The organism is Paenibacillus sp. sgz302190 (assembly GCF_059820445.1).
On record NZ_JBZYAO010000003.1, the window covers coordinates 1 to 57,671 of the forward strand.

At 47.0% G+C, this 57,671-nt stretch carries 50 protein-coding genes and 2 pseudogenes (1 of these 52 running past the window's edge); 45 read left to right on the forward strand and 7 right to left on the reverse strand.

The window, feature by feature from the left end:
- The 3 genes and pseudogenes from AC6RNO_RS05215 to AC6RNO_RS05225 form a co-directional block, all read left to right on the forward strand.
- The coding region (locus tag AC6RNO_RS05215; RefSeq protein WP_497104846.1) for a helix-turn-helix domain-containing protein at positions 1-1,210 on the forward strand (1,210 nt) is incomplete at its 5' end.
- Positions 1,211-1,449: 239 nt separating this feature from the next.
- Positions 1,450-1,695: a GGDEF domain-containing protein gene (locus tag AC6RNO_RS05220; protein ID WP_474679288.1), complete on the forward strand. Its 246-nt coding sequence runs from the start codon at positions 1,450-1,452 to the stop codon at positions 1,693-1,695.
- 146 nt (positions 1,696-1,841) lie between these two features.
- Positions 1,842-1,979, forward strand: a pseudogene (locus tag AC6RNO_RS05225) (transposase); the annotation flags it as partial.
- A 103-nt stretch (positions 1,980-2,082) separates the two neighbouring features.
- Here AC6RNO_RS05225 and AC6RNO_RS05230 read toward each other — a convergent pair.
- Both AC6RNO_RS05230 and AC6RNO_RS05235 read right to left on the reverse strand, forming a co-directional pair.
- Positions 2,083-2,919 carry an alpha/beta fold hydrolase gene (locus AC6RNO_RS05230; protein WP_474679287.1) on the reverse strand — a complete coding sequence of 279 codons (837 nt, stop codon included), beginning with the start codon at positions 2,917-2,919 and terminating at the stop codon, positions 2,083-2,085.
- A gap of 79 nt (positions 2,920-2,998) precedes the next feature.
- Positions 2,999-3,637 carry a hydrolase gene (locus AC6RNO_RS05235; RefSeq protein ID WP_474679286.1) on the reverse strand — a complete coding sequence of 213 codons (639 nt, stop codon included), beginning with the start codon at positions 3,635-3,637 and terminating at the stop codon, positions 2,999-3,001.
- Positions 3,638-3,933: 296 nt separating this feature from the next.
- On the opposite strand from AC6RNO_RS05235, the gene AC6RNO_RS05240 reads away from it, so the two are divergent.
- The 5 genes from AC6RNO_RS05240 (at position 3,934) to AC6RNO_RS05260 (ending at position 7,087) form a co-directional block, all read left to right on the forward strand.
- Positions 3,934-4,107 carry a DUF1427 family protein gene (locus tag AC6RNO_RS05240; RefSeq protein ID WP_497104847.1) on the forward strand — a complete coding sequence of 58 codons (174 nt, stop codon included), beginning with the start codon at positions 3,934-3,936 and terminating at the stop codon, positions 4,105-4,107.
- 31 nt (positions 4,108-4,138) lie between these two features.
- A complete protein-coding gene (locus AC6RNO_RS05245; RefSeq protein ID WP_497104848.1) occupies positions 4,139-5,971 on the forward strand; it encodes an amidohydrolase family protein in 1,833 nt (610 codons plus the stop codon).
- A 40-nt stretch (positions 5,972-6,011) separates the two neighbouring features.
- On the forward strand, positions 6,012-6,206 hold the full coding sequence (locus tag AC6RNO_RS05250) for a CDGSH iron-sulfur domain-containing protein (protein WP_057305706.1): 195 nt from the start codon (positions 6,012-6,014) through the stop codon (positions 6,204-6,206).
- An 87-nt stretch (positions 6,207-6,293) separates the two neighbouring features.
- Positions 6,294-6,731: a Dps family protein gene (locus AC6RNO_RS05255; protein ID WP_474679283.1), complete on the forward strand. Its 438-nt coding sequence runs from the start codon at positions 6,294-6,296 to the stop codon at positions 6,729-6,731.
- Positions 6,732-6,862: 131 nt separating this feature from the next.
- Positions 6,863-7,087, forward strand: coding sequence for a DUF896 domain-containing protein (locus tag AC6RNO_RS05260; protein ID WP_474679282.1), 225 nt, complete (start codon positions 6,863-6,865; stop codon positions 7,085-7,087).
- 95 nt (positions 7,088-7,182) lie between these two features.
- Here AC6RNO_RS05260 and katA read toward each other — a convergent pair whose 3' ends face one another.
- From katA to AC6RNO_RS05275, 3 genes are all read right to left on the reverse strand, one after another.
- Positions 7,183-8,640 carry a catalase KatA gene (gene katA, locus AC6RNO_RS05265; RefSeq protein WP_474679281.1) on the reverse strand — a complete coding sequence of 486 codons (1,458 nt, stop codon included), beginning with the start codon at positions 8,638-8,640 and terminating at the stop codon, positions 7,183-7,185.
- A gap of 75 nt (positions 8,641-8,715) precedes the next feature.
- Positions 8,716-9,948: an MFS transporter gene (locus AC6RNO_RS05270; protein WP_497104849.1), complete on the reverse strand. Its 1,233-nt coding sequence runs from the start codon at positions 9,946-9,948 to the stop codon at positions 8,716-8,718.
- A gap of 146 nt (positions 9,949-10,094) precedes the next feature.
- Positions 10,095-10,505: a hypothetical protein gene (locus AC6RNO_RS05275; RefSeq protein ID WP_474679279.1), complete on the reverse strand. Its 411-nt coding sequence runs from the start codon at positions 10,503-10,505 to the stop codon at positions 10,095-10,097.
- 294 nt (positions 10,506-10,799) lie between these two features.
- Here AC6RNO_RS05275 and AC6RNO_RS05280 point away from each other — a divergent pair, with 294 nt between their 5' ends.
- The 4 genes from AC6RNO_RS05280 to AC6RNO_RS05295 are packed head-to-tail and all read left to right on the forward strand — an operon-like array spanning position 10,800 to position 13,501.
- On the forward strand, positions 10,800-11,756 hold the full coding sequence (locus AC6RNO_RS05280; RefSeq protein WP_474679278.1) for a ring-cleaving dioxygenase: 957 nt from the start codon (positions 10,800-10,802) through the stop codon (positions 11,754-11,756).
- Positions 11,757-11,805: 49 nt separating this feature from the next.
- Complete coding sequence (locus AC6RNO_RS05285) at positions 11,806-12,435, forward strand: nitroreductase family protein (RefSeq protein WP_474679826.1); 630 nt, start codon at positions 11,806-11,808, stop codon at positions 12,433-12,435.
- A 20-nt stretch (positions 12,436-12,455) separates the two neighbouring features.
- Positions 12,456-13,154, forward strand: a complete 699-nt coding sequence (locus AC6RNO_RS05290) for a pirin family protein (RefSeq protein WP_497104850.1) — start codon at positions 12,456-12,458, stop codon at positions 13,152-13,154.
- 20 nt (positions 13,155-13,174) lie between these two features.
- Positions 13,175-13,501, forward strand: coding sequence for a hypothetical protein (locus AC6RNO_RS05295; RefSeq protein ID WP_474679276.1), 327 nt, complete (start codon positions 13,175-13,177; stop codon positions 13,499-13,501).
- A gap of 222 nt (positions 13,502-13,723) precedes the next feature.
- Here the strand turns inward: AC6RNO_RS05295 and AC6RNO_RS05300 are convergent, their stop codons facing one another.
- A complete protein-coding gene (locus AC6RNO_RS05300; RefSeq protein WP_497105022.1) occupies positions 13,724-13,855 on the reverse strand; it encodes a hypothetical protein in 132 nt (43 codons plus the stop codon).
- Between the two features lie 260 nt (positions 13,856-14,115).
- On the opposite strand from AC6RNO_RS05300, the gene AC6RNO_RS05305 reads away from it, so the two are divergent.
- On the forward strand, positions 14,116-14,334 hold the full coding sequence (locus AC6RNO_RS05305) for a hypothetical protein (protein WP_488437252.1): 219 nt from the start codon (positions 14,116-14,118) through the stop codon (positions 14,332-14,334).
- A 141-nt stretch (positions 14,335-14,475) separates the two neighbouring features.
- Here AC6RNO_RS05305 and AC6RNO_RS05310 read toward each other — a convergent pair whose 3' ends face one another.
- Positions 14,476-14,835, reverse strand: a complete 360-nt coding sequence (locus AC6RNO_RS05310; protein ID WP_474679274.1) for a winged helix-turn-helix transcriptional regulator — start codon at positions 14,833-14,835, stop codon at positions 14,476-14,478.
- Positions 14,836-15,161: 326 nt separating this feature from the next.
- Between AC6RNO_RS05310 and AC6RNO_RS05315 the strand changes: the two genes are divergently transcribed.
- The 32 genes and pseudogenes from AC6RNO_RS05315 to AC6RNO_RS05470 all read left to right on the forward strand — a co-directional run.
- Positions 15,162-15,923 (forward strand): isochorismatase family protein, encoded by a 762-nt coding sequence (locus AC6RNO_RS05315; protein WP_497104851.1) that lies wholly within the window; start codon positions 15,162-15,164, stop codon positions 15,921-15,923.
- Positions 15,924-16,333: 410 nt separating this feature from the next.
- Positions 16,334-16,855 carry a response regulator gene (locus AC6RNO_RS05320; protein WP_497104852.1) on the forward strand — a complete coding sequence of 174 codons (522 nt, stop codon included), beginning with the start codon at positions 16,334-16,336 and terminating at the stop codon, positions 16,853-16,855.
- Positions 16,856-16,881: 26 nt separating this feature from the next.
- Positions 16,882-17,352 (forward strand): helix-turn-helix domain-containing protein, encoded by a 471-nt coding sequence (locus AC6RNO_RS05325; RefSeq protein WP_497104853.1) that lies wholly within the window; start codon positions 16,882-16,884, stop codon positions 17,350-17,352.
- A gap of 227 nt (positions 17,353-17,579) precedes the next feature.
- Positions 17,580-18,899 (forward strand): sulfatase family protein, encoded by a 1,320-nt coding sequence (locus AC6RNO_RS05330; protein WP_488437255.1) that lies wholly within the window; start codon positions 17,580-17,582, stop codon positions 18,897-18,899.
- Positions 18,900-19,043: 144 nt separating this feature from the next.
- The gene (locus AC6RNO_RS05335; RefSeq protein WP_488437256.1) at positions 19,044-20,852 is read left to right on the forward strand and encodes a cache domain-containing sensor histidine kinase; all 1,809 of its coding nucleotides are present in this window, start codon (positions 19,044-19,046) and stop codon (positions 20,850-20,852) included.
- Positions 20,853-21,034: 182 nt separating this feature from the next.
- Complete coding sequence (locus AC6RNO_RS05340; protein ID WP_497104854.1) at positions 21,035-21,991, forward strand: ABC transporter permease subunit; 957 nt, start codon at positions 21,035-21,037, stop codon at positions 21,989-21,991.
- 1 nt (position 21,992) lies between these two features.
- Positions 21,993-22,862 (forward strand): carbohydrate ABC transporter permease, encoded by an 870-nt coding sequence (locus tag AC6RNO_RS05345; protein ID WP_474679268.1) that lies wholly within the window; start codon positions 21,993-21,995, stop codon positions 22,860-22,862.
- A 24-nt stretch (positions 22,863-22,886) separates the two neighbouring features.
- A complete protein-coding gene (locus tag AC6RNO_RS05350; RefSeq protein WP_497104855.1) occupies positions 22,887-25,160 on the forward strand; it encodes a glycoside hydrolase family 3 N-terminal domain-containing protein in 2,274 nt (757 codons plus the stop codon).
- Between the two features lie 23 nt (positions 25,161-25,183).
- Positions 25,184-26,620 (forward strand): sulfatase-like hydrolase/transferase, encoded by a 1,437-nt coding sequence (locus tag AC6RNO_RS05355; RefSeq protein WP_497104856.1) that lies wholly within the window; start codon positions 25,184-25,186, stop codon positions 26,618-26,620.
- Positions 26,621-26,761: 141 nt separating this feature from the next.
- A complete protein-coding gene (locus AC6RNO_RS05360; protein ID WP_474679265.1) occupies positions 26,762-28,282 on the forward strand; it encodes an extracellular solute-binding protein in 1,521 nt (506 codons plus the stop codon).
- A gap of 170 nt (positions 28,283-28,452) precedes the next feature.
- Complete coding sequence (locus tag AC6RNO_RS05365; protein WP_474679264.1) at positions 28,453-30,000, forward strand: sulfatase family protein; 1,548 nt, start codon at positions 28,453-28,455, stop codon at positions 29,998-30,000.
- A gap of 16 nt (positions 30,001-30,016) precedes the next feature.
- The gene (locus tag AC6RNO_RS05370) at positions 30,017-31,654 is read left to right on the forward strand and encodes a sulfatase-like hydrolase/transferase (RefSeq protein WP_497104857.1); all 1,638 of its coding nucleotides are present in this window, start codon (positions 30,017-30,019) and stop codon (positions 31,652-31,654) included.
- Positions 31,655-31,707: 53 nt separating this feature from the next.
- The gene (locus AC6RNO_RS05375; RefSeq protein ID WP_474679862.1) at positions 31,708-31,953 is read left to right on the forward strand and encodes a hypothetical protein; all 246 of its coding nucleotides are present in this window, start codon (positions 31,708-31,710) and stop codon (positions 31,951-31,953) included.
- Positions 31,930-32,253: pseudogene (locus AC6RNO_RS05380) on the forward strand (cupin domain-containing protein); the annotation flags it as partial. The gene AC6RNO_RS05375 and the pseudogene AC6RNO_RS05380, both read left to right, overlap by 24 nt.
- A gap of 484 nt (positions 32,254-32,737) precedes the next feature.
- Positions 32,738-34,060: an MATE family efflux transporter gene (locus AC6RNO_RS05385; RefSeq protein WP_497104858.1), complete on the forward strand. Its 1,323-nt coding sequence runs from the start codon at positions 32,738-32,740 to the stop codon at positions 34,058-34,060.
- A gap of 629 nt (positions 34,061-34,689) precedes the next feature.
- Complete coding sequence (locus AC6RNO_RS05390; RefSeq protein WP_497104859.1) at positions 34,690-35,853, forward strand: DUF4317 family protein; 1,164 nt, start codon at positions 34,690-34,692, stop codon at positions 35,851-35,853.
- A gap of 476 nt (positions 35,854-36,329) precedes the next feature.
- Positions 36,330-36,665, forward strand: a complete 336-nt coding sequence (locus AC6RNO_RS05395; protein ID WP_497104860.1) for a hypothetical protein — start codon at positions 36,330-36,332, stop codon at positions 36,663-36,665.
- A gap of 91 nt (positions 36,666-36,756) precedes the next feature.
- Positions 36,757-37,524 carry a peptidylprolyl isomerase gene (locus tag AC6RNO_RS05400; RefSeq protein WP_497104861.1) on the forward strand — a complete coding sequence of 256 codons (768 nt, stop codon included), beginning with the start codon at positions 36,757-36,759 and terminating at the stop codon, positions 37,522-37,524.
- On the forward strand, positions 37,509-40,571 hold the full coding sequence (locus AC6RNO_RS05405; protein ID WP_497104862.1) for an ABC transporter transmembrane domain-containing protein: 3,063 nt from the start codon (positions 37,509-37,511) through the stop codon (positions 40,569-40,571). Before AC6RNO_RS05400 ends, AC6RNO_RS05405 begins: the two co-directional genes overlap by 16 nt.
- A 476-nt stretch (positions 40,572-41,047) precedes the next feature.
- Positions 41,048-42,865, forward strand: coding sequence for a histidine kinase (locus AC6RNO_RS05410; protein ID WP_497104863.1), 1,818 nt, complete (start codon positions 41,048-41,050; stop codon positions 42,863-42,865).
- Positions 42,866-42,907: 42 nt separating this feature from the next.
- Positions 42,908-44,491 carry a response regulator gene (locus AC6RNO_RS05415; protein WP_497104864.1) on the forward strand — a complete coding sequence of 528 codons (1,584 nt, stop codon included), beginning with the start codon at positions 42,908-42,910 and terminating at the stop codon, positions 44,489-44,491.
- Between the two features lie 152 nt (positions 44,492-44,643).
- Positions 44,644-45,549 carry an ABC transporter permease subunit gene (locus AC6RNO_RS05420; RefSeq protein WP_497104865.1) on the forward strand — a complete coding sequence of 302 codons (906 nt, stop codon included), beginning with the start codon at positions 44,644-44,646 and terminating at the stop codon, positions 45,547-45,549.
- Positions 45,550-45,551: 2 nt separating this feature from the next.
- Entirely contained in the window at positions 45,552-46,421 is an 870-nt protein-coding gene (locus AC6RNO_RS05425) for an ABC transporter permease subunit (RefSeq protein ID WP_497104866.1), read from the forward strand.
- A 68-nt stretch (positions 46,422-46,489) separates the two neighbouring features.
- Positions 46,490-48,070 (forward strand): type 2 periplasmic-binding domain-containing protein, encoded by a 1,581-nt coding sequence (locus AC6RNO_RS05430; protein WP_497104867.1) that lies wholly within the window; start codon positions 46,490-46,492, stop codon positions 48,068-48,070.
- A 96-nt stretch (positions 48,071-48,166) separates the two neighbouring features.
- A complete protein-coding gene (locus AC6RNO_RS05435; RefSeq protein WP_497104868.1) occupies positions 48,167-50,851 on the forward strand; it encodes a glycosylhydrolase-like jelly roll fold domain-containing protein in 2,685 nt (894 codons plus the stop codon).
- A gap of 157 nt (positions 50,852-51,008) precedes the next feature.
- On the forward strand, positions 51,009-52,217 hold the full coding sequence (locus AC6RNO_RS05440; RefSeq protein WP_488437271.1) for an MFS transporter: 1,209 nt from the start codon (positions 51,009-51,011) through the stop codon (positions 52,215-52,217).
- 60 nt (positions 52,218-52,277) lie between these two features.
- The gene (locus AC6RNO_RS05445; RefSeq protein ID WP_474679250.1) at positions 52,278-52,481 is read left to right on the forward strand and encodes a fibronectin type III-like domain-contianing protein; all 204 of its coding nucleotides are present in this window, start codon (positions 52,278-52,280) and stop codon (positions 52,479-52,481) included.
- Between the two features lie 275 nt (positions 52,482-52,756).
- Positions 52,757-53,608, forward strand: a complete 852-nt coding sequence (locus AC6RNO_RS05450) for an aldo/keto reductase (protein WP_497104869.1) — start codon at positions 52,757-52,759, stop codon at positions 53,606-53,608.
- 73 nt (positions 53,609-53,681) lie between these two features.
- Complete coding sequence (locus AC6RNO_RS05455) at positions 53,682-54,857, forward strand: MFS transporter (protein WP_497104870.1); 1,176 nt, start codon at positions 53,682-53,684, stop codon at positions 54,855-54,857.
- Between the two features lie 56 nt (positions 54,858-54,913).
- Entirely contained in the window at positions 54,914-55,558 is a 645-nt protein-coding gene (locus AC6RNO_RS05460) for an NAD(P)H-binding protein (protein WP_497104871.1), read from the forward strand.
- 21 nt (positions 55,559-55,579) lie between these two features.
- Positions 55,580-56,839: an ankyrin repeat domain-containing protein gene (locus AC6RNO_RS05465; protein ID WP_497104872.1), complete on the forward strand. Its 1,260-nt coding sequence runs from the start codon at positions 55,580-55,582 to the stop codon at positions 56,837-56,839.
- 374 nt (positions 56,840-57,213) lie between these two features.
- Positions 57,214-57,671, forward strand: partial view of a spore germination protein gene (locus tag AC6RNO_RS05470; RefSeq protein ID WP_497104873.1) — the start only. Its footprint extends 1,060 nt past the window's final position; the window shows 458 of its 1,518 coding nt (coding positions 1-458); it begins with the start codon at positions 57,214-57,216; the stop codon falls past the right edge of the window.

Here is a 57,671-nt window from a genome sequence, read left to right on the forward strand (position 1 = left end):
AAGGATGAGAGAAGAACGAGCAGACAAGTCGCGTGAAGATGCCAGACTTGTTGCTGCCGAGCTAGTTACCCAGCATTTGACCCAGAAGGATGTGGATGACGCGATAACAGAGAACAAGCTGAAGCAGGCCGACTTTTGCTGGTTGGATACAGGATATACGCTGGGCTTGCTTACGCGGCGCGGTGGAGGATCACAGCCTAGCAGCACGGATGCTGCCTCTTTCAAGAAACAAATCGAAGAACTGTTACAAGGGCAAATGGATTGGATGCTCACGCGTGATGGAGAAGGCGGAACGATTATGCTCGCACGCGATCCGGTTATGTTCTACCAGTTGGCGGAACGGTGGAGGTTGAGTGTATATGAGTCGCAGCTGCGAATCGCGGTTAGCGAGTCTGTTCAAGGGATAGAGCAGGTAAGGTGGGCATACAGCCAAGTGAAGCAAACCTTGAAATACAGTATTGTGCTTCCAGAACTCGATGTGCTGGACTACACCAGCATAAGTGAGCGCAATGAGCGGCATGTCGTTCCTGTTGAGTTGATTGGGCGATTATCGAATCTGATGGGAATGGGACGCGGGAACGAAATGAAGCAGCTTCTCGATCAAGTTCTAGATGTTCGTATCATTAGCTGCTGTGAAATCGGCTACCTGGAACGGATCAGCCAGCTGCTCAATGAAGAGGTGTTCGACAAGGTGTTCCGCATCTACGGAAATAGAGTGCTTGGCCTATTAAGGCCGTACGCCCATGTTGGACATATTGCGAATTTCGATCGCTTTGAACATTATTATGCAGCTGTTGAGCAGCTTCTCGATAGTCTGGACCGGTTCATCCAAGATTGGAGAGAGCAAGCGCCTACGGATCAAAATACGATGCAAAAAGTTCTCGCCTACTTGCAGACGCATTATGCCGACCGTTTGAACATGGCGGTCGTGTCCAACCATTTCTCACTCAATTACTCGTATTTCAGCCAAGCCTTCCAAGAATATAGCGGTGAGAGTTTCTCGAACTATGTTCGCCGGTTAAGGCTGAACAAGGCGAAGGAGCTGCTGGTGCACTCCGATTTGAAGGTGTACGAAATCAGTGATCAGGTTGGATTCGAAAATGTGAAGCATTTTACGAGAATATTCAAGGAAACCGAAGGTATCACAGCGCTGGAATACCGAAGCCAGCGAAGGTTGTTTGAAACCCAAGATGAGCTAAGATTGCTCTGAACTTAACAGAACCCTCAAATCATGCGATTACACCTAAAACCGGTAGAAAAACGATATTCGAATCCTAAACCAGTTAAAGACTTCCAGATAACGACGGAAAACGATAACTCAAGCAAAGTTTAAGGCAGCTGGCCAGAACGGTCAGCTGCCCTTTTTCAATAAACGGGCAGCCTTGTACGTCAGGCGTATTGAACTTGTATCTTTGCTTTTATGTATCTGCCAAGCGGCACCAAAATCAAATGTTTGCTGAAGCAAGGCGGGACGGCGAGGCATTCACGGTTATTATAATGGACGTCGATTATTTTAAAAAAATCAATGACACCTACGGTCATTTCGCAGGGGACCAACTGCTTGTACATGTGGTCCGGGCTTGCCAAACGCAACTGCAGGCCGGAGAGCTGTTTGCCCGATACGGCGGGGAGGAATTCATATTTGCGCGAAAGAGCTGCACCGCAGCTGAAGGTGAGGCGCTCGCCAATCGATAAATTCCTTTGGTAGTTGATTGCAGGGCTCTTTTTGCTCTTTCATATAAAGGACACCTCTTCTGTGTGGTAGTGAGTTGCTCGACACAATCACTATACCAAACGGAAGCGGTGTTTTTCTATTTTTGCAAGAGATAAATCATTATCCTAGTAACCGTGGATTCAAAAGGTTTCTGTTTCGAGGCTTACCCAAAGTAAGTCTGGAGGTCGGGTGGCTTTCGCTTTCCCACAATCTGCTGAAGAAAGCAGTAGTGGATGCCAAAAACGAAAGAGCTAAGAGCAAATAGGCCGCTTAGCTCCCTTTTTCATTTCAAATATTCACTTTTTTACGATGAGATCTGCCCCGAACCTTCTATAATTGTTACTTTTAGGATAGCCTCTTCATACAATTTAGTTTTTAAGGAAGTTAATCAAAGCGATATTGAATTGTTCAGGGTGAGTCGCGTTCAAGCCATGCGGTCCACCTTCAATTACGACGAGTTGACTACCTGCAACAGCTTCGTTGGAAAGTTTACCGCTTACTTCAAGCGGCACAATCGCATCGGAATCGCCATGGATAACAAGCAATGGAATATCAAATTTAGCCAAATCGCCACGAAAATCCGTACGGCCGAAGGCATCAACGCAATCCAGCGTCCCTTTTGGTGAAGCGTAAGAAGCAATATCAAGGTTGTAAACACGGAAGGACTCACTGACCAGATCGGTTCTATCCCCCGCTTTAAAGAAATTGTGAGTGAAGCCGTCAAGGAAGGCGATGCGGTCTTTTTTCAAACCGTCTTGGAAGCCCTGAATGGTGCCTTCATCCAGACCACCTTCCGGATGCTCATCGGATTTGTAGAAGAACGGCGGAATTGCAGCAGCCAACACGGCTTTTTTGACACGACTTGTTCCATATGTACCAACGTAACGAGCGACCTCTCCGCCACCCATCGAAAATCCGACCAGTGTCACGTCCTTAAGGTCCAGATATTCGATTAGCTTATGAAGGTCCGCCGCAAACGTATCATAGTCGTAACCGTTCCACGGTTGGGAGGATTGTCCGAATCCACGGCGGTCATATGTAATCACGCGGTAACCTGCATCGATGAGTGCTGGAACTTGACTCTCCCACGAGCGCCCGCTCAGTGGCCAGCCATGGATCAAAACGACAGGTTTGCCTGCGCCAAGATCTTCAAAATATAATTCAATGGGTTGCCCGTTTTCTGTTCCTACTGTTAATTTAGCCATTTTCATATTTCCTTTCGAATTGGTTTTGGTTAAGCTGAGACAGTCAAAATAAATTGACTATCTTTTTTGGATGAATAGGTTACCCTCCGTGGCCCCCAAACATTGTTTGAGCATAAAAAATACCCGCACCGTAGGCGCCACTGTGTTGCATAGCAATCTCCAGAACGGCATCATACGTTTCTTGACGCGCCCAATCGCGCTGATACTCAAGAAGAACAGATAGCCAAGTCACGGGAATGGCTCCTGCTTGAATCATGCGTTGAACGGACATGTTATGCGCTTCCGTCGTCGTCCCGCCTGAAGCATCCGTTACGATGTATACTTCATATCCATCATTAATGGCTGAAACTGTAGGGAAAGCAAGGCAAACTTCTGTCCACAGTGCTGCCATAATCAGCTTCTTGCGCCCTGTTTTCTTCACTGCTTCCACGAAGTTTTTGTCTTCCCAGGAGTTCATTGTTGTTCGGTCAATCGGCTTTTGATCAGGAAATACAGCCTGAATGTGCGGATGAATAGGGCCAGAAAACGATTCAGCAGCAACCGTTGTAAGAATAATTGGAGCATTGAAAACTTTAGCTGTTTTAGCCAGTCCAACCGTATTGTTAATAATCGTTTGGCGATCTGCGCTTTGTACGCCAAAAAGCATTTGAGGCTGATGGTCAACTAGAATAATAGCGGAGTTCTCAGCAGTTAGTAAATCGGACTTGTCGTTAAACATATAAAAATCCCTACTTTCTATTTATGATTACAACAGATCCACAAATATGAGAACCTGAACCTGCTGCATATAACAAGTCTATTGAAATGCAAACGGATGAACAATCTTCATTTTTCTATATAGCCCATAGGTAAAAACTATAGATTATAAAATAAAAATAATGTATAAGTGATTCCTATGGTTGTTATAGAGAAAGCCTTATTGATAGAAAGAATCCTGACTTATAAACTTAAATAGAAGGTAAATGATTGAACAAAGAACATCATTAATGACTGGATTGAAGGAGGAAAGTTAGTTTGTGGGGTTCACGGCTTCTCGCTTTAGCTACAGGTATCGTCATTGGCGTTATTTTTCAATTGCTGAAGATCCCCTCTCCGGCGCCGCCCTTTTTGGGATTACTTGGTCTCTTAGGAATGTTTTCAGGACAACGGTTGATGCCTTGGATACAACTTTGGTTAAGCCGTAAATAACACCTAATAAATGACAAAGGAGAACAAAATCATGTCTGAGAAACCGACGATTGTTGAAGCAAGTCTAGTCATTCATAATGCCCACATCGTGACGATGGACGATGCTAATCCAGCAGCCACAGCAGTTGCAGTTAAAGGCGACCATTTCCTGGCGGTGGGGGACGATGCCGAAATCATGAAATATGTTGGACCTTCCACGCAAGTTGTAAACGCCAACAAACGAATGTTAATTCCAGGTTTGAACGATTCTCATATTCATCTTATTCGAGGCGGTCTCAATTATAATCTCGAGCTTCGATGGGATGGAGTGCCATCCGTAGCGGATGCCTTGCGGATGCTGAAAAAGCAGGTGGATCGTACGCCAGCACCTCACTGGGTTCGTGTTGTTGGCGGCTGGACAGAATTCCAATTCGTGGAACGCCGAATGCCAACTTTGGATGAAATCAATCGAATTGCTCCGCATACACCGGTATTTATCCTCAATCTTTACCGTCAGGCTTTTTTGAATAAAGCGGCCTTGCGAGTCATCGGATATACGAAAGATACGCCGAATCCGCCAGGTGGAGAAATCCAAAGGGATAGCCAAGGGAATCCAACAGGAATGCTCATCGCTAGACCTAATGCTACTATTTTGTATGCGACCTTAGCGAAAGGACCGAAGCTTTCATACGAGGATCAAATAAATTCAACCCGATTGTTCATGAGAGAATTGAATCGATTGGGAGTCACAAGCGTGATTGACGCTGGCGGGGGCTTTCAGAACTATCCCGATGATTATCAGGTTTTTGATGAGCTTGATAAGCGTGGAGAGATTACAGTTCGTACGGCGTATAATTTATTCACCCAGCATCCCAAGAATGAACTGAGTGATTTTAAAGCATGGACTGCTACAACGCAGCCGTATACGGGCAGCTCCTACTATCGTCATAACGGAGCAGGTGAAATGCTTGTTTATAGCGCAGCAGACTTTGAAGATTTTGTAGAACCTCGTCCAGAACTTCCAGCTGTACTGGAAGATGAGCTTTTCGGAGTTACCCAGCATCTCGTAGAGCAACGTTGGCCATTTCGTCTTCATGCCACTTATGGAGAATCCATCACACGTTTTCTCGATGTATTTGAACGCGTGAACAAAGAGGTTCCCTTCAAAGACTTGCGCTGGATTTTGGATCATGCCGAAACAATCCAGGAGAAGGATTTGGAGCGAGTTGTTGCATTAGGCGGTTCGATCGCCGTTCAAAGCCGAATGGCTTTTCAAGGTGAATATTTCGTCGATCGATACGGGGCCGAAGCAGCAGAAAATGCGCCTCCGATTACCAAGATGATTAAATCCGGATTGCGTGTTGGGGTAGGGACAGATGCTACCAGAGTAGCCAGTTATAATCCTTGGGTTGCCTTATACTGGTTAGTGACGGGGAAGACACTTGGCGGGCTAATCTTGTACCCTGCTTCCAATCGTGTAGAGAGGCATGAAGCGCTTCGCATGTATACATCAGGAAATGCATGGTTTTCCAAGGAAGAAAATGTGAAAGGGCAAATCAAAGCGGGTCAATATGCTGATTTATCGATTCTTTCTGATAACTTCTTTCTTGTCTCCGAAGAAGCTATTAAAAAAATTGAATCTGTCTTCACTGTTGTAGGAGGCAAGATTGTCTATGGTACTAACGAATTTCAGTCATTGTCGCCGCCAGCTCCCCAAGCAAGTCCAGACTGGTCTCCGCATAATATCTTTGGAGGCTACTACAATGGAACAAATTACGGAGGCGGCGGAGCGGGAGTTCAGGCACCTCAAAAGGCGCACCATCATCATGGATGCAACCATCACCATGGCAGTGGCTTCTGTGACCTGGATTGCTTCGTTTTCTAAGTATGTTTCACCAAAATAATCCAATAGGGGCGAGATCATCATGTCTGAAGTTACGATCAAAGTAAACGATAATGGGCCATTGCGTATTACAGGCAAAGTAGAAATGGTGGATGCGGTGGGCAACCGTTTTGAAACCAAGGAAAGTTTTATTCTTTGCCGGTGCGGTTTATCCAGTCAGAAACCGTTCTGCGACTTGACTCATAAAGGTAAGTTTGAAAGCGCTCCTCGAGCTTAGATTAAAAGATCAATATCGATCTGACTATATTTCGTATAGCCTAAGCTTATAGTTGGAAATGTTGCTAAATTCGAAAGGAGCTTTTTGATGACAGAAAAACTAACGGAAGTGCTTAACACCCAGATCGCTAACTGGAGTCTGTTGTTCACCAAACTTCATAACTATCACTGGTATGTTAGAGGGGGGCAGTTCTTCACTTTGCATTTGAAGTTCGAAGAACTTTATACGGAAGCTGCACTTCATGTGGACAATCTTGCCGAGCGTCTGCTGGCATTAGGCGGTAGTCCGGTAGCGACACTTCATGAAATTATCGAAAAAGCTACATTAAAAGATGCAGCAGGCAATGAGAATGCAAATGAGATGGTCCGTACGCTTGTTGCTGATTTTGGGATCATTGTGAGTGAGCTTAAAGAGGGTATGAGTATTGCTGACCGTGAAGGCGATGAGACAACTGGGGATATGCTTTTGGTAATTCATAGCTCCCTGGAAAAGCATGTATGGATGTTGAAATCGTACTTAGGATAATTTCCCAAAAAAATAATGGATTGCTGGAAGACCTGAAAGAGAGCAGCCTTAAAAAGCTACCTTTCTTGAAGGTCTTCTCCTTATAATGTGAGAAAGTATAAGTTTGAACTATTGTCATTGAGGTGATGAAAATGATCCCTATTCTTGGGCGTATTAACCAGCTGAGCAGGAAACAACGAATAAATGGTTTGACGGAAGAGGAGAAAGCTGAACAAGCAGCATTGCGTCAAGAGTATTTGCGGCTTATTAGAGGCCAAGTTTTGTCTACCATGTTAAGCGTATCCGTTGTCGACCCTGAAGGTAATGACGTAACTCCGTTAAAGCTGGTGCACGAGAAAGAAGAGCCAAAAATTTAACTGGCTAGTGCAATGGAGAGTTCCTTCAACAAAAAAAAGAACAGTTCCCCAGCTATCATTTGCTGTGTGAACTACTCTCTTTTTGACGGATCGTATTAAGTCAGTTGTGGAACTCTCAAACCAAGCCCCTCGGCGATCGCTTGTCCCCATTCGGGATCTGCTTGATAGAAGTGAGAGATTTGAAGGAGTTTGATTTCATCTTTCTCCACCGGCTTCATAGCATTTACTATGTTATATACTAATCGTCCGCGTTCTTCTACACTAAGCAATCGATACAGGTCGCCGGCTTGAGTGTAATGATCATCCTGGTCATATGGGACGCTATCGGCTGAACCGGTTATTTCAAACGGGGCTGTCTTGTACGTTTCCGATTCGGCAGCTCCGCCATAACTGTTTGGTTCATAGTATATCGAGTTTCCCCCATTACGATCGGAACGCATCTGTCCGTCACGTTGGTTGTTATTCACTTCGAAGATAGGTTTATTGATAGGCAGTGTATTATGGTTCGTGCCAACCCGATAGCGATGAGCATCGGCATAGGCGAATAGACGGCCTTGCAGCATTTTATCCGGCGAAGCCTCAATACCAGGTACGAACGCCCCAGGGGAGAAGGTTGCTTGCTCAACTTCGGTAAAATAATTGTCCGGGTTTAGGTTGAGAACCATGCGTCCAACCTCGATAAGAGGGTAATCCTTCTGCGACCACACTTTCGTTACATCGAAAGGATCGAAACGGTACGTCTTTGCATCCTCCAGCGGCATCATTTGTACATACAGCTTCCATGCGGGAAAGTCACCTTTGTCTATGGCATTAAACAAATCCTCGGTATGATAATCTGGGTTTTCACCGGCCAGCTTGGCGGCCAGCTCGACATCCAGGTTCTTCACGCCTTGTTCCGTTTTAAAATGATATTTGACCCAAATGCCTTGTCCGTCCGCATTGACCCACTTAAACGTATGGCTTCCGAAGCCATGCATATGACGGAGAGTCGCAGGAATACCACGATCGGACATCAAGATAGTGACTTGATGCAAGGATTCGGGAGACAAGGACCAGAAATCCCAAACAGCATTGGGGTTTTTTAGATGAGTTTGAGGGTGGCGTTTCTGGGTATGAATGAAATCCGGAAATTTAATGGCATCCCGAATGAAGAAAACAGGCGTGTTATTGCCCACCAAATCATAGTTTCCTTCTTCTGTATAGAACTTTACAGCAAAGCCGCGTGGGTCACGTACGGTATCTGCAGATCCCAGTTCACCTGCTACCGTGGAGAAGCGTATAAATACCGGTGTACGTTTGCCAACCTCAGACAAAAAGCGGGCCTTTGTATAGGCGGAAATATCGTTGGTTACTTCAAAATATCCGTGTGCTCCGGCACCTTTGGCATGAACAACACGTTCGGGGATGCGTTCCCGGTTGAAATGAGCAAGCTTTTCCAGAAGGTGGACGTCTTGAATAAGGGTTGGACCGCGTGAGCCGGCAGTCATGGAGTTCTGGTTATCTCCAACGGGAGCGCCCCAACTTGTAGTTAAATGGCCATTTTTGGTTTCCATGTACAAACCTCCAAAGTAATAAATGAGTATAACGACGAGCCATGGTGAATCGGATTTACCGGGTACGATCCCGAATCATTTCGCCGAGTTCGCATAGGTCTCGTTTTGGGATGATGCTGAGTAACTGCGTGGTTCTTCTAAACGAATAAAAAAGGGGACAATCAAGCTCAAACACAACAATCCAGCTAATACTTCAAAAGAGAATAAATAGCCTCGTTGATTGATCAGATAAATTGAAAGAATCGGCCCAAGTGATGCACCTATGAACACCATAAACATGTGGAACGAAACCGCGATCGCCCGGATCTCCCCCGCAATGTGACCAATTAGTGAGATCAATGCAGGAAGAGCCATAGCAATTCCAATAATAAACACGACGCTCATCGAAACTAAAAAAATGAGGTTAGGCCAGAGGCCTAACAAGCCCAAGCCGATTCCAGCAAAGATCAATCCACACCATAAAACGTTTTTGACTCCCATTTTCGCGACCAATCTTCCATCAAACGGTGCTACTAGCATTCCGATAATACCAACCGCACGGACCCAGAGAATATCTTGGTGACTTAATCCGAAGAGTGAACTGTTTAAATAACTTCCAAGTGTCGTAAAAAAACCGACAAGCGAAATAAAGAGCGTAGCAGAAATGATATAGCAAAGAGGCAAACCCTTCCTTTTGAAAATATAGCCTATTCGCAAAAAGGCAGAAAAGAAGCTACCCTCTGGTTGTTGTGTTTTATCCTTTGGAATAAAGGCAATCAAGATAGAGGAAATTAAATACACCGCAAAAAGAATATAGAAAACATAAGACCAACTCAAGTATAAAACAATATAGCTGCTATATATTTGTCCAACGATAGTGGCCATTAAAAACGCCGTACTAATGAATCCAATAATGGTTACTCTTCTTTTAATCGGAAACATTTCCATTGCGTAGGCCAAGACAGACGGAGGGAACATGGACGCCGCCAGACCTTGGAAGGCTCGAAGGGCAACGAGCCAAGAAAAGCTGCTGACACTTCCGATTAGAGGCGTTATTACAGTGAGCAATATTAACCCTGACAACATCATTTTTTTTCGTCCAAAACGATCGGATAAAACTCCAAAGAACAGACCTCCACCTGCAAAGGCAAACGAAAAAGCACTGCCGGCCCAAGCAGCTTGAGAAGACGACACCTTGAATGCATCTGAAATAATCGTTATTAATGGAATCGTTAAATACGTACACGACACTACAACTAATGCACACCAGAAAATGATACCGGTAATGAATGAGAAATTTGACGATTTGGACAACGGTTCGTTAACCAAAATACCACCCCTTGATCTTCTGCTTTTTTCCATTTGTTTATTTATGTTCTGCTAACCAAGTCGCTACTTTTTGAGCATCATCATCCTTAAGGATTCCTGCAGGCATACCGCCTCACCCCCCGCCTTATTAAGAACGTATCTGAGTATTACAAGGAAACATCATGCTTTTGGTTATTTTGAACATCCATTGCTTTCACGTTTGTAAAAACATTGATAGCAAAAACCAAGATACCCGTTCCTGCTACTGCTTCACCAATACGTTTTAACGTTGTAACCCAATTCGGAGCGTAGCCATGGGCCATTAAGGTGAGAGTAATAAGCATGATGGGGAGGCCGATGCCTTGCAACCAGAAGTGCCACTTCGCTAGAGGAGATTCTGCTGCTTTGGGAAAACGAAGATACGTGAATCCGCAAAGTGCTAATGTTGCCCACCCGAAAAGATTTGTATGGGCGTGAACGCTCGTTAATGCAAAGTTAAGCGTTGTTCCCATGTAAATACCGATGCAAATACCAAGCAAAATATAAACGACTGCCATTTTCAAAAAACGTACTCCCATAGAATTTCCTCCTTGTTAATGATAGAAAGAACAATTCATCCGGCCGGGAATTATCCTAATTACTTAAACTTCTTTCAAATGGAAGTTTATTTAACTTTATTTTATAAGCTGTGATAAGTAACTATCAATATGATTCTGTCTATAAATCGTATAGATATTGCTTATATCAGCTTCGCCCTTGAAGATATAGTTTTTGGCTATACATGCTATAGAAATAATGGAATTGTTCATGACGAATAATTTCAATATGATAGGACATAAACAATTAAAAGTAATAAAAGGAGTGTTTGCAAAATGGAAAAACAAACAGAAGGGATACACCATATAACGGCTTTTGTAAAGAATGCGCAAAAAAATGTAGACTTTTATGCAGGGGTACTAGGTCTGAGACTTGTAAAAAAAACGATCAACTTCGACGCCCCGGACGTTTACCATTTGTATTTCGGTAATGAAGCAGGTAGTCCAGGTACCATAATCACATTCTTTCCATGTGAACTTGGTCGTAAAGGGCGCATTGGTGGAGGACAGGTCGGTATAACGACATATGTCGTTCCTTTAGGTGCACTCGATTTTTGGAAAGAGCGCTTAGAAAGCTTTAATGTTCCTTATTCTATAACGACGAGGTTTGGTGAGAATTACTTAACATTTTCAGATCAGGATGGTTTACAGCTAGAGATTGTGGAGCGCGAGGAAGGGGATTTGAGTCATTGGTCGTTCGGTGGTGTTTCAATAGATAAAGCTATCAAAGGTTTTGGCGGCGCTGTCCTTTATAGTACCGCTCCTGAAAAAACGATGAATGTACTAGAGCAGGTCTTAGGTCTTCAAAAGGTGGAACAAGAAGAAGACTTTATTCGCTATAAATCGAAGGGAAGTATTGGTAATGTTATTGACGTAAACATCGCGGTAATGGGGTGGGGCATAAGTGGAGCCGGTACGGTTCATCATATTGCATGGCGCGCAAAGGATAATGAAGATCATGCTTCATGGAGAACTCATGTTGAGCAACACGGTCTTCATCCTACACCCATTACCGACCGGCAATATTTCAATGCGATTTACTTTCGTGAAGAAGGCGGCATACTGTTTGAAATCGCCACGGATCCACCCGGATTTGCAGTTGATGAGCAGCCAGATGTATTAGGTGAAAAACTGATGCTTCCGGAATGGTTTGAGGCTAACCGTGCAGAAATCGAAAAAGGTTTATCACCTATCCAAGTACGTGTGATGGATTCAGAAAAAAGGAATGAATGAAGAATTTAATGAAGAATTCAAAATATATAAAGGGAAGGAGCGTGTTCAATTGACCGATTTTATTTCAGTGGTTAAAGAGCGAAGATCTGCAAATAAATTTATCCCAGGAAAAGAAATATCTGAACGAGATCTTGACGAGATTTTTAATGTTGTAAAATTTGGACCTTCGGCATTTAATTTACAGCATACTCATTATGTAGTGGTGAATGACCCCGATGTCAAAGAAGACGTATATCAAGCTGCATTTAAACAGTATAAGGTCCAATCGGCATCGGCAGCAATTCTAGTGCTTGGCACCATGGATGCTTATAAGGATGCAGCAAGAATAAATGAAGGATTTCTTAATCTAGGAGTCATTAATAAACAAGAATACAATATGACTATCGAATCGGTTACAAAATTTTATGAAGATAGAGGGGAAAGCTTTATGCGGGATGAGGCGATTCGTAACGCTTCCTTATCCGCACAGTTATTTATGCTCGCCGCAAAGGAAAAAGGTTGGGATACATGTCCAATGATCGGTTTTGATCCTGAATTGATGCGGTCAGCACTCCACATTCCTGATCGATATGTGCCTGTCCTATTGGTTGCAATAGGTAAGGAGGATACATCCAAACAGCGGCCTCGAGGTTATCGTAAACCCGTTCGTGAGTTTGTTAGTTTTAATCAATTTAAATAGCTGATAAGGGGAGTTCTAAAATGATCCAAGTATTCCCGGCCGATTCCCGGTTTAACGTAGATCAGGGATGGCTGCGCAGCCGTCTAAGCTTCTCGTTCGGCAATTACTATGACCCCGATAACACCGGGTTTGGGGTTTTGCGAGTATGCAATGACGATGACGTAGATCCTGGCAAAGGATTTGGTGCCCACCCGCACAGCGATATGGAGATATTGACAATCGTACTTTCAGGGTCCGTCCGTCATGAAGATAACTTGGGTAATATGGAAGTAACAACAACTGGGGAAGTACAGCGAATGAGCGCGGGGGCCGGAGTCGTTCATGCCGAATACAACGCTTCGCAGACTGAACCGATGAGAATTCTTCAAATTTGGTTCATGCCAAATGTACGGGGATTAGATCCTTCCTATGAAACCCGTAGGTACAATTCAGAGAAGTTAAAGAATGCCTTGCTCCCCATCGTTGATCCGCAGGGATCAGAGCAGATTGTTAAAATCCATCAAGACCTAACTCTCTATTTATGCAGATTGGATAAAGATAAAGATATTACTTTTCGGCAGGAAGATGGACGCCGGATATTCCTTTTCGTCATTGAGGGACGACTCACTGTAAATGATACTCGGTTAGGTGAAGGGGATACGGCTCGAATCGAATCTTTGGCTCAGTTGAGCATTATAGCGGAGGAAGATGCATTTCTAATGCTGATTGACCTTCCATAAGAATGAATAGGAGGGTTTGTATGAAAGAGGTACTTGTGGTTAGGCATTCGGTTGGAGGTAGGACATTTATTCATACCGAACAACAACCCATGGAATATTCGGTGATACGTATGGGTCAGGGCTGGAGAATTGCTCTAATCATTACACAGGACGTGGATATTCATGAGATTCTCCGTTGGAAACAGGAATTGAATGTGTTTCTATTTCGGGAATATGATGATCAATCTGCGAAAAAAATTTGGTTTTATGTTAAAGAAGGTTCTGTCACGTACGACGATCAGCTCAAGCAGATTACTATTTTCGCCGAGTCTCGGATCGAGTATATTCCGGATGAATTTGGCATTTAAATTATGGATGGCTAAGCGACGCTTGCCGCTCTTTTCGAAGTGGATACTAACTATAAACGCTGGAGGGAGTCTTGGATGTTTTAGAAGGTGAATGGGCCTCTTCCCGTATCGTAGGTGATTCCCATTTCTCCATCATTGACCTTCCTCTGACGCAAGTACAGGGAGAACTCCTATCCGTTGCAACATGGTACGATAACGAATGGGGTTACGCTTCACGATTAGCTAAAGTAGCGGCTTATCTAGTAGATTCTTGTTGATTTTCGCGTCTTTTAAATGCTTAAGCACTTGAAGCTCTTTAAAAGCTGGTTTAATTTCTTTTGGTAGTTGATTGCAGGGCTCTTTTTGCTCTATCATATAATGGACACCTCTTCTGTGTGGTAGTGGGTTGCTCGACACAATCACTATACCAAACGGAAGCGGTGTTTTTCTATTTTTGCAAGAGATAAATCATTATCCTAGTACAGCTTTATTTATCAAGGGTTTAAGACCAATTTCGCTCTGCGAAGTTTGCGACTTCATTCATGAGGATGCCGAATTTGAGCAAATTGTTATACCCACATTGTGGATACATTTCCACAATCACGCGGGTTCACCACCGTCAGGAAATTAGTACAATGGTAGTAATACCCTTATGGGGGCGAGTCAGTATGTACCATGCAATTCATAAGAACAGCGGGCAGGTCGTTACGCTGGAACCCGAGCAGGTGAATGATATGTTCGTCGATGTAGCTGGGCGCATTGTAATCTGCAGCACAGAGCAGGAACTCTACTGGTTGCTCGCAGACGCAGAGCTGAAGAAAGTTTTACTTTACGCCACTCACCCCATCGTCTGATGGTACACACGTTTCGTTACTATTTCTTGTTCCAATACAGTGTCAATCTACCGAGGTCGGGAAGATTGATTATGCTGCTAAACCAAATAAATTTATTTGGTTTAGCAGCAGCTTTTCATTGCCTCTTTCTTTTATTTCTAATTATGGTTGGTTACCTATTATAACGTTCTTCTCTTTTTCTTCCATGTGCTTTAAATGTGAAAGCCCCCAATAATGTAAGCTATCCATTAACGCGTCCAGTTTTTTACCGTGCGCTGTAAGTGAGTATTCTACTTTTGGTGGAACTTGAGGATAGATCACTCGTTGAATGATGTCTTGCTCTTCTAATTCGCGTAATTGCAACGTAAGAATCCTCTGGGAAATATCAGGTATCAAATTTTTAATTTCATTAAACCGGAGTGTTTCACTATGAATAAGATGCTGAATAATAATTGGCTTCCATTTACCTACGATTATATCCAAGGCAACGGACATTTTGCAATCTATCGGATTAACTTTCATACCGTTAAACCTCTCATATTAACTTGTTATACAATAAACTTATTATATTATAGTACCTTACTAAATTCCACATTTGAACCACAGTAACATTTTGATTACTATGGCACATTAATGTGCGTTCTTTACAGAAATGAGATAAAGTTTATAATTTTAATATAGCGACTTACTAAAAATAATGAGTAAGGGGTGACCATGATGATAATTTAATCAGGCAAGGGAATTCTATATATTTTCAATTTCATAAGTGCGATAAGTTCCGAAGATTTTATCTTTTTAGTAGTCGTTTGTTAGAACTTATAAATTACAATTTAAGGGAGAGGTTATTTATGAAACACATGAAAAAATTGATGGCGACAGCCCTTGTTTTAACTATCGGAGCGGGTATTGTTCTTGGATCTAACGCAGTATCGACGGTCAGTGCAAAGTCAAATGATAATGCACAAAATCAACAGCAATCAGCACTCATTGATCCAAATGATACAGCTTTGCTTCTTGTAGATCCTCAAAGCGGCTTGTTCCAAACCGTCAAAGATCTTGATGTTCCTACAGTTCGTGGAAACGTTAAAACACTTGCCAAAATGGCTGAGCTGGCAAACATCCCTGTAATCACGACTGCTTCTGTTCCGGATGGTCCGAATGGGCCTCTAATTCCTGAAGTCAAAGATCTACCTCATGCAACATTTGTACCGCGTCACGGAGAAATCAATGCATGGGACGATCCTGACTTTGTAAAGGCAGTAGAAGCTACCGGTAAGAAAACACTCATCATCGCGGGTACATGGTCCAGTGTTTGTATGACTTTTCCTACATTAAGCGCACTGAAAGCCGGCTATAAAGTATATAGTGTCATAGACGCATCTGGAACATACAGTAAGATGTCATCGGATATTACATTAACTCGAATCGTACAAGCTGGGGCGGTTCCCGTTGATACTGTTTCTTTAGTAGCTGAAGTACAGAGAACATGGAATCGTTCGGATGCGGACAAGTTCGCTGCTATTTATGCAGAGCGGGTTCCTAACTATGGTTTGCTTATTGAGAGCTATCAAGAAGCGTATGGAGCAGGTCAGAAAGCAGTGACTAAATAAGTTTTTAATCAATTCTTCAATTCAATAAGGAGGAGTCCTAGGAGACTCTTCCTTTATCTTTACTATGTAAAAGACAAGGACAAAGCATTATATTCGTCTACGTTGGACGGGACGGGCGAAATGAAACTGTCCGACCATGCTGTGTCATGGTTCCATGATACTAACCGGTTGTGAAATCCTTTGCCCCTTAGAAATACCGTTTCCGGCTAAGATCATTGGGATTTTGACAGAACCTTCATAGAACATATTAAAATATACAGGGGGCAAATACCAAACGTGCCAGCCCTACTAATCGATTCAAAGCTCGCTCCGCTTGAACACCGGTAGATGCCCTGATGGTAGGGCAGTATGCTTTATTTACTTCGCCTAAAGGGTTATACTTATAGGAATTACCTCTAGGGGGGCTTTTAATGTACCATGTACTTGTAGCGGAAGATGAGCATTGGATTCGCAGCGGTATAGTGGAGATGGTGGACCGGATCGGCGGAGGATTCAAGGTAACGGGTGAAGCCGGCGATGGAGAAGAAGCCTGGAATTTGATTCAGGAGCTGTGTCCGACTGTACTGATCACGGATATTATGATGCCCAAGATGGACGGGCTTTCCTTAATCAAGAAGATAGATGAGATCAAATTTCCACTTGTCAGCATTGTCATTAGCGGATATGATAACTTCTCTTATGCTCAGCAGGGGATTCGGTACGGGGTGTCCGAGTATTTGCTCAAGCCGGTGAGAGAGGACGTGCTGAAGGAAGCGTTGGAGCGGTCTTTGCAAAGGCTCGAGAGGCTTAATCCTGCTCGCGATCAGTTGATGAACATTCACAACTTTTTGGAGCGCATGCCGGCGATGGATGTACAGCAGCTTATGACGGAGCAAGTCCAGCTGGTGCAATCCATTGTCAAAGACAAAAACAGCCATCCAAGCTCCGGCTAGGACTGCTTCGGATTTTTGCCGGTAAGTTGAACGATCTCCTCGAATATACGTATCCGGAATATGTGAAAACAGCTGCACCTCTGGAGACGACGGAAGAATCGCTCAAAAAGCTGATTCAAGCCTTGATCGAAAGCTGGTGCCAGTTTGGTCAGCAGCAGCATAACAAACGGTCCTTCAGACTTGTGATCAAGAAAGCGTGCGACTTTGCCGAAAAAAACTATATGCAGGAGATCAGCTTATCGCAAATCTCAGACTATGTCGGCCTTAGCGTCTCCCATTTCAGCGCGCTCTTCAAGCAATACTTGGGCGACTCCTTCGTCAATTACCTGAATAAAATCCGCATCGACAAAGCGAAGCAGCTGCTGCTGGAGCCCGATTTGAAAATATATCAGATTGCCGATATGGTGGGTTTTTCCTCAATGCCGTATTTTAATCGTGTTTTCAAAAATGTAACCGGACTATCCCCGAACGAATATCGGAAAGGGATGGGCATCTGAAGCTTCAAAGCTATAACAGGCTGTTCAACTGGCAAATTGCCGGTGGACGGCCTTTTTGTCATCTCCCGCTTGTATCGGAAATCAGAAAATTGTGTAAAGACTTCCCGGGACAGTTTCATTATGATGAAGCCATAGATTAATGTCAACGTATCAGACGGAAGGAAAGGCTATCCGAATCAGATCAACAAAGCATATGGGTGGCATCTATTTAATAGGAGGCAATCGCCATGAAAAACGTCATTATGATTACAACCGATCAACAAAAAGTAGATGCGATGGGCTGTGTCAATTCCAGCTATCACACCCCGAACCTGGATAAGCTGGTGGAACGAGGCGTACGGTTTACCGGCGTGATCTCGACGTCCGCCCAATGCTCACCTTCCAGGGCTAGCTGGATGACAGGGAAATTCCCTCATCAGGTAGGCGTCAACAATATCGGCCATGTGTTGGATCCGCAAGAGTGGGGCATTGCCAAGGAATTTAACCGCGCCGGATATGAAACTGTATATTTAGGAAAATGGCATTTAGGATTATCTCCAGCCGACCATGAATTCCAAATTACCGATTATCGGACCGACGGCTTCGAACTGGGCGTAGCCAATCCCGATCCGCGGTTTCATAGCCACAGGGATGCGCTGACAACGACGAAAGCCCTCAATTATTTGGACGACTATGAGGGGAGCAAGCTGTTCTTTATGGCAGTAAATTGGTTTATGCCGCATCCAAATGCGCCGGTGGACCCTCCCTTCGAGCTCATCAAGCAGTATGCAGAGCAGTTCCCGAAGTCTGAAATGCCTATTACGAGCAGCTATTACAAGGACGACCTGTCGACTAAGCCGGAATTTCAGCTGATACGGTCCCAGACGGGCGAATCCGCCATGACGGAAGAAATTGTCCGCAGAGATGCCCAGCACTACCGTTCCATGCTGAAGCTCATGGATGACAACCTGGGGCGCCTAATGAGCAAGCTCGAAGCCAAAGGGATGCTGGAAAATACTATTATCCTGTTTACGACAGATCATGGTGACATGCAGGGGGCTCATAAAATGCGCCTGAAGGGCGTTCTCCCTTATAAGGAGCTATATAACGTGCCTGTCATTCTGTATGCACCGGGAGAGAATCCGGCTCGTAACGTCATTCCGGACCTCGTTTCCAGCGCGGCTGTAACCGGTACGCTGCTCGACGTCGCAGGCATCCAGGTGCCGTCCGAATGCGAAGGCGGCTCGCTGCTGCCGCATCTTCGGCTCACTGAGCCTCCTGCGGATCAACTCGTCTTCTTCGAGCATTACAAGGCTTATTGGGGCTATCATCCTTTCCGTGCCGCCCAGACGCCGGAGTGGAAATATGTATACTACTACGAGGAAGACATGGAAGAGATGTACGACCTACAGAAGGATCCCGATGAACTGGTCAATATAGCAGGGAGACCGGAAGCGGAAACGGCAAGGCAGTCTCTTCGCAGTGCTGTGGATCATTGGTGGGACGCAACAGGCGGCTTATCACGTCCTGTAATTCTAGATACCGTAAACAAATGGGGTAAAGAATAGGGGAGGCTGAAGAGGATGTTATCTTTACGGATGACATCCTTCTTTTGTTTCTTTATATAGGAAAAAAAGATATACTAAATCGATAAAGAACATCTAAGGGATGTTTAGCCTCGAATTCATACAAACGTAAAGGCATGGTTCGGAATGAGACAATTTTGGGATCGATTCCCCATTAAGGTGAGCATGGTTTTCCTGTTTCTTGGAATCAGCTTTCTATCTATGATTCTGGTGGGCTTTTTCTCGCATTTGAACTATAGCAACACGGTAAAGAAAGACTTTCACACTGTGACGGATGAAGCGACCAAACGATTGCATTACCATATTGAATTTTATTTCGAGCAGTTGTCTAAGACCACGAAAACAGTCGTTAAAGAAGAGCTTCTCCAACGTTGGTTCGAGGACGGCGGAAGCATCTCGGTATATGATGCAGAAGACATTGAAGCGATGCTGAGACGTAACGTCGCGTTGAATTATAACGAGATAGCCGGAATATTCCTCATGTCTACGGACAAGCGTGTTCTTGCCATGCGGAACTACAGTTCAGAGGTTGAAAGCTTCCTCTCAGAGCCGTGGTATGACGTCCCGATTTCGGGGCAGCGTGTCCTTATCCCGACTCATACGATTAAATATCCGCAACATAACGGCCTTTCCGTAATCTCTATCTTAAATCCGGTTTACAGCAGCACTACGTTAGATCAGGTCGGTTATATCGTGATGGATTTGTCGCTGTCCGAAATAGAGGAAACGTTCGAAAGGTCGAAGCTCGGGCAATCAGGGCAGTTTATGTTGCTCTCCCCGGACGATACGATTGTTTACCACCGCGTTAAAGAGTGGCGCGGACACAAGCTTGCCGAAACGCCAATGGGCAATCAAATCGAGATACCGGCCGAAGGCGGGGTCAGTATCCAAACGGTTGACGGAAAAAGTATGCTGATCTCAACAAGCAGCTCCAAGGTGCTCGGCTGGAGGGTCGTGGCTGTCGTTCCATTTGACGAAATGGCGAGCGGGCTTTACTCGGCACGGAACACTACTATTGTTGCGTTTGGGCTTATTGCGATACTAGTTATATTTCTTGTTCCGCTTGTGTCCAATTTGTTTGTGAAGCCCGTGCTTCACTTGAGGCAGAATATGAACCCGGTGTTCCAGGGCGATTATAATACCAGAGCGGAATTCCGGAACGGAAAGAACGAGTTTCAGATATTGAACCACAGCTTTAACAAAATGGTCGAGCGGCTGGACGAGCAGATCCATACCATATCGGAGCTGAAGCTCCAAGAGGTACACATGCGGCTGAGGCAGAAGGAAGCTTATATCCAGGCGCTTCAAAATCAAATTAATCCTCATCTGCTCTATAATTCTTTGGATGTGATTAAAAGTATCGGCTATATTAACAATGACGAGCTTGTCGTAAGTATGGCTACTAATTTGGCAGACGTATACCGATATACCGCGAAATTTTCAGACCATGAGGTCACTTTACGGGAAGAGCTCACGATTCTGGAGAAATATCTTGAGATTACGCACATCCGATTTCCGAAGAATTTTCAGAGCCGGATTACGGTTAACCCGAAATTTTACGGCTGTTTGCTCGTGAAGCTGACTGCTCAGCCTTTGGTGGAAAATGCGGTGAAATACGTGGTCGAGCCAAGGGCGGGTAATGCTGCTATATTGGTCAGTACGTATGACGACAAGGACGACCTGGTAATTGAAATTGCGGACAACGGACCGGGTATTCCGGAATCGAAGTTGGATGAGCTTAGGCAAGGACTTAATGACATCTCCCGGCACGTTAACGATCAGGAGTTCATCCAAACGGAATCTTTAGGTATTAGGAATGTGCACACACGATTGTTTTTGAAGTATGGAGAGGGTTATGGGCTTGCTCTTTCTTCTTTTCCTAATAGAGGCACCGTCATTTCCGTTCGCATCCCGCTGAAATATAAAGAAGTATAGGAGAATGCCAGCATTGGACAAGGCCGTTCGACCGGATTATAACCGGTGGCGGTCTGTTTTTGTTATGCATGTTTGTGTAGGTTTGGAAATCAGATAATCGTATAACGACTTATGCCCGTTGAGCGGCTATGATGTAGCTATAACTCGATCCACATCAAAGTTTTACTCAGGAGGGAACGCACGTGCAGAGTCAATCCGCTATTAAATTGGTGCAGGCGAAACCGCAATCGCGCAGAAAGTCGGCGTTATGGGAATGGAAGAGGGGTCTTCCGTTATATCTGATGATTTTACCCGGTTTGTTGTATTTCTTAATCTTCCGCTACTTGCCGATGGGCGGGATCATTATTGCTTTTCAGGAGTACAGTCCGTTTGCAGGCTTCGGCGGCAGCGAATGGGTAGGTTTGGCGCATTTCGAGCGTTTGTTCGGAGAAGCGGATTTCTTAATCCTGTTAAGAAACACGTTAGTCTTGAGCGCGCTTAACTTGTTCTTATTTTTCCCGGCCCCGGTTGTGATCGCTGTTGTTCTTAACGAGGTTCGTGTACGTTGGTTTAAGAAATTTGTTCAAACAGCCATTTATATGCCGCACTTTATATCGTGGGTCGTAGTAGTGGGCATTACCGTCATCCTGTTTGCTACACAGGAAGGCGCGATTAACAAAGGGCTTGCCAGTGCGGGCTTCGAGCGAATTGAGCTGATGACAGACCCTAATTATTTCCGATGGGTGTATGTGTTCCAGAGCATCTGGAAAGAAGCGGGCTGGAATGCGGTTATTTTCCTTGCGGCGCTGGCAGCTGTAGATCCTACCTTGTATGAAGCGGCTGTCGTCGATGGCGCGAATCGTTGGAAGCAGATGTGGTATATTACGCTTCCGGCGCTTAAAGGAACGATTATTATATTATTTATTCTGCGATTGGGACATGTCATGGATATAGGCTTCGAGCACATTTATTTGATGCAAAATTCGCTGAACTTATCGGTTTCCGATGTATTTGATACGTATGTGTACCGGTCCGGTGTTCTGCAAGGTGAATTCAGCTTTACGACGGCCGTAGGACTGTTCAAATCGCTGGTCGGCCTTGTCTTGATTATGCTGGCAAACAAGTTTTCCAAAAAAGCAGGCGAAGAGGGGGTTTACTAACATGAATGCATTTGACTCGCGTGGAAAAGATCCGCTCTTCACCGGAACGATTTATGGGTTGCTGGTCCTTACCCTTCTGGCTATTTTGGCCCCTTTTCTTTATGTTGTGGCCAGCTCGTTAGCGACTGAACAGGAATTTGTGTCCCGCAGCTTCTTTATCATTCCTCATGAGTTGACCATCCAAGCTTATGGCTACCTGCTCAGCAACGATAACTTTATGAGATCGTTCCAAAATGCCGTGACGATTACAGTGACGGGTACGGCCATCAACATTTTGCTGACGAGCCTTATGGCATACGGCTTATCGAAGAACTGGCTGAAAGGTCGTCGGACGATGAACTTTATGGTTCTGTTCACGATGATTTTTGCCGGGGGGATGATTCCTACCTATCTTGTGGTCAAGGAACTGGGCCTGCTTAACAGCTACTGGGCACTTTACCTGACCGGCGCGATAGCCCCATTTAACCTGATTGTTATGCGGAGCTTCTTTCAGAACATCCCTTCCGAATTGGAAGAATCAGCAAAAATCGATGGCTGCTCCGAGATGCGTTTGTTCTGGCAAATCGTCATGCCGCTATCCATGCCGGCGGTTGTTACCTTCACTTTGTTTTACGCAGTACACAACTGGAACACCTATTTCTACGCGATCCTGTTCTTGAATAACTCGCATGATATGCCGCTTCAAGTGTTTTTGCGCCAAATGCTGATCGAGTCCGATTCCAGTATGGCAGAAGGTTCGGGCGGCTTCTCTTACACGCCTGCCGTTAAAATGGCTGCTGTCCTAATAACAGCGTTTCCGCTGTTGGTCGTGTATCCTTTCATGCAGAAATATTTTAACAAGGGAATGCTGATGGGTTCGGTGAAAGGCTAATTTATTAGAAGCGAGGGAAATCCAGTGGAGCAGCGTCAGAACGATCAAGTTATACGGTATGTGCAAAATGAAAAAGGCCCTACACTCGGTTATACCGAGGGAACGGGAGTAAATATAATCCGTCAGGACGGCCTGTCATTTAAGGATTTGAACAAAGACGGCAAGCTGGATCCTTATGAGGATTGGCGCTTATCACCAGAGGAGAGGGCGAAGGATCTTGCGTCTAAAATGTCCGTCGACCAAATCGCCGGTTTGATGCTGTACAGCAAACATCAAGCGATTCCTGGGAGTAAGGGCTTCAATCCGGCGACTTACGGCGGCAAGTCCTATGAGGAGAGCGCCTTGGAGCCATACGCTTTAACGGATCAGCAGCGGCAGTTTCTGGCCAAAGACCATATCCGCCACGTGCTTGTGACGAGCGTGGAGAGTCCGGAGTGCGCTGCGAGATGGAATAACCTGCTGCAGCAGGTTGCCGAAAGCGAGCCTCTTGGCATTCCGGCTAATAACAGCTCTGATCCGCGTCACGGCCTGGATGCTTCCACCGAATTCAAGGTCGGCGGAGGCAGCCAAATATCGATCTGGCCGGAATCGATGGGCCTTGCGGCAACGTTCGACCCCGAGCTCGCCCGCAAGTTCGGGGAGATTGCGGCCAAGGAATATCGGGCCCTCGGCTTGTCGACTGCTCTGTCTCCGCAGGTCGATATCGGCACTGATCCGCGCTGGTTCCGGTTCGGCATGACGTTCGGCGAGGATCCGCATTTGACTGCCGATATGGCCCGCGCTTATATAGACGGCTTCCAAACGTCGAAGGGCGAAGCGGAAATCGTGGACGGCTGGGGCTATAACAGTGTAAATGCGATGGTGAAGCACTGGCCCGGCGGCGGCTCTGGTGAAGCGGGGCGTGACGCGCACTTCGGCTACGGCAAATATGCCGTATACCCGGGCAATAACTTCGAGCAGCACCTGATTCCTTTTACCGAAGGAGCGTTTTGCCTGAACGGCAAGACGGGGCAGGCGTCCGCGGTTATGCCTTACTATACGATCTCCTGGGAGCAGGACAAAAAGAACGGGGAAAACGTCGGCAACTCCTACAGTTCCTACCTCATTAATGATTTGCTCCGCGAGCAGGTCGGCTACGACGGTGTCGTATGCACGGACTGGAGCATCACTGCCGACGAGCCGGAGGATATTACGAGGCTGAATCCCGGTGGAAGATGCTGGGGAGTTGAAGAGGGGTACACCGTAGCGGAGCGCCACTATAAGCTGCTCATGGCAGGAGTGGACCAGTTCGGCGGTAACAACGAAGCCGGCCCGATCATTGAGGCGTACCAGATCGGCGTTCGGGAGCATGGTGAAGCTTATATGCGGAAGCGGTTCGAGCAATCGGCCGTTAGGCTGTTGAAAAACATATTCAGACTGGGTCTGTTCGAAAATCCATACGTCGATGTCGAGAAAACCGTGGAGACGGTAGGCTGCGAGGCGTTCACACAAGCCGGCTACGAGGCTCAGCTGAAAGCGTTCGTCCTGCTGAAGAACGAGAACCAGGTCCTCCCTATGAAATCAAATAAGAAGGTATATATTCCGAAGAGGAAGCTCCCGGCCCGCAGCAACTGGATTGGACGGCTGGTTCCGGCAAGCGATGGCTATCCCGTCAACCTTGATGAGATCAGACGCTACTTCGAAGTGACGGAGGAGCCTGATGAAGCGGACTTCGCCCTCGTCTTCATCGAAAGCCCGCACTCTACGATGGGCTACAGCAAGGCGGACGTGGCTGCCGGCGGTTCGGGGTATGTCCCGATCAGCCTGCAATATGGACCTTATACCGCAGAGCATGGTCGGGATGTCAGCATCGCAGGAGATCCGCGAAATGTGCTGAACCGGGCGTATAACGGGAAGATGGTCACCGTGACCAATGCAGGGGACCTTGACATGGTGCTGGAGACGAAGCAGCGGATGAAGGACAAGCCGGTCATTGTGTCTCTGACCTTGAATAATCCAATGGTCGTCGCGGAATTCGAGGGTGCAGCCAGTGCGATCTTGGCCAACTTCGGAGCTGTGGAGAAGTCCATTATGGATGTGATTACCGGAGCTGCGGAACCGAGCGGCTTGCTGCCTTTCCAAATGCCGGCCGATATGCGAACCGTCGAGGAGCAGCATGAGGACGTTCCTCATGATATGAGAGTATATGTCGATTCTGCCGGCCATGCTTACGACTTCGCGTACGGACTCAATTGGAGCGGTGTCATGGAGGATGACAGAACAGCTAAATATGGAAACCGGCTATCAAGCATGAAATAGTGAGATGATTGGAGGAATTACGTATGAGGAAACCGGATCTATTGGTGTTCTTGAGCGATCAGCATCATGCGCGTTACTCAGGCTATGCAGGGCATGCGACGGTTTGCACGCCTCATCTGGACCAACTGGCTCAGGAAGGGACCGTCATGTGTGCGGCTTACACGTCGTCACCGCTATGCGTTCCTTCTAGAGTATCGATGCTGACCGGACAGCTGCCGGAGAAAACTGGCGTCTATACAAATAACGGTGCGATCGGCAGCGATCAGGCAACTTTTCTTCATGGCATCGCTGCGGAAGGTTACGAGACTGTGCTGTGCGGACGGATGCATTTTATGGGCGAGGACCAGCGGCATGGGTTCACCAAACGCATTATGGGTGAGATGACTCCGCTATTTTGGGGGCGATACGGTGCGGCCCGTTCGGATCTGGGACCCTATGTCGGCACAATGGCCAATCAAAGCTTGAAAATTATCGGAGGCGGAACGTCTCCTGTGCTTGAGTACGACAAGGCTGTGATCAAGGCCGCCTTGGACTATTTGAATCAAGACCATGAGAAACCGCAGTGCATCTTTGTCGGTACGTATGGTCCGCATCATACATTCGTAGCTCCTCCTGAGCGGTATACGTATTACAAGGAAAGGGTAGACATTCCGGAGTCGTTCCGGCTCGATGAGGGTCATCCTGTCCTGCAGAAGATGCGAACCGGGAACAAGCTGACGGAGGACAATGTTATCAAGCTGCGTGCCGCCTACATGGGGATGATCGAAACGATAGATAGCCAGGTCGGAGAAGTGCGTGGTGCATGGAACCGTTATTTGGAACGCAGCGGTCGGCAAGGAGTGTTCATCTATATGTCTGACCACGGCGAGCAGGCCGGTGAGCATGGGTTGATCGGGAAGAACACCTTCTATGAAGGCTCGGCAAAAATCCCCATGATCGTGGAAGGAACCGGAGTATCAGCCGGTCGTCGAGTTGAGCAGCCGGTAAGCATTATGGATTTAGGGCCGACGCTGTGTGCCTATGCCGGAGCTGAGACTCCGCCAAGACAGGACGGCATCAGCCTGAAATCCTTGCTGGAGAACGGCGCTGAGGATCCGGAGCGGTACATCATTAGCGAGTGTATAGCAACGCTGGACAGCGGTCCGGTTCCAGGGCGCATGCTAAGGCAGGGCAACTGGAAGTATGTCGCCTACGCCTTCCATGAGCAGTACAACCAACTGTTCGACTTGAGTAAGGATCCGCAGGAACTTCACAATCTGGCTCAAGAAAGAAGCGACGTTGTCGGACATTTTGAGGTCATTTTGAAACAGACCTGGAATACGGCCGCGATTATCGAGAAGCATCTGGAGAAAGCGGAGCATCATCAGCTGTTGGCCAAATGGGGCAAGGCTACCGATGTTCCGGAGCTTGAAAGATGGCCGGTGCCGGTCGAGGCTACTGCCCTTCCGGTTGTGGAGTAAGGAAAACTTTTCAAATAGTAAAATGAGTTCGCCGGATTTAAGATAATAAATCAGATAATTGTGTAACGCATATTTTATGCTAGTCCCCTATGATAAGGATGTAACTCAAGACGGATTTAGATGAAGAGAGAGGGGAATACAATGAAAAAGATTTTATTGGTTTTTTGCGCACTTACGTTATCCTTCGGCAGTGTTGTAGCCTGCTCCAAGCCTAATGCCACAGGCAAAGCATCCCAGCAGACTGGAGATAATAAGGCGGTTGCAGACGATTTAAGCGAAAAAATGACGATCACTTGGATGGCGCGTTCGTTCCAAGGCGGCGGCTGGCCGGATGATAACCCTATGATTCAAGCGTTAAACAAAAAGTTCAACGTCGATATAAAGATGCAGTGGGTGCCGGCAGCAAACTATAAAGAAAAGCTGAACGTGCTTGCCGCTTCCAACGATTTCCCGGATATTTTCCTGGTGCTTAATCCGGAGTTCAACAAGTGGAAGAAACAGGGACTATTTCAAGATCTTCAGCCTGCGATGAACCAATATCCGAACTTGGCCAAGATTCCTAAGGAGCCTTTGTACGTTCTTAATCCCAAAGGTAAACTCCTCGGTCTTCCTTTTTATATTACGGAAAATAGAGATACATTAAGCGTACGTGAAGACTGGCTGAGGAAGTTGGGCATGTCCGCTCCGAAGACCATCGACGAATTTTATGAAGTAGCGAAAGCGTTCGCATTGAAAGACCCAGACGGCAACGGAAAGCAGGATACGACCGGATTCTCACTGTATTATGACACAACGAGCAATTCGATCCGCGATATCGAATTCATTATGGCCAGTTTTGGGCTTTATAACCAATGGGCAGATGTTAACGGAAAGCTGGTTCCTTATCAAACGCAGGTGGCTGAGTGGAAAAATCTCTTGACCTTCCTAAATAAAGCCTATAATGAAGGTGTTCTCGATAAGGACTTTGCCGTCAATAAAATCAGATCCACTGTAGAGAAGTTCGAATCGAACAAGGTCGGGTTTGCCTATCTGAATCCGAACGATTGGAAGAATCACCAGGCTGCCATCACCAAGCTTGTCCCGGACGCGGTTATTAAACCGTTGGATCCGCCTAAAGGACCTACAGGCAAAACAGGAACCTCTAACATTAATATGCTGGATAAGAACGTCATCAACGCCAAGATTGATCCTAAGAAGCAGCAGCGGATCCTGAAAATCCTCGACTACTTCCTGTCTCCGGAAGGCTCTGATTTTATCAAAAACGGGATTGAAGGCGTACATTACAAGAAGGTAGCCGAAGGCAAATTCGAGAAATTGGAAGCAGCGGACAAAGACCGTCAAAATCTGTTTAACAACTGGGTGTTCCGTCCATTCGATCCGAGTATTCAGATGTACAAATGGGAGGATCCTACCTATCACCAGGTGATAAAAGACATGTTTACCCAGAATGAAAAGTATACTTGGAAAAATAAAGCCGCTGGACTCGAATCCGAGACGTTGACGAAGTCCGGGGCGAACTTGAACCTGAAATGGTGGGAGACAGTCTCCAAAATCATCATGGGCCGCGAGCCGGTATCCGCTATCGAGAAAGCGTCGGCTGACTGGCTGGCAGGCGGTGGCAACAAAATCATTGAAGAACTGAACGTTTCATATAAGGAATAACGGTTGGTACGATCCCTGAGGAGTCACTTACGAAAGTATGAGGCCTCTCAGGGATTTTTTTGTAGCTTGAGAGTATCACTATTCAGAGAATCGGATAACGACTTATCGTGGGCGAGTGTTTATGATAAAAGTGTGCCATACGCTAGCTTAGAGGAATGGAGCTGATCAATATGAGAATTTTGTTTTTGGATTTGGATTCGACAAGTCCGGATCACCTAGGATGTTATGGGTATCAACGGAATACTTCGCCGAATATCGACCGCATTGCTACGGAAGGTGTTCGCTTTACTAACTACTATACATCGGACGCCCCTTGTGCTCCGTCTCGCACAGCGCTGATGAGCGGCAAATTTGGGATCGTCAACGGCCTTGTCGGACATGGCGGAACTGCAGGCGATATGAAGCTTGAGGGAACGGAGCGGGAGTTGATGGGGAAGCTGACGCGGGGAGGCTCGCTTCCTTCGTATCTTGGACTGGCGGCCGATATGAATACGGCTTTGATTAGTCCATTTGCTCAAAGACACTCGACCTTTCAGTTTTATGCCGGTTTTAATGAAATCTTGAACACAGGAAGATATGGCAACGAATCGGCCGAGCATGTGACGCCGGTGGCGTTGGATTGGATTCAGCGCAATGGGAGTAAAGATAACTGGTTCCTGTACATTAACTACTGGGATCCGCATACGCCATACCGTGCACCTCGAGAGTTCGGCAATCCGTTCGAACATGAGCCTCTGCCAGAGTGGATTACCGAAGAGGTTTTGGAGCGGCATAAGGAAATGGTCGGCTCCCACTGTGTGCATGAGCTGAACATTGATTTCCGAAATAAGAAATATACCAACGAAACGAGCCCTCAATTCCCGCGTCACCCAGGTGAGATTCTGAACATGGATGATATGCGGAAGATGATAGACGGCTACGATTGTGGGATCCGTTATATGGATGACCATCTAGGCACATTATTCAAAGCTCTGGAAGAGCAAGGCGTCATGGAAGAGTTGATCATTATTATCTCTGCCGACCATGGCGAGAACATGGGGCAGCTCGGTATCTATGGAGAGCATGCCACCGCAGATCAAGGGACATGCCGCATTCCAATGATTATCCGCTGGCCGGGAATGAAGCAGGGAATCGTGGATGACGGACTGCATTATCACCTCGATTTGCTGCCGACCTTGGCGGAGATGCTGGGCAGCCAGCCAATCCCGGATTGGCACGGACAGAGCTTCGCTCCGGCACTCAAGGAAGGTGCTGAGTGCGGGCGTGACTACTTGGTTGTCTCCCAATGCGCTCATGTAGCCCAGCGTGCGGTTCGCTTCAGGGACTGGATTTATATTCGTACCTATCATGACGGTCTCCATTTGTTTGATGAAGATATGCTGTACAATTTGGCCGAGGACCCGAAGGAGCAGTTTAACGTTGCGGCTGAGCATCGAGAGCTCTGTTACGAAGCTGTTTATTATTTAAACCAGTGGCATGACGATATGATGCGGCGCAACAGCGATGATGTCGATCCTTTATGGACCGTGATGAAGGAAGGCGGACCGTTCCATGCCAAGGGCTATCTAAGAAATTACATGGAGCGGTTGCAGGAAACGGGAAGAGCGCACCTTGCAGATAAGCTCAAGCGGAGACACCCTGCAGAGTTTCCACAGGAACGAAGCAGCATCCTAGCAGGCTTTCAGGCGAAGATAAGCTCAAAAATGGCGGGCAAATAAGAAGGGGATGAGAGAAATGAGTGCCAAGACTACGAGACCGAATATCCTGTGGATTTCATTAGAGGATACGAGTCCGAGGTTCGGCTGTTACGGTGATGCGCTGGCGCGGACTCCTCATATCGATGAGCTAGCGGCTGCGGGTACGATGTACCCTAACGCGTTTGCAACGGCAGGCGTCTGCTCCCCGAGCCGTTCTGCAATCATTACGAGCATGTATCCAACTGCAATAGGTGCTCACCACATGCGTACGGAGCATGTTAACAGGTTTATGCCGGAGCTTCCGACGCCTTATTTTGCAGTTCCTCCGGCTTATGTTAAGACGTTTACAGAATATTTGCGGGCAGAGGGCTACTATTGTACGAACAACTGGAAAACGGACTATCAGTTCGCTTCGCCATTGACCGCGTGGGATGAAGATAGCCGGGACGCGCATTGGCGCAAACGGGATTCGGATCAACCGTTCTTTGCGGTATTTAACCACATTCTGACGCATGAGAGCAGCATGTGGGGAAATATGATCCGCGGAAATTATTATCCTGATCATAATATGGATCGGCCGCTAGTTACCGATCCGAATCAGGTGAAGGTACCGCCATACTTGCCGGATACTCCTAAAACCCGTGAATCTATCGCCAGGTATTACGATCTGATTGCCGAAGCGGATGAGTTCGTCGGTTCCCTATTGCAGCAATTGGAGGAAGACGGTCTCGCGGAGAACACGATTGTGTTTCTATGGAGCGACCATGGCGAAGGCCTGCCCCGTGCCAAACGTTGGCCATACGACGCAGGAATCCGGGTACCTCTGATCGTCCGCTGGCCAGGCATGATGGAGCCGGGACAAGTGAACGATACCCTCGTCAGCTTGATTGATCTCGGTCCTACCGTGCTGTCGTTAGCCGGGGTAACCGTGCCTAACCATATGCAAGGTCAGCCTTTTCTGGGGAGCAAGGCAAAGCCGAGGGACTATGTGTTCGCGACTCGTGACCGGTACGATGAGTCTTATGACATGATCCGCGCTGCACGGGATAAGCGGTATAAATATATCCGGAATTATTATCCGGAAAAGCCTTATCTGCAGTGGGTTCAGTTCAGCCATCAGCATCCGGCGTTTCAGGAGCTGTGGAGACTGGAGCTTTCCGGCCAGCAGGAAGGAGACCAGCGGTTATTGATGCAGCACAAGCGTCCCGCTGAGGAGCTATATGACTGCTTGGAGGATCCTTACGAAATCAGGAATCTGGCGGCCGATCCGGCCTATAGTAAGGAGCTGGGGAGGTTTCGTTCGGTCGTCGATGATTGGCGCAGCAAATACGATGTGTGGGGTGACGTGCCGGAGGAGCAGATGGTAGCGCAAATGTGGCCCGGCGGGGTACAGCCGCAAACCGCCGCACCGATTTTCATCCCCCTAAACAGCATGCTGCCCGGAAGGGAAGCCGTGACCCGCGGCGAGTATGGGGAAACGACTGCGTTCCTGCTGCATTCGGCTACGCAAGGAGCATCCATTGCTTACACAATAGAAGACGGAGACAATCCGTCTTGGAAGCTGTATACCAAACCGTTAATCCTCACGGAAGGCACGATGAATATTCGCGCTAAGGCGGTTCGTATCGGCTACAAAGATAGTGAGGAAGCGGCGGCAACATTTAAGAGAGTTTAGACTGCACCAAACAATAGGCAAGCTTTAGTTACGAAGGTAACACTCGGATCGGCATGATTAGCGGGGAGCAAGTAATAGACCTGAACTATGCATATCGCTCGATGCTGGAGGCAGAGGGGGTCATTCGCTCGGTACAAGTCGCTGAAGCCTTCGTTCCGGCAAATATGTTGGAGTTCCTGCAGGGCGGCGAGCAAAGCATAGAATTGGTCAAGAAGGCGATAGACTATGTCCAAAAGCATGGAGATGCCGTGAAATATAAGGTGTTCCATAGCGTACCGAATATTGCCGCTTGGATGTAGAAGCTTCCGGCAGGATTCCATTCGAAGGCGCACCGCCATACCAGCTCGACCATTTATCAGGTGTTTAAAGGAAGCGGGTATTCCATTATAAATGGAGTTCGATATGATTGGTCACAAGGCGATTTCTTTGTAGTGCCGAACTGGGCATGGCATGAGCATGTTGCGGCTGAAGAGGCATACCTGTTCTCTGCAAGCGACCTGCCGATTATGGAGAAGTTCGAGCTTCAACGTGAAGAGGGTTATGAGGCTAACGAAGGGCATCAAACCATAACGGAAGAATTTAAACCGTTACTGCCTTAAATTCGCGACGTGCGCGATTCCCAAAGTGTGTGGTTAATTATATGCATCAACTTAAAAATAGACGACTCATGTCGGATGTCAAGAACAATTGCCGCGTAAATCGCGGCTTTCTTGTTTTATTGGACAAAGTTATTGTCAAAACTTCAGTGAGAGGAACTTTATACCATTCGGGCAGACATCGAAAAAGGCAGGATTTCAATTCGATAGTTTGTGTGGTGACGCAATGTTTCCTAAATCGCCCATGGAGACCGACTAACGTTACATGAAGCCATACTGGATGATGACTGTAAAAGACCCGCGGAGACGGCAATAGGAATCCACTCAATTCAACGCTAAGAAGGACAAATCGGCACGAACGATGCCGCGGCTGGATTGGAAGCCTTTTTGAGCTAAATGGCAGTAATGTCGCATTAGCGTTACTTATTTTCAAAGTAATGAACAAGGCGTAAGATAGGAAGTAGTTAATGAGGAGAGTGCATCATATATGTTACCTGCCCCCGCAAATCGCGTCGCATCTATCGCCATTCCTGCAATCTGCGAAGCCTACTTACAGAGCCTGCTCGGCGTTGTTGACGCCTGGTTTATCGCTAGTATCGGACTTGTCGCCGTGAACGCGGTCGGCGTGGCAAATATTTACAGTCTTACATACATCGGTGTTTTCACTGCGGTTTCCACTGCTTTGTCCGTGTTTCTCTCGCGGGCCGTAGGGGCCAGGGATTTCAAACGAGGACGTTCTGCCGTTTGGCACGGCTATGTGGTCGCCTTGGCGCTAGGGTTCATCCTCTCGGCCGTTTCCGTCTTTCTTGCATCGCCCTTGCTTCACATCATGGGGGCGTACGGAGAGCTTGAAGAAGCCGCTTTGCCTTACTTTCAAGTTGTGCTCGGCATCTTCCCGCTCATCGCATTGTTTACCGCTCAAGCAGCGGCGTTTCGTGCTACGGGGGATACCAAAACACCTCTCAAAGTGGCTCTTGAAATGAACGTGTTTCACGTCGTACTAGATTATGTTCTAATCTTTGGCATCGGATCAGTCCAAGGATTCGGCTTGGGTGGAGCGGCGTGGGCCATGGTCATATCACGGCTGTACGCGCTGCTTCGATTGTGGTGGAAGTCCAGAGGTTTGGAAGCGATCCGCCTGCAAAAAGAGGATTTCACATGGCGGCTGCCGCTTTTGACCGAAATGATTAAATTTGCCGTACCCGCTGCAGCTGAGCGGCTTTCCATGCGGCTTGGGCAGGTCATCTACTTTGGTCTTATCGTGCGAATGGGAATTAACGTCTATGCGGCACATACGATCGCTGGAACGCTCACAGTATTTGCCTCGACCGTCGGGGCGGGGTTTGCCACGGCCGCAAGCGTTACTATCGGGCAGGCCATCGGCAGCAAGGACCTGGCTGCCGTGCAGTCGTATCGACGCTGGAGCTATATTCTGTCGGCTGCCTCGATGACCGTCATAACCGCGCTCATTTGCATCCTCGCGCCTTGGATCGGGCTGCTGTTTACGGATAACCAACAGGTTATTCAATTGTTGCTCATCGTGCTGGCCATCGACACCGTCTCACAGCCGTTTCTGGCCTCCACGCTCGTGGATACCTCTGCAATCCAAGCAGGCGGGAACAGCAAATATCCGATGATTGTGACAACAATCGGCATTTGGGGGATCCGAACGCTCGGTGTATATGTTTTTGCTTGGAACATGGGATGGGGATTACCTGCCGTCTGGGCCAGCATTGCGGCCGATAACACGCTGAGGGCTGTTTTGTTTGCAAGGTACCGAAAAAGGCAAGGTATAGTGTTGCGTAACTAACGAGTTTCTTAAGATTCGTGATCCGCTAATGGAGACGTTTAATGGGGCGGACTTGAATTATAAAAGAATCTTTAGATACAAACGTTGATGCTGAATACACACTAGCTTCCTGGTTAAGGACTTGGGCAACTAAAACAAATAAAGTCATCGACATACCATTAATCGCTGATTTACTTAAACTTTTTGACTTTGAGAAGAAGCCTTCTTGGAAGGCATTGGCGAAAAATCTGCCATCTCAAGATTTCCTGTAACTCTCCTGAAATTATTTTACGTATTGAACGAGCAGATCGATATACTTGGAAAAATATTATTTATTGGGGACCGACAGCATTATATGAATGATGATAATGAGGTGTGTCATTATTAGTGAGGATAGATTCTCAATATTGTTGAGAAATCTTTAATTATGCATTAACATACAGGAAGTAGTTCATCCAAGTGATAAGAAAGTGTGATGTTCACTCTTAATTTAGAACGAAAATAAAGGGAAGTAGCCGTGGATGCCCTTCTCATGAAGGGCTTTTGTTTTGATGTGAACGCTTAGGAAGGCAGATCATCCGTTACAAATTTCTAATTCAATCGTTACTACTGGTAAGGCCATTTCACTTCATAGGAGCGTCTGAGGTACCATGATAAAGAAAGAACTTGCACATATTCGAAAGCAGTTTAAGTTGGATCACCACATGCTTGAAATTTTCAATATTCTTAACGTATATATCATGAAGGAAAGTAACGAGATCTATCATTATGAGCGTCAGCCGTTTGCCCTATTGGACAGGGAGAAGCAGGAACTGTATATGGCCAATTTCAAAAAATTGCTCACCGGCGAATTGGATCAGAAGATGTTCGAGTTAAAGTTTCAGGAGGAAGCGGAGACGCCTTCACAGGTGCTTCTCCATCAAGGTTTAGTGACCGGTAATCCGGAAGAATGGCAAGATCTGATGCTCCTGTTGGTGGATAAAATGTTGGCGGATACCAAATATGAACGGGATACGGTCATTACTTTCGTACACGGACAATATTTTAAGCCTACCAAAATCAGGAATGAAGAAGCCGAGGAGAGCGAAAAGGACGAGATGTTCGCGAATCCGTTCATTCTGTGTAGTGTGAATTCCACAGAGCAACAGCGGAAAACCCTCATGTTTGATTACGTCGAGCGGGAATTCAAGTATATTGTCTTCGTAGATCCGATCATTAAATTGAACTCGCCGGAGCAAGGTTTTTTCTACCCTAGTGTGACGGACAACTATTCCGACATGAATCGCATTCTGTACTGCACGGGGAAAGCTAATGAACCGAATCTGCATTTCATCGAGCAAGTTTTGAATGCGGAGAAGACCGTCACGGCGCAAGAAGAGAGAGCCATTTTTGAGGAAATCGTGAAGGAAGTGGCGGGAGACCAGCTCGACGCTTCAACGATCGCTCACGTGTACGAGGAAATTCATCGGGTCATCGAGACTAACGAGGAGGAGGAACCTCCGAAGTTGGACTATAAAGATGTGGGACGCATGCTAACGGTGAGCGGCGTAGAGAACGTGACGATGGAAAAGGTGGAAAGAGCGTTCCAAACGGTCATCGATGACAAAAACTATGAAATCAAAGCAAGCAGCGTCATTCCGAAGTTCACTTCGAAATCGATTAAAATTGATACGAAGATAGCCACGATTTCGGTCAGTCCGCAAGATTTAAAGTACGTGAGACAGGTGAATTATCAAGGAAAACGATGTATCTTGATCGAGGTCGACGAAGACGTCGTGATCGAAGGATTTACGCTCAGTACGGAGACATTGTAGAGTAGGGAAAGTTCACACAGATGGTTTCTCAAACAATATGTAAATACTAAATTCGTTTGAAATGAATGTATATTTATGCAAGTGCAGTTGAAAGGCTAACATATTTTTCTAACGAATTCAGCAACAAATATGCTTGTCCGCCGCGGCGGACATAAAATTCCAATCAATTCTGAAACAATAAAAACGGAGTCACGCGGGTTTGCGGGCTCCGTTTTTTAATTAATTCTGGAATATTACATTTGTTTTACTTTTCTTGAGCAGTGTCCCGATAGCGGAATGACTTGAAATAATGATTTGGCAGCACCGAAGCTGTTCAGTCAAAAAAAGTCTGTCATTTTTAAAAAACCGCGAAGGCTTGATACTACGCGGTTTCTTGCTATTTATAGGCAGAATCTTTCATTATTCTTTTATTGAGCTGAACTATACTTAAATTAAAGCTTTAATGCTATAATCATCATAAACGGGAGGAATTAGCAATGTCCAATGATAAAACATCAAAAGATTTTGAGCTTGAAGATTTGGAGAAGCCGTTGACGGAGCAGGAAATGAAAGAAACAACCGGTGGGGGCAATAACGTTCCAGGCCTATTTTTCCAACCGCCTCAAATGCCTACAAAACCGCCGGAAATACATGTCCCTGTCAATCCCTGCCCATCACCACCAACTCCATCTTTTGCTATCCATACCCAACCAACACTTCAAACCACAGAACCAACCGTAACCCCTATACTCCCAACTCCAAAAAGTAATGGGTCAGGAAAAATTCCTGATTTTGTCCCGAAAGAACTAAGAGACAAACTTGGAAACCCGTGATAGATGGATTCTTGTAAAACAAATTGTTGAAATGGAAAAAGCCTAACGACAGTTAGGTTTTTTCCATTTCAACGTGAAGGGATGGTTTCATATGGATGCTATGGAACTTGTAACGTTTAGCGTGAACGGTACGGAATGGCGTCTGCGCGATGTACTCAAGTTTGCGTGCATGGAGGGCGGTTTTAACGCTGTTGAGGATAGCGTTCGAAGAGCCGTTACGCTGGAATTTGCGGAACAGCACCATATATCGATCGATGAGCACGAGTGGAAAGCGAAAGCCAATGAGATCCGGCAGCAATTGCGGTTATACAGCGCGGCTGAAACTTTGGAGTGGCTTCGCAGGCGAGGATTGGCGACGTCCGATCTGTTCGAGACGGCCAAAGCCCGTCTTTTAACGGAGAAGGTGAAGCATATCGTATCGGAAGATCGTATGGATACGTATTTTCTGGAAAACCGGCTTTCCTTTGATAAAGCTAATGTTTCTCAATTGGTTATCGGCAGCAGGGAGCAGGCGCAAGAGCTGCTATTTCAGCTTGAGGAGGGCGAGCCGTTTTACAAGCTGGCGCAAACCTATTGTTTGAACGGCAGCAGCAAGTATGACGGCGGGTACGTCGGGTGGGTCGGTCGAGCGGAATTGAGCGGTGAAGAGGAAGCGGCCGTTTTCGGTTCGGAAGCCGGACAGACGGTGGGGCCTTTTCCATTCGACACTTCCTATCGGTTGCTCCATGTTTGGGAAGTGTCTCCAGCCGTACTGACCGCGGAGGTTCGGGTAAAGCTTGCCGATCTCCTTTTTGAAGAGTGGCTGAACGAAGCTGTAAAAAGATCGAAAATCGATGTTAAACTATGGGACTATTTATGATTTTGGATACGATCCCTATTTTCCAAGTGCTGTCGCCAGAAGAGAAAGAGGAGGTATTTGCCTCTTTTGAAAAGCTTTCTTACCATATGGGAGACACGATTATTCAGGCAGGAGAACGAGGAGATTCGTTCCATCTCATTTTGACAGGCAAAGTGCGCATCATCGGAAAGGATCTGGATGGCAAGGAGCTCAATTTAGGTGTAATGGAATCAGGCTCGCATTTCGGACAGGAAGCGCTGTTGAATGAAGAATTTCAAGAACATACGCTGAGGGCGTCGACGAAGCTGGAGCTGCTAAGATTGTCCCGAACCATGTTTATGCAAATGATCGACGCGCACCCTGAATTGAGGGGGTACTTGCTTGAGCAGTTGGCCGATGATGCGATGCGCAAATTTTTGAAGCGGACGGCGCTGTTTGCCCCGCTGCATCATCAGGAGCTGCGCTCGCTGCTTGACATTATGGTCATGAAGGAGTATGCCCCCGGCCAAGCGATCGTCAGAGAAGGGGAGGTAGGAGACGCTTTCTATATCCTTCGTTCCGGCAGTGCTTCCATACTAAAGGATAGCGAGGGAGGCCGGAAGCTTAATACGGTAAAGGCAGGGGAGTTTTTCGGGGAGCTGGCGCTGTTGACGGGGGATCCCCGGAAGGCCAGCGTTGTAGCGGACGAAGCGGTTTCCGTGTTCAGTCTGACCAAGGAAGATTTTGACAAGCTAATTATGAAATTTCCGAAAGTCAGGGAGACGATTATCGGAATTGCTTCTGCTTATTTACAAAATGCGGATATGCCCCGAAATACGGAAACGAACGTTACCGCGGAGGATAGCGCAAGTTACGCGACCGAAAGCATTGCGGAAGATGCCGAGCAAGAGCAGCGGCAGCGCGATGGAGGTCGGAGAACTTGGCGTTTATGGAGCCGGTTCCCGGTGCGCATCCAGCAAAGCGAGTTGGACTGCGGCCCAACCTGTCTCTCTATGATCGCCCGGCACTACGGCAAGCGATTGAGCATCCATCGGTTAAGAGAGCTGGCGCAAGTAGGCTTGGAAGGAAGCACGCTGTTCGATCTCTGCAAAACCGCGGAGTTGATCGGTTTTCAAGCGGAGGCGGTCCGCAGCAGCTTGAAGGGGCTGGCCGAGCAGACGCTGCCTGCTATTGCCCATTGGAAAGGCAATCATTATGTTGTGGTCGTAAACGTGGACGAAAGATATGTGACCGTGGCCGATCCGGGTATCGGTTTACTGACGTATTCGCATGACGATTTTCTGAAAGGGTGGACGCTGAACACAGTGTTTTTGAAGCCTGTTGAAGCTTTCTTCGCGCAAGAAGAGTCGAAGCCATCATTCAGGCGCTACTGGGCGTTTTTTGCCTCCCACAAGCAGGCTCTGTTCCATCTTATCTGGATGACACTTCTATTACAGGTCATTAACCTGGCGCTGCCGCTGTTTACGCAGCAGGTGATTGACAGGGTGCTTGTTGGCGGGAATTATGATGACCTGAACTTTATGCTGATCGTCATGCTAAGCGTCTCGTTGCTAACCATGCTCGTTCAATCGATCAGGGAATGGGTCATTATGGGTACGTTCATTAAAATTGACATCGATATGATCATGAGTTTTTATCGACATGTGTTTCGCTTGCCTATGCGCTACTTCGCCACACGGAAAGTGGGCGACATCTTGACGCGCGCCGGGGAAAATCAGGTCATCCGTCATTTTCTTGTAACGAACAGTATGAATGCGGTGCTGAACGTGATGACGATTGTCGTATACATAGGCATTATGTTTACATATAACGTTACTCTGGCCTGGATCGCGCTGGCGTTCATTCCATGCTTTATTGTACTTACGCTGGTTGTGACTCCGCTTATGAAACGCAACAGCAGGAAGCAATTCCAAACCGATGTCGACTTGCAGAATGCATTAGTGGAGACTATTGGTTCCATGCGTACCGTGAAAGCTCTCGCGGCCGAAGATGAGGTAAGGAAAAAAGTGGAGGGCAAGTTCCGTCAATCGACTCTCGTACAAATGAAGGGTTGGAAAATCGGCTTCTTCTCCGGCTCTGTCGCCTCAGTGCTGCAAACCTTAAGCAGTGTAACCGTGCTGTATACAGGGGCCGGGTTTATTATCGGGGAGAAGCTGAGCGTAGGGGAACTGATGGCTTTTAGCGCGGTGTATGCACTCGTTACAAATGCGGCACTGGGCCTAATCGGCATCTGGGACCAGTTTCAAGGCGTGCGGATTGCTTTGGAACGGCTCGACGATGTGTTCGAGACGGAGGAGGAGGAATCCGATCCGACCCGATTGACAGCGCTGCCGAAGCTGCAGGGAGTGATTGAATTCGAACGCGTATCGTTTCGTTACCATTCCGACGGGAAGAATGTGCTGCAGAATATTTCCTTCGACATGGCTGCGGGTCAGACGATGGCCATCGTCGGTCGAAGCGGGTCAGGGAAATCAACCCTGGCGAATTTGCTGCTTAAGCTATATGCGCCAAGCAGTGGGACAGTTCGGATCGACGGGTACGACCTGAAGCAGGTGCAGGCCGCTACGCTCCGTAAGCAAATTGGAGTTGTGCAGCAGGAAGCGGGACTTTTTAGCGGAACGATTCGTGAAAATATAGCTTATCAAATTCCCGATGCTTCGATGGATGAGGTGATAGCCGCATCTATGCTTGCGGGAGCGCATGAATTCATTATGACATTTCCGAATGGCTACGATACACAGGTTGGGGAGCGGGGGGCGAGCTTATCCGGAGGGCAGCGCCAGCGTATCGCCATTGCGCGGGCACTGATCGGCAATCCGCGAGTTCTGATATTCGACGAAGCGACGAGCGCGCTCGACAATGAATCCGAGAGGACGATACAGCGGAATATGAGCACGATACTCAAAGATCGAACGACCCTCATCATCGCGCATCGACTGAGCACCATCCGGCATGCGGACCGCATTCTCGTACTTGATCAAGGGGTACTTGCAGAGTCGGGTACTCATGAGCAGTTAATGGCTGCGAAAGGTCTTTACCACATGCTGGTCAGTCAACCGTTGGATTAATGCGGAATACTTTTCACCGTGGGTCGCGTTCGTGTTGTGGTCCATTAGTAAAAGAGCGATTAGCAAAGAAGCACCGCGAACTTATTTTCGGGGTGCTTTTGCGTGCCTGATGAAAAGTGCAGGATTGTCTATTATTCTAAAAGATCCTCAATATTTAGTGTGATACCGCCATAGGTTGCATATCCGTAACTTTTGGGCTTGCCGTCTGCATCTGTGTCAAACAACAGCTTACATATACAAGCACAAGTCTTAAAAAAGCACAAAAATACCCTTGTATAAACTTAAAAATGCCCCTTTGATAAATGAATATTCTTAAAGTATATTCCTTGTAAACGGATACAAAATGGAGCCGTGTCAAGACGTTGTAACTTTGGAGGTAAAAATCGCCAACTTCTGCCTAAGATACTTCGGTAGCGTCGATGCATCACAGCATGTACAATAGTTAGAGAAGACGTTTGACAAAGGAAGGGCTGGGTATGGAGCGCAAAAGTTGGATGCGAAGGGCTATTTTCATAATAAGAAACATGAGATTCCAAAATAAATTAATGGCAGGCTACCTTCTGGCTTGTGTCATTCCGTTACTCGGTGTAAGCGCCATCATCTTTCATCAATCGGCTGCGGCGCTCGAGGATTCCTCTCAGGAATTCGCCGCTCTGTATACGTCTCAAATCAGGACTACTTTGAACGAATTCATGAAAGAATATGACAAGGTCACGAAGTCGGTGCTGGTTGACAACGAACTGATCTACAAGCTAGGTGAAGAGGGAAATATGTCCATGGACGAGTTGATTGTCCAAAGAGTTGCCGTCCAGCGGCTGCTGATGCGGGTCGCATTGCTCAAACCGGAGATCAGTACCGTGATGTTGGTCAGCCGCGATAAAAGCGTGTATCAGTATACGACTACAACAAGTAGAGTGAATGAGAATGCGTTGTTATCGCAGGAGTGGTACAAGAGGCTCCACAGTTCGGATGATACTTTTTTTATTACCGGGTTACACGACCGTTCCTATTACGAGGACAAAGGGGCAGGAGCCGTAGTGACGGTAGGAAGAGTGCTGTTCAGTTCCAACGGGGTATACGCAGGTATACTTCTCATCGATCTGGATCCGTTTACACTGCTGCAGCTTGATCATGATTTCGTATTGGCTCGGGACAAATACGGCATAAGTGTCATCATAAGCAATCGACAAAAAGAAATCGTCTACCATTCCGATGCGGCCAGCGGCCGGTTATCCTGGCAGCAGGTGCTTGAATCCGGAGCGGAGTACATCAAGGATAACGACAGCCATGACCGGATTATTTTATCGGGAAGCACCTCGCAAGGGAATTTGTTTATCAAAACCGAGATTCCGCGCGCGAAGCTGCTGCAGAAAATCAATCAGATCAAAGGAATGACGATAATCGTTATCCTGACAAGCTGTCTGATCATCACGCTCATATCGTTTGGTTTAAGTTATACGATCACCAAGCCTATCAAGGCTCTCCGCAGGAGCATGAAGCAGGCGGAAGTAGGCCAATACCTGCCCATAGAGAAAAAACAGGCAAATGACGAGATCGGAAGTCTGGTAAACAGTTACAACAAAATGATTATAACGATCCGAACCTTAATTGAAGACGTGTATATCGCCGAGATAAAGCAGCGACAAGCCAAATTCATCGCGCTTCAAAATCAGATCAACCCGCACATGCTATACAATACCTTGGAATCCATCCGCATGAAGGCGCTGGTAAAAGATGACGAGGAGACCGCCGGCATGATTAAAATTTTGGCTCGTATGTTTCGGTTAACGTTAGGTAAAGAAGGCAGACACCATTCGGTGAAGCATGAATTGGAGTATACGGTCAATTATTTGCAACTTCAGAACATTCGGTTTGATAATATGTTCAGACTGGATATCAGAATCCCCGACGAGATGCTGCATTGCAGCATCATCCCTCTAGTATTTCAGCCTATTGTGGAAAACAGTATCAACCATGGATTTGAGGACTACAGCCGGATCATGAATATCGGGATTGAAGGCGTCTGGGTGGAAGAAGGGGGGATTTTAATCCGGATAACGGACGACGGGGTCGGTATGTCTTTGGAGAAACAAGCGGAACTGATTGCATTGCTGGAGGATGCCAAATCGGATAAATATAAACTGGAAGAAACCGATATACCGGAGAGTAACGGGTTAGGCCTCAAAAATATCGCTGAACGCATAAAACTCCATTATGGCGATCGGTATTATTTAGCGATTCGTCCTGAAGTTGATCGTGGAACGACAGTCGAATTTTTAATCCCTAAGCTTTAGGCGGATGTCAGGTGCGAGAATAGAAGGAGAGGGGCTTTTGGGATGAGGTTGATCTTGGTGGATGACGAGAAAGGCATTGTGGACGGTCTCAAAAAAATGATAAGCCGCTATATCCCGGAATGTGAGGTTATAGGCACAGCTTATAATGGTTTAGAAGGGTTCAAATTCATTCAAAAGCTGCAGCCGGACATCGTCATTACGGATATTCGGATGCCGCAAGCGGACGGCCTCGACATGATCAGAATGCTGAAAGACGCGGGCAGTCGGACAAAATTCATTCTTTTAAGCGGATATGCCGACTTCGAATATGCCCGAAGAGGCATGCAGTTGGGAGTGCAGTTCTACATCAATAAGCCGGTTGAGGAAGAGGAACTGCGCGACTGCGTTTACCAGGTCATAGAAGCGGTCCGTGCGGACACGGCCAAGCTGCAGGAAGTGGACGAATTGAAGCAGGAGGTTCATAGCCGTATGCAAGAGAGCGCCTTGCGGGATATCCTTGATATCGGCGGCGAAAATACGGAGCTTATGGAAGAGCTGCTTCAGATTGCGCGAATTCCGACAGAGGGTGCTTGGTTCGTTTGTATCCTGCTTGAATTCGACGGCGGCGCCGAAACTTTGAAGGAATTTAGTCTTCAGCAGGTGTTCCGTCAAATCGATCTGGGCCTGGGGCAGTACCGTGGAGTGTATCGGTTTCGTTATTCGGGCGCCCAGGTTGCAGTGGTGGTTACCCATGGCGGTTCCATCGGGTATGCAGATCTGGTTCGTTCGGTACAACGTCTTAAAGAAAAGGTATACCGGCAATTGGAGCTGTCCATGACCGTCGGCATCGGTACGGTTCAAAAACGGGCCGCCGGAATCAGCCAATCTTTTGAGGAAGCCCGTTACGCATTAAGTTATAAAGTCGTTAAAAGGGCGGGCGCCGTGATCCCTTTTCCTGAGATCATGAATCTGACAGAACGGAGTCAGCCTGTTCCTGAAGCGATGATCGCTAAACTGGAAGCCGGTCTGGACAACATGGACGAGATGGAATGTGTTGGCATCATCCGTGAGATCTTTCGAGGGATGCAAGCCGAATCAGGCATGAGTCCGGCAGATCTCCAGTTGCAGTGCTTGAACATCCTTTTATCGAGTGTTCGGAAGATGTCCTTTCAGCAGCTGCAGCAAAACGATTTTTTGGGCCGTCATATTTTGTCGCTAGAGGGTATTTCGCGGTTTCGGACGCTGGAGCGTCTGGAGGAATGGATGGTTCAAGTCATCAGAACAATTATTGCGTTCAAACTGGAGCATAATATTCCCAAGAAGAAGGACATTATCTCCGAGGTCAAGGAATACGTATCTACACATTACAATGAACCGATCACCCTTGCAGATCTGGCTGCCCGTTTTTTCATCAGTCCCTATTATTTAAGCCAGTTTTTCAAACAAAAGACGGGGGATACTTATGTGAATTTTTTGACCCAGATCCGAATCGGCAAAGCGAAAGAGCTGCTGGAGAAGACAGATTTGAAAGTGTACGAGATCTGCCAAATGGTAGGATACTCGGATTCGCAGCATTTTGCGCGGTTATTCGAGAAACTGACAGGGTGCAAACCCAGGGATTATCGCAAGAAATTGCCAAGCGTTTAAACGTACTTAGCCACTCCATCAGGAGTGGTTTCTATATATATTCTTAAAAATACCCTTGTTTAAACTTAAAAATGCCCGATTGAGCGATGTTTCCACTAGTTGTATAGTATCTGTGTAAGCGAATTCAACAACTAGAAACTGGAGGGAACAAGTTGAAAGCAGTTGCATTTCATCGAATGAAGGTGTTTTGGCCGCTGTACGTGATGGCGATTCCGGGAATTATTTTTCTCATTGTATTTAAATACATTCCGCTGGCCGGTTCTGTAATCGCCTTCAAGGACTATTCGGTTTTCAAAGGATTCATCGATAGTCCTTGGGTAGGTCTCAAGCATTTTAAGACCCTGATTCATCATCCTGACTTCGTCCGAGTGTTCGGGAATACGTTAATGCTGGGATTTCTCAAGCTCGTACTAGTCTTCCCGGTGCCCGTTCTGCTGGCGCTGATGATTAACGAGATTCGAAAATCGGCGCTGAAGAAAGGGATCCAGACCGCTCTGTACATTCCGCACTTTTTGTCCTGGGTTATTGTTGCCGGTATCGTCTTCGATTTCTTTTCATTAAGCGGGTTGTTCAACATTGTAAGCGGGTGGTTTGGTTTTGAACCTCTGCTGGCTATGCAGGAAAGCGTATACTTTCGGCCTGTTTACGTGATCGCATCCATATGGAGAGATGCCGGTTGGGGAACCGTGGTGTATATAGCGGCCATCAGCTCAATCGATCCTCAGCTGTACGAATCGGCGATGATCGACGGCGCATCCAAGTTTAGGCAAATCCGCCACATTACGTTTCCGCTTCTTCTACCTACCGTGCTGGTGCTGTTCCTGCTTGAAATCGGCAATTTCCTGGATCTCGGTTTTGATCAAGTGTATAATCTGATCACTCCGATGACGTATAGTGTAGGAGACATCCTGGATACGTACGTGTTCCGGACAGGCATTCAGCAAGCGCAGTACAGCTTTGCGACGGCAGTCGGTTTATTCCAGTCGGTGATTGGATTTATCCTGGTGTTTATATTCAATAGGCTGTCGAAGAAAGTTTCGGATGGGGGGCTCTGGTAGGCATGTTTGAATCGAGAGGAGAAAAAGTATTCGTAACGACAATTACGGTCTTTCTCATACTGTTGTCCGTCATAGCGCTCGTACCGCTCCTGTCCGTGATCTCCACCTCGCTTAGCTCCAAAAGTGCCGTGGATATGAACCTGGTAACGATATGGCCGAAGCAATTTACGTTAGACTCCTGGGGACATATGATCGACCGTCCCGACCTGTGGAAATCGTTCTTCTTGACCTTGAGCTCGACGGTGATTGGCACGGTTTTGGCCCTGCTAATGACCGCGCTGCTTGCGTACCCGCTGTCAAAGCCGGAGTTTCGCTGGGGACCTGTCATTATGGTCGGCGTCGTGATTGCGATGATCTTCAAGGCGCCTATCGTGCCTTACTTCCTAACGGTTCGCGGCATCGGCCTTTATAACAATCCGCTGGTCCTGGTCATACCGCATATCCTGAATCCGTTCAATCTGATTATCATGAGAACCTTCTTCAAGCAATTTTCCAAGGAATTGGAGGAAGCCGCCTTCATTGAAGGCTGCGGATATTTCCGGATGCTGTTCCAATTCGTGCTTCCGCTGTCCAAAGCAGTATTGGCGACACTTGCTTTATTCTACGGTGTGATGCTGTGGAATCAGTTCCAGCATCCGCTCTTTTTTCTGCAAGATCCGGACTGGTTTCCGCTGCAGATCAAGATTCGACAGTTCATTACCGACGATAACGTGATTATGGCGGGTGCCGTTTCAAAGGCTGATCTTAACTATAATGAGCGGACTCTAAGGGCAGCGACAGTTATTTTTGCGATCATCCCGATCATTTTGGTGTATCCTTTCTTGCAGAAATACTTCGTCAAAGGAGCCATGATCGGCTCCGTAAAAGGGTAAACTACCCTTTCCGGTTTATGGGCAAGCAGCCTTAAACATATCATTACGATTCAGAGGGGGAATACCATATGAATTTCAAAAAGATGGGGTTATTAGTAGCGGCAGGTGTCCTTGCGATTACTGCTGTCACCGGCTGCAGCGGAAACACGAACTCTTCCGAAGGTTCTTCAACTTCTGCCCAGAACCAGGCCTCCAATGCAGATGAAATAGTCGATATTGAAGTATGGGGCACTAACATCGGCTATAAACCGATCACCAAAGGCAGCAAGCTGTATGAATTGTATAAGGAAAAACTGGGCGTCGGCGTCATCCATCCCTATGTGGAATGGAACGGAGGCACCAACTACCTGAATCAATTGAACCTGAAGATCGCCGCTAACGAAATGCCGGACCTGTTCTTACCCCAGCAGGGCATCGAAGACAGCTTGGCTAAAAACGGCGCAATTGCCGACCTGACTGAGCTGCTGCCCAAGTATGCACCGAATTTATGGGAAGCCATTCCGAAAGAAATGTGGGATGTGGTCAAAGCCAACGATCCTACCGGTCAGGGGAGAATTTATTATATCCCCGGTGTGGTGGACTACGGGAGATACGCCGGCATGATCCGCAAGGATTGGCTTGACAAATTGGGCCTGTCGATGCCGAAAACCCAAGACGAATACGTGAAGGTGCTGGAGGCGTTCCGGGACAAAGATCCTAACGGCAACGGCCAGAAGGATGAGCTTCCGACGGGTGGCCGTCAGGAGGCGCGTTGGATGGATCATCTGTTCGCCATGTACGGAGTGGCCATGTTCGAAGGGTATCCGGATTGGGACCTGTACGACGGCAAACTGACTTATTCTGCGGTTACACCGAATATGAAAGCCGCCTTGGAGTTCATCGCCAAGCTGTATAAGGACGGGTTACTGGATAAGGAAACGCTCCTCAACGACAAGGCCAAGTGGGATGGCAAGATTGAGTCGAATAAGGCAGGAAACTATTTCCATTGGGTGGAAAGCGGCTATTTGCCTTTAGAAAATCTATATAAGAACACTGGTGTAAAGGCTGAATTCTCGGTACTCCCCATACCGGAAGTCGCGGGCTATAAGGGCTTCTACACTTGGAAGAGATTTACCCCTCCGGCCTGGGTGGTCAAGAGTAACAAGGATCAGAAGAAATTGATGGCTACCTTGAAGCTGCTGAACAACATGTACGATAAGAAGAATTGGATCCCTCTGTACCTTGGCGTGGAAGGAATGCACTATGCGATGAAGGACGGCAAGCCAGCTAGACTTCCGGATGACAAGAGTACACAAGAGAACCTGATTCTTGATCCATATGCAAAAATATCTACCCTTGATTTCATGATCGATCTAAATAAGAGTACAGCTTCGGAAGACAGAATGTGGGCGATTAATCAGGTTAACCGAAATATGCAGGAAGCCCAGAAGTATGTCAAGATCATTGCCGGCGACGGTATGCCGGCCAGTGTGTACGAAGGCTTCCCGGACATTAACAATCGTACGCTGTACGTGGAATACGCCACCAAGATTATCCTCGGGCAATACCCGATCAGCAAATTTGATGAATTCGTAGACAAGTGGAACAAATCGGGTGGTGAAGAGGTTACGAAGCGTGCCAGAGATTGGTATGCGAAAGTGAAAAAATAATTGTATCCGCCCGGCTTCGATTCGAAGCCGGGCGGATATTTCCATCCAAGCTGCGAACATCGGATGGTTGAAACTAAGTTGAAGCAGGGGGCTATTATGAGCAATCGTCTTAGGGAAGTGCTTGAGGGTCAGGAGCATAATTATATCCTTCCTTTTCTCTGGCAGCATGGTGAGGAAGAGGAGGTGATTCGGGAAGAGATTGCCCGTGTTCATGAATCCGGAATCGGGGCCGTTTGCGTGGAGGCTCGGCCGCATCCGGATTTTCTCGGACCGAAATGGTGGAAAGACATGGACATCATTATGGATGAAGCGCGAAAACGCGGCATGAAGGTATGGATGCTTGATGACGACCATTTTCCGACGGGTCATGCGGCAGGCAAGGTGAAAGAGGCTCCGGAAGAGCTTCATCGCATGTTTTTGGGTGAACGGTATATCGATACCTTCGGTCTTGCCCAAGGAACATCTCTGCTTCTGGATACTTTGCTGATGCGTGGGCTTCGGCCGACCATCTCGCACAGCCAAAACGCGAGCGGTAAAAATAAGCTGATTTCAGTTGTCGCGGTCCGTCGCAATCCATCTAACGGATCATTAACCGGTGACACGGTTGACATAACAGAACTTGTACAAGATGGTATCCTTTACTGGGATATCCCCGAAGGGTATTGGCGTGTATTTATTATTTCCGAAAATAAGGATGGCGGAAGCAAGGAGCAGGCAGATTATTTGAACCCGCTGGACCGGGATTCAGTTCGCATTTTGCTCGACACGGTATACGAGGCTTTTTACGATCGGTATAAAGCGGATTTCGGAAAGACATTTGTTGGCTTCTTTTCAGATGAACCCGGATTTTACAATGATGAGAAAACGTTTGATTTCAATTCGAAGCCTGGAAAGCAGGGAGTACCGCTCCCCTGGAGCCGGGAAATGCCGGCCCTGCTGGAGGAAGCTTTGGGGCCCGACTATCGGAAGCTGCTGCATCTCCTCTGGCACGATGCAGGAGAACAGTCGAATATTGTACGGTACCATTATATGAATATCGTCAGTAAGCTCTACGCCGAAAACTTCTGCAGCCAAATCGGAGTATGGTGTAGAGCCCACGGGGTAGAATACATCGGACATGTACTCGAAGACAACAACGTTCATGCAAGGCTCGGATCCGGCGCCGGGCACTTTTTTCGCGCGCTATGGGGACAAGATATGTCAGGCCTCGATGTGGTGCTGTGGCAGATCGTCCCTGGCTTCGATGAATTGAGTTTCCGCTGCGTTTCGGGGGAAACGGATAGTGAATTCTTCCACTATGGCCTCGCTAAGCTTGGCGTGTCGCTTGGACACATGGATCCGAAAAAACAAGGCCGTACGATGTGTGAATTGTATGGGGCATATGGCTGGACGGAGGGCCTGAAGCTGATGAAGTGGCTCACAGATCATATGCTCGTTCGAGGTGTTAACTATTTTGTCCCGCATGCCTTTACTCAAAAAGCTTTTCCGGATCCGGATTGCCCGCCGCATATGTATGCGAACGGGAAAAATCCGCAGTACCGATATTATAAGCACTTAAATCGATATATGAATCGGATTAGTCACCTGATTACAGGCGGAAGACACGTGGCGACCGCAGCCGTCGTTTATCATGCTGAAGCCGAATGGTCCGGAGCATCGATGTATTTTCATAAGCCTGTGAAGGAATTGATGCAGCATCAGATCGACTGCGACGTTCTTCCTGTCGACGTTCTTTTGGAAGCGGCGAGCGTGCAAGACAGCAAACTGTACGTACATCACGAGGATTACGAGTGCCTGATCGTCCCCTATGCAGAAGCGCTTCCGGCGGCGATGATTCGGAACTTGGCCGAGTTTGCCGAACAAGGACTAGCCGTTCGCTTTATTGACGGGCTACCATTGCGATCGAGCGAGGGCAGTGATGTTTCTGCCGAACTGTCTTGTCTGGCCGATCACCGGAATGTGAAGCTTGCAGCTTTAGAAAAGCTGGCGAAAGACCTTATTGCAGACGAACATTACGAGATTAGAGCCGGCCAATACGAACCGTATCTTCGGAACTATCACTATCTTCAGCAAAATTTGGATGTTTTTATGTTCTTTAACGAACACCCGAATCAAACCATTCATACGAAGATTGTTTTGCCCATCCAAGGTGATGTATTTGCCTACGATGCCTTCCGGAATCAGTTGATCAGTTTATATGCAGAAAGGGAGAACGGCACAACGGCGGTTCGGCTTGTCCTTCATCCGTATGAATCCATCATCCTGCTCCATGGATCTGATCTTGAAGGTTATGCCGCCCTTCCAAGGCATACTGTTGGGGCGGATCTTGAGCTTAAAGGCGAATGGACTGTTTCCACCGCTGATGCCGAACATTATCCTCATTTCAAGGAATGGGGGAAACTGACGGCATTGACGAATATGAGCGGGCCTGATTATTTACCGCGATTTACCGGTACTTTCCGTTATGAAACGGAATTTGAGTGGAACGAATCCGCAAACCAAGCTCTGTTAGATTTGGGTGATGTCTATGAAACGGCAGAAGTATGGTTAAATGACGAACAAGCGGGGGTACGCATATGTCCACCTTATAGCTTGGAAATCAACGGTCTGATAAAAAAGGGCAAAAACAAGCTTGTCATTGAAGTTACGAATACGTTAGTGAAAGATCAGCGCGACTTCTTGTCATCGTTTGCGCAGCAGGAACCAAGCGGACTCATCGGGCCGGTCCGGTTTGCGGCGGCAGTTGTGCACCCGGCATCAGTTTCGTTTGAATTTAATTGACGTGAGTCCGTGCCTTATGGCACGGGCTTTTTAAATCTAACTCTTCTTTTTTTCGAATGAAGTTTTGTTGAAAACCTTTTTCCCCGAAGAACTTGATTTATACTGAACATTCGTTCTATATTATTATATATGATTTTGACAGAGGAGAGAAAACGATATGTCTTTGTTATTGAAAAACAATGGAGCGCTCACCTTATTGATGGCCAATCTTTTCCTTGCGATGGCGGCATACGGGCTTGTGGTTCCCGTTATGCCCACGTTGATGAAAGAGTTGGGATTAACCGGAGCTGCGGTAGGTTTATTGACAGCCGCTTTCGCGGTTACGCAATTGCTATTTTCCCCTCTGGCAGGAAGACTTTGCGATACTGTCGGCAGGAAAAAGGTCATCGTCGCCGGTCTTGCTTTGCTTGCCATTTCCGAGGCCATATTTGGGTTTGCTTCTTCCCTTTACCTGTTATTCATCTCCAGGCTGCTAAGCGGAATTGGAGTTGCCTTTATTTTTCCGGGTATTATGGCCTTTACGGCCGACGTCACCACGGAGGATGAACGGGCCAAAGGAATGGGCTTTGTATCCGCGGCGATGTCGACAGGATTCATTATCGGCCCGGGGTTAGGAGGATTCCTGGCGGAATACGGTATACGCGTGCCGTTCTATACAGCCGCTATCGTCGTTGCATTTTCGGCGGTGTTAACCTTACTGGTGCTGCCTGAATCCTTGAAAATGGCGAATACCGGCACCGCATATCCGGCAGCCGGCACCGCTGCCAAACAAAGCCTGATCTATCAATTGATAAACTCCAGAAAAGCGCCTTACTTTTTTGCGCTTCTTGTGCTGCTCATTCTCGGGTTTGGCCTTTCGAACTTTGAGACGGTTTTTGGCCTGTATTTGGATGCCGAGCATCAATTCGGTCCGCGGGATATCGCCTTGATCATGACGATTGGCGCCATTGTCGGAGTCGTCATTCAGATTGGTCTGTTGGACGTTCTCGTGAAAAAGGTTGGCGAAATCAAAGTGATATATATAAGCCTCGCTTTGGCAGGCGTGTCGATTCTGGCCATTTTGTTGGCCCATCGTTATTGGGCGGTCTTGCTCGTTACCATTATTATTTTCGCCGCTTGCGATCTTCTTCGGCCGGCGGCCAGCGCGTATTTGTCCAAATCGGCCGGCAACGATCAAGGTTATGTTGCAGGATTGAACTCCACTTTCACGAGTCTCGGGACGATTGCAGGTTCGACGGCTGCCGGAGCATTGTACGACCTATCCTTGTCCCTTCCGTACCTTGTTGCAGGCATCACTTTCTTGGGCTGTTTTGCGGTACTGGCGATTCGGCAAAACCGCTACCGACAAACCGCCCGAGAATTGTGATGCTCCCCCGAATAATAAAACAGACCGACGCGGCAGTCTGTTTCTAAGCACGGCAGCGTCGTGCGTCCGGTGAAGGAACTGAAAGGGTTTCGCAAGGCGGTGCTGGCCGCCGGCGAAAGCCGGGAAGTCAGCTTTACCGTCACAGTCTCCGATCTTGCTTTCTGGACGGCGGATTTGAGGCACGAAGCGGAACCGGGCGGCTTCAAACTGTATATCGGTTCCAATTCGCGGGATCTGCAAGAAGTGGATTTCGAGCTGTTGTAAGAGAAGCTCCGTCGTGCGGACTCCTGGCAGGTTAACAAGCAGCCAAGATCGTACAATAACAAGCCCATTGACTTTATTGGTCAATGGGCTTTGTTTAAGATTTCTATGGAAATGATAGAATTAGGCAAACATTTGCGACAAATGAGATAACTGTTTTTTGTCGGATGTTTCATAATAAGGTCATGGGCGTGGTTGCGGCCATTGGTACCCGGCAGGTTCAGATTTTGCAAAAAGAGCAGGAAAATAACGATAAATATTGACAGGAGGATTTTGTCATGCAAACTGTGACTTTGAACAATGGTGTTAAGATGCCCATACTCGGCTTTGGGGTTTATCAGATTCCAGATGCAAATGAATGTGAACAAAGCGTTTATAATGCCATAACGGCGGGTTATCGTCTGATTGATACGGCTGCATCTTATTTAAATGAAGAAGCGGTGGGCAGAGCAATCCAACGAAGCGGCGTTTCAAGAGATGAATTGTTCATTACGACAAAACTCTGGGTTCAAGACACTGGGTATGAGCCCACAAAGAAAGCATTTGAAAAATCACTGAGAAGATTGCAATTGGATTATTTGGATCTATATTTAATTCATCAGCCGTTTGGCGATGTTTATGGCTCTTGGCGTGCGATGGAGGAGCTGTATCGAGAGGGAAAGGTTCGATCCATTGGAGTTAGCAATTTCCAAATGGACCGTCTGATCGATTTGATTATCCATAATGAAGTAATTCCGGCAGTAAACCAAGTTGAAACGAACCCTTTTTGCCAGCAAACAGAAAGTGCAACATTCTTGAAAGAAAACAATGTGCAGATCGAGTCCTGGGCGCCTTTTGGTGAAGGAAGAAATAACATGTTCAATAATGAAGTTTTGGTATCAATCGCCGAAAAGTATAATAAATCCGTTGCACAAGTGATTTTACGCTGGTTGGTACAAAGAGAAGTCGTTGTGATTCCAAAGTCTGTTCGGAAAGACAGAATGATCGAAAACTTCAATATCTTTGATTTTGAATTAAAGCAAGAGGATATGGAGACGATTGCTGCATTGGATACGAACAAGAGCTTATTCTTTTCACATAACGACCCTGAAATGGTAAAAAGGATCGGTACCCGCAAACTTGATATTTGATTGAAGGGCCACTGCAAACAGTGGTCCATCTCTCTCTTTAAAGACTACATGGAATTTAGGTGGTTAGGATAACATGAATAATACTTGGAAAATCTATATGCTTGCTTTGATCTGTTTCTTAGTTGGCACTTCACAATTTGGCATCGTTGGTATGTTGGACAAAATTGCCGCTTCCGTCGGTGTATCGATATCGACAGCCGGGCAGCTCATAACAGTATTTGCGCTTGGCAACGCGCTTGGCGCACCCTTGGTCGTGCTGGCGGCGGCAAAGTTGAATCAACGCAATCAACTGCTCCTGGCTCTCTCCCTCATCTTGCTTGGTATCGTCTCCATGCTGGCCCTTTCGGGCTTCGGCTTTCTGATGGCTTCCCGCATTGTGCTTGGAGTCGGAACCGGCGTCTTCGTCGTCACGGCTTATTCTATAGCGTCCAAGCTGGCTTCTCCCGGCCGCCAGGGGGGAGCAATGTCCACTGTCGCTATGGGCTTTAGCTCCTCTCTCGTATTCGGCGTTCCCATCGGTCGCATGGTCTCTGCGGCCTATGATTGGAAGACGATCTTCTGGGCCATCGGCGTTTTGAGCCTGCTGGCTTTTGCTGCCATCGTACGGTCGATCCCTGCCTTGGAAGGCGAAGCGTCCGTCTCATTGGGCAAGCGGCTTGCTTTCTTGAAGCAGCCGAGGATCACACTCACCCTTGGCATAACGTTCTTCGTATTTATCGGCTTTTCGATAGTCGATACGTATATCACTCCGTTTCTGTCCGCCGCCATGCCGACGATGGAACGGCATATGAGCGGTATTCTCTTGGCATTAGGCGTCGGGAGCTTGATCGGCTCCAGACTTGGCGGCTTCTTGGCAGATCGGATCGGCATACCCCGCACGATCTTCGGATCAATGGCTATCCAAATCCTTGCCTTAGTCGTGCTGTCCTCTGTCTCCGGCATCGGCTCCGTCGTAATGACGATTCTATTACTCATGATCTGGGAGATCGTTTGCTGGGTATTTGGGCCAACCCAGAACTTTAACTTGGTCTCGCTTGCTCCGGAAGCTTCCGGTATCGTCCTTAGTCTGAACAGTTCTTTTGTACAACTGGGTTTTGCTGCAGGAGCCGGCATTGGGGGAATTACTGTTGGCAGCTTATCCATCCTATCGATCACTTGGATCAGTGCTGTTTCGGTCGTGATCGCGGCGGGCATCGCGTTCGTATCTACCGGCCGTGTCGGTTCGTTATTGAAGGGAAATGCAGGCTGACGGGAAAACAGATTTTGATATTTATGTAGCATTAATTAATAAAGAGGAATGATATCATGAAAATTTTGATTTTAGGTGCAGCGGGCCAAATAGCTCGTATGTTAACAAATAAATTGCTCAATAACACGGACAATCTCATCATTCTTTATGCAAAAAATGGCCATAAGCGGTTAACTATCACTGATGATCGTCGAGAAACTATTTTTGACGGTGATTTTAAAGACAAAGATAAACTGATCGAGGCTATGCAAGATATCGACCTCGTTTATATTAATGACATGGGCGATGAAAAATCCACGAAAACCATTATTGATGCAATGAATTTTGCTGGAGTGAAAAGGGTAATCGCTGCTTCCGTTTTGGGTATTTATGATGAAGTGCCTGGAGCTTTTGGCCAATGGAATAAGAAAATGATTGGTGGAGGCAGTAGAATGCGTTCTCAGACTGAATCCGCACGGTTGCTTGAAAATTCAAATCTAGATTATACACTTTTACGCCTTACATGGCTTTACAACCAAGAGGGTAATACGAATTATATGCTCACGCAAAAAGGAGAATTATTTAAGGGTGCACAGGTTACACGTCAAGCGGTAACTCAATTAATCATCGATATTATTGAAGAAAAAAGTGATAAATATGTTAAAATCAGTCTAGGTGTAAGCGAACCGAATACCGATTGGGCAAAGCCATCATTTTATTGAGGTATAAGGAGGGAGAATAACATGGTCATCGAACAATTCAAACAGGCAGTTGATAATAACGACACTGAAGCTTTAAGGCGTCTATTGCAAAACCATCCATCGCTTGTCGCACAGATCGACGAACCATGGTTTGTTTTCGACACGCCGGCGATTGTGATTTCTGCAAATAGAGGAAACCGTGAGATGGTGGATGTATTATTGCAGTACGGGGCTGACATCAATGCCAAAAGCAACTGGTGGGCGGGAGGATTTGGTGTTCTGCATCATGATCATCACGATTTATCCCGTTATCTTATTGAGCGGGGAGCTCATGTCGATCCGCATGCTGCGGCTGCATTGGGAATGCTGGATATCCTGCAAAAGATGGTAGAGGAGGATCCGGAAGTTGTCAATCAACGCGGCCCGGATGGGCAGGTTCCTCTGCATTATGCCATTTTGCCTGAGATCATCGATTTCCTACTGGATCACGGGGCTGAGATTGATAAGCGGGATATCGACCACAACAGTACACCGGCTCAGTATGCTGTCAATAACCCGGACAAATGCAGACATTTAATTGAACGCGGCGCTCAGACGGATATCTTCATGGCTTGTAAGTTGGGGGATATCGAACTCGTCCGCAAAATTCTGAAGGAGGATCCGAATGCCCTTCAGGCCCAGGTGGGGAAAGGGAATTTCACCTCCGTTGGCGGGCATATATATGCGTACCATATAGGCGCAGCTGTGAGGCCGATCTTTCTTGCGGATCACCTGGGTTATGAAGCCATTACGGAGTTAATGCTGTCGTACAGTTCAGTTAAGCAGAAATTCCTGTTTGCCTGTATGCGGGCAGATACAGAAACCGTCCATAGCATGTTAAGGGAACATGCAGATATTGTCCGATCCCTGGAGCCGGAAGAGCAGAGTGTAATTACGGATGCAGCATGGAAGCATAAAGCAGATGCAGTGCGACTCATGTTGGATGTTGGTTTTCATGTGGATGCATGGAGCAACGCCCGTTCGATGACAGCCCTTCATTGTGCCGCAGCACAAGGAGACTACGAAATCGTCCGACTGCTAATTGAACGCGGTGCTTCTATGGACATCCTGAATGAATTCGGAGGGATTCCAATGAATAGCTGTATCTGGGGATCACTTCATATTCAAGCTCCCAAGGGGGATTATGCCGCAGTTGCAGAGAGCCTCATAGAAGCAGGGAGTAAACTTCCAGATCAAGCAATGGGTAGTGAGAATGTGAAGAATGTTCTTATTCGGCACGGAGTACTCGGCGGGAGAGAGTAACAATACAAGGAATCTACAACGCAGAAAACTCGCGGGGAAACTATAGTTTAATAAGGAAATATGACGCAGTTACCGGTATGACATGAGCTTTTATTTTGCAAATGGGTATGAACACTTCTCGGTCCGCGAAAGACTTAAATCCGTTTAAGTCTTTTGCGGATTTTTCCATTTCCGGATTCGTGCGGATTTTTTCAGGATAAAATAAAAATAACAGCAGGCGCAACCTATCTGACACTACACACCGCGTACTGTCATAAGGTTGGTTAGTCACGGGGACGAACTTAATTTTATCCTGAATTTCGAAAAAGCATAAATAAATCTTATTTGAGTTGGAAATAATTGTAGCATAGTTCTTACTTCCGGAGGTTAACCACATGAACCAAACGAACTTTGCCGGTACCCGTTCAGAAATGGATATACAACCGATTTCACCCGTATTGGAATCTAATTTAAAGTGGCTCGAAACGCGTTTTGAATCCTGCGATGATTTATCTGTTTTTCAGTGGCACTTTGGACCGGAGCTCCGACACACAGCATTTTCCGTTTATTTCGAGTCGTTATTCGAACATAAAACATTAAATTATATGAAAGCATCACTTCAGGACCTTGTTCCCCACGAAGTAGGCCCTGCAAGTTCTGTCACACCTGAAGATGTAATTCGCTTTTTCAGCAACCACGGTGTTTCCTCGCAATCTGCCAAGCTTGTAAACGATCTAAAAGAAGCAATTGATGATATTGTTACAGGGCATCTTGTTATCTTCTTTAATGGTTGGGATCAAGCTTTGTCTTACAAAGTTGCTTCACTAATAACCAGGCAAGTGAGCGAACCGGT

Excerpts from the sequence above, each read along its gene's own strand:
- AC6RNO_RS05220 (WP_474679288.1), top strand. The coding sequence starts at position 1,450 with ATGTTTGCTGAAGCAAGGCGGGACGGCGAGGCATTCACGGTTATTATA.
- AC6RNO_RS05230 (WP_474679287.1), bottom strand. The coding sequence starts at position 2,919 with ATGGCTAAATTAACAGTAGGAACAGAAAACGGGCAACCCATTGAATTA.
- AC6RNO_RS05235 (WP_474679286.1), bottom strand. The coding sequence starts at position 3,637 with ATGTTTAACGACAAGTCCGATTTACTAACTGCTGAGAACTCCGCTATT.
- AC6RNO_RS05245 (WP_497104848.1), top strand. The coding sequence starts at position 4,139 with ATGTCTGAGAAACCGACGATTGTTGAAGCAAGTCTAGTCATTCATAAT.
- AC6RNO_RS05250 (WP_057305706.1), top strand. The coding sequence starts at position 6,012 with ATGTCTGAAGTTACGATCAAAGTAAACGATAATGGGCCATTGCGTATT.
- AC6RNO_RS05255 (WP_474679283.1), top strand. The coding sequence starts at position 6,294 with ATGACAGAAAAACTAACGGAAGTGCTTAACACCCAGATCGCTAACTGG.
- AC6RNO_RS05260 (WP_474679282.1), top strand. The coding sequence starts at position 6,863 with ATGATCCCTATTCTTGGGCGTATTAACCAGCTGAGCAGGAAACAACGA.
- katA (WP_474679281.1), bottom strand. The coding sequence starts at position 8,640 with ATGGAAACCAAAAATGGCCATTTAACTACAAGTTGGGGCGCTCCCGTT.
- AC6RNO_RS05275 (WP_474679279.1), bottom strand. The coding sequence starts at position 10,505 with ATGGGAGTACGTTTTTTGAAAATGGCAGTCGTTTATATTTTGCTTGGT.
- AC6RNO_RS05280 (WP_474679278.1), top strand. The coding sequence starts at position 10,800 with ATGGAAAAACAAACAGAAGGGATACACCATATAACGGCTTTTGTAAAG.
- AC6RNO_RS05290 (WP_497104850.1), top strand. The coding sequence starts at position 12,456 with ATGATCCAAGTATTCCCGGCCGATTCCCGGTTTAACGTAGATCAGGGA.
- AC6RNO_RS05295 (WP_474679276.1), top strand. The coding sequence starts at position 13,175 with ATGAAAGAGGTACTTGTGGTTAGGCATTCGGTTGGAGGTAGGACATTT.
- AC6RNO_RS05300 (WP_497105022.1), bottom strand. The coding sequence starts at position 13,855 with ATGATAGAGCAAAAAGAGCCCTGCAATCAACTACCAAAAGAAATTAAA.
- AC6RNO_RS05305 (WP_488437252.1), top strand. The coding sequence starts at position 14,116 with ATGGTAGTAATACCCTTATGGGGGCGAGTCAGTATGTACCATGCAATT.
- AC6RNO_RS05310 (WP_474679274.1), bottom strand. The coding sequence starts at position 14,835 with ATGAAAGTTAATCCGATAGATTGCAAAATGTCCGTTGCCTTGGATATA.
- AC6RNO_RS05315 (WP_497104851.1), top strand. The coding sequence starts at position 15,162 with ATGAAACACATGAAAAAATTGATGGCGACAGCCCTTGTTTTAACTATC.
- AC6RNO_RS05320 (WP_497104852.1), top strand. The coding sequence starts at position 16,334 with ATGTACCATGTACTTGTAGCGGAAGATGAGCATTGGATTCGCAGCGGT.
- AC6RNO_RS05330 (WP_488437255.1), top strand. The coding sequence starts at position 17,580 with ATGAAAAACGTCATTATGATTACAACCGATCAACAAAAAGTAGATGCG.
- AC6RNO_RS05335 (WP_488437256.1), top strand. The coding sequence starts at position 19,044 with ATGAGACAATTTTGGGATCGATTCCCCATTAAGGTGAGCATGGTTTTC.
- AC6RNO_RS05345 (WP_474679268.1), top strand. The coding sequence starts at position 21,993 with ATGAATGCATTTGACTCGCGTGGAAAAGATCCGCTCTTCACCGGAACG.
- AC6RNO_RS05355 (WP_497104856.1), top strand. The coding sequence starts at position 25,184 with ATGAGGAAACCGGATCTATTGGTGTTCTTGAGCGATCAGCATCATGCG.
- AC6RNO_RS05360 (WP_474679265.1), top strand. The coding sequence starts at position 26,762 with ATGAAAAAGATTTTATTGGTTTTTTGCGCACTTACGTTATCCTTCGGC.
- AC6RNO_RS05365 (WP_474679264.1), top strand. The coding sequence starts at position 28,453 with ATGAGAATTTTGTTTTTGGATTTGGATTCGACAAGTCCGGATCACCTA.
- AC6RNO_RS05370 (WP_497104857.1), top strand. The coding sequence starts at position 30,017 with ATGAGTGCCAAGACTACGAGACCGAATATCCTGTGGATTTCATTAGAG.
- AC6RNO_RS05375 (WP_474679862.1), top strand. The coding sequence starts at position 31,708 with ATGATTAGCGGGGAGCAAGTAATAGACCTGAACTATGCATATCGCTCG.
- AC6RNO_RS05385 (WP_497104858.1), top strand. The coding sequence starts at position 32,738 with ATGTTACCTGCCCCCGCAAATCGCGTCGCATCTATCGCCATTCCTGCA.
- AC6RNO_RS05390 (WP_497104859.1), top strand. The coding sequence starts at position 34,690 with ATGATAAAGAAAGAACTTGCACATATTCGAAAGCAGTTTAAGTTGGAT.
- AC6RNO_RS05395 (WP_497104860.1), top strand. The coding sequence starts at position 36,330 with ATGTCCAATGATAAAACATCAAAAGATTTTGAGCTTGAAGATTTGGAG.
- AC6RNO_RS05400 (WP_497104861.1), top strand. The coding sequence starts at position 36,757 with ATGGATGCTATGGAACTTGTAACGTTTAGCGTGAACGGTACGGAATGG.
- AC6RNO_RS05405 (WP_497104862.1), top strand. The coding sequence starts at position 37,509 with ATGGGACTATTTATGATTTTGGATACGATCCCTATTTTCCAAGTGCTG.
- AC6RNO_RS05410 (WP_497104863.1), top strand. The coding sequence starts at position 41,048 with ATGGAGCGCAAAAGTTGGATGCGAAGGGCTATTTTCATAATAAGAAAC.
- AC6RNO_RS05415 (WP_497104864.1), top strand. The coding sequence starts at position 42,908 with ATGAGGTTGATCTTGGTGGATGACGAGAAAGGCATTGTGGACGGTCTC.
- AC6RNO_RS05425 (WP_497104866.1), top strand. The coding sequence starts at position 45,552 with ATGTTTGAATCGAGAGGAGAAAAAGTATTCGTAACGACAATTACGGTC.
- AC6RNO_RS05430 (WP_497104867.1), top strand. The coding sequence starts at position 46,490 with ATGAATTTCAAAAAGATGGGGTTATTAGTAGCGGCAGGTGTCCTTGCG.
- AC6RNO_RS05435 (WP_497104868.1), top strand. The coding sequence starts at position 48,167 with ATGAGCAATCGTCTTAGGGAAGTGCTTGAGGGTCAGGAGCATAATTAT.
- AC6RNO_RS05440 (WP_488437271.1), top strand. The coding sequence starts at position 51,009 with ATGTCTTTGTTATTGAAAAACAATGGAGCGCTCACCTTATTGATGGCC.
- AC6RNO_RS05450 (WP_497104869.1), top strand. The coding sequence starts at position 52,757 with ATGCAAACTGTGACTTTGAACAATGGTGTTAAGATGCCCATACTCGGC.
- AC6RNO_RS05455 (WP_497104870.1), top strand. The coding sequence starts at position 53,682 with ATGAATAATACTTGGAAAATCTATATGCTTGCTTTGATCTGTTTCTTA.
- AC6RNO_RS05460 (WP_497104871.1), top strand. The coding sequence starts at position 54,914 with ATGAAAATTTTGATTTTAGGTGCAGCGGGCCAAATAGCTCGTATGTTA.
- AC6RNO_RS05465 (WP_497104872.1), top strand. The coding sequence starts at position 55,580 with ATGGTCATCGAACAATTCAAACAGGCAGTTGATAATAACGACACTGAA.